At 74.0% G+C, this 54,487-nt stretch carries 58 protein-coding genes (2 of these 58 only partly in view); 26 read left to right on the forward strand and 32 right to left on the reverse strand.

All coding sequences use genetic code 11. The annotated features are described in order from the left end of the window. Both BX286_RS37675 and BX286_RS33005 read left to right on the forward strand, forming a co-directional pair. Positions 1–1,167, forward strand: partial view of an Ig domain-containing protein gene (locus BX286_RS37675; RefSeq protein ID WP_261993584.1) — the 3' portion only. 75 nt of this gene lie to the left of the window's left edge; the window shows 1,167 of its 1,242 coding nt (coding positions 76–1,242); its start codon lies beyond the left edge, outside the window; it ends in the stop codon at positions 1,165–1,167. Between the two features lie 120 nt (positions 1,168–1,287). Beyond that, positions 1,288–1,641 carry an NTP pyrophosphohydrolase gene (locus BX286_RS33005; protein WP_107438207.1) on the forward strand — a complete coding sequence of 118 codons (354 nt, stop codon included), beginning with the start codon at positions 1,288–1,290 and terminating at the stop codon, positions 1,639–1,641. Positions 1,642–1,690: 49 nt separating this feature from the next. Here the strand turns inward: BX286_RS33005 and BX286_RS33010 are convergent, their stop codons facing one another. Next, complete coding sequence (locus BX286_RS33010; RefSeq protein ID WP_079423583.1) at positions 1,691–2,329, reverse strand: TetR/AcrR family transcriptional regulator; 639 nt, start codon at positions 2,327–2,329, stop codon at positions 1,691–1,693. 168 nt (positions 2,330–2,497) lie between these two features. Here BX286_RS33010 and BX286_RS33015 point away from each other — a divergent pair, with 168 nt between their 5' ends. From BX286_RS33015 to BX286_RS33025, 3 genes are all read left to right on the forward strand, one after another. Then, positions 2,498–4,063, forward strand: coding sequence for an APC family permease (locus tag BX286_RS33015; protein WP_237292534.1), 1,566 nt, complete (start codon positions 2,498–2,500; stop codon positions 4,061–4,063). Between the two features lie 89 nt (positions 4,064–4,152). Beyond that, complete coding sequence (locus tag BX286_RS33020) at positions 4,153–5,295, forward strand: agmatine/peptidylarginine deiminase (protein WP_121017319.1); 1,143 nt, start codon at positions 4,153–4,155, stop codon at positions 5,293–5,295. Between the two features lie 156 nt (positions 5,296–5,451). Beyond that, the gene (locus BX286_RS33025) at positions 5,452–6,030 is read left to right on the forward strand and encodes a hypothetical protein (RefSeq protein ID WP_121017321.1); all 579 of its coding nucleotides are present in this window, start codon (positions 5,452–5,454) and stop codon (positions 6,028–6,030) included. Here BX286_RS33025 and BX286_RS33030 read toward each other — a convergent pair. Together BX286_RS33030 and BX286_RS33035 are read right to left on the reverse strand one after the other, a co-directional pair. Continuing rightward, positions 6,012–7,268 (reverse strand): GDSL-type esterase/lipase family protein, encoded by a 1,257-nt coding sequence (locus tag BX286_RS33030; RefSeq protein WP_121017322.1) that lies wholly within the window; start codon positions 7,266–7,268, stop codon positions 6,012–6,014. The genes BX286_RS33025 and BX286_RS33030 overlap by 19 nt on opposite strands. Next, positions 7,217–7,786 carry a TetR/AcrR family transcriptional regulator gene (locus BX286_RS33035; protein WP_121017324.1) on the reverse strand — a complete coding sequence of 190 codons (570 nt, stop codon included), beginning with the start codon at positions 7,784–7,786 and terminating at the stop codon, positions 7,217–7,219. Before BX286_RS33035 ends, BX286_RS33030 begins: the two co-directional genes overlap by 52 nt. Before the next feature lie 112 nt (positions 7,787–7,898). Here BX286_RS33035 and BX286_RS33040 point away from each other — a divergent pair, with 112 nt between their 5' ends. Further along, positions 7,899–8,390 carry an FBP domain-containing protein gene (locus BX286_RS33040; protein WP_121017806.1) on the forward strand — a complete coding sequence of 164 codons (492 nt, stop codon included), beginning with the start codon at positions 7,899–7,901 and terminating at the stop codon, positions 8,388–8,390. A 47-nt stretch (positions 8,391–8,437) separates the two neighbouring features. Here the strand turns inward: BX286_RS33040 and dacB are convergent, their stop codons facing one another. Continuing rightward, positions 8,438–10,072: a D-alanyl-D-alanine carboxypeptidase/D-alanyl-D-alanine-endopeptidase gene (dacB, locus tag BX286_RS33045; protein ID WP_237292531.1), complete on the reverse strand. Its 1,635-nt coding sequence runs from the start codon at positions 10,070–10,072 to the stop codon at positions 8,438–8,440. A 248-nt stretch (positions 10,073–10,320) separates the two neighbouring features. Between dacB and BX286_RS33050 the strand changes: the two genes are divergently transcribed. Beyond that, complete coding sequence (locus BX286_RS33050) at positions 10,321–10,527, forward strand: hypothetical protein (protein WP_079423574.1); 207 nt, start codon at positions 10,321–10,323, stop codon at positions 10,525–10,527. A 4-nt stretch (positions 10,528–10,531) separates the two neighbouring features. Here the strand turns inward: BX286_RS33050 and BX286_RS33055 are convergent, their stop codons facing one another. Further along, positions 10,532–11,410, reverse strand: coding sequence for a DMT family transporter (locus tag BX286_RS33055; protein WP_121017325.1), 879 nt, complete (start codon positions 11,408–11,410; stop codon positions 10,532–10,534). A gap of 266 nt (positions 11,411–11,676) precedes the next feature. Between BX286_RS33055 and BX286_RS33060 the strand changes: the two genes are divergently transcribed. From BX286_RS33060 to BX286_RS33090, 5 genes are all read left to right on the forward strand, one after another. Beyond that, positions 11,677–12,000 carry a type VII secretion target gene (locus tag BX286_RS33060; RefSeq protein WP_187344246.1) on the forward strand — a complete coding sequence of 108 codons (324 nt, stop codon included), beginning with the start codon at positions 11,677–11,679 and terminating at the stop codon, positions 11,998–12,000. Between the two features lie 3 nt (positions 12,001–12,003). Continuing rightward, the gene (locus BX286_RS33065; protein WP_121017328.1) at positions 12,004–13,299 is read left to right on the forward strand and encodes an amidase domain-containing protein; all 1,296 of its coding nucleotides are present in this window, start codon (positions 12,004–12,006) and stop codon (positions 13,297–13,299) included. Then, complete coding sequence (locus BX286_RS33070; protein WP_079423567.1) at positions 13,299–13,733, forward strand: hypothetical protein; 435 nt, start codon at positions 13,299–13,301, stop codon at positions 13,731–13,733. Before BX286_RS33065 ends, BX286_RS33070 begins: the two co-directional genes overlap by 1 nt. 504 nt (positions 13,734–14,237) lie before the next feature. Continuing rightward, positions 14,238–14,429, forward strand: a complete 192-nt coding sequence (locus BX286_RS33085; RefSeq protein WP_121017330.1) for a hypothetical protein — start codon at positions 14,238–14,240, stop codon at positions 14,427–14,429. Between the two features lie 114 nt (positions 14,430–14,543). Next, positions 14,544–16,526, forward strand: coding sequence for an ABC transporter ATP-binding protein (locus tag BX286_RS33090; protein WP_261993585.1), 1,983 nt, complete (start codon positions 14,544–14,546; stop codon positions 16,524–16,526). A gap of 51 nt (positions 16,527–16,577) precedes the next feature. Here BX286_RS33090 and BX286_RS33095 read toward each other — a convergent pair whose 3' ends face one another. The 5 genes from BX286_RS33095 to BX286_RS33115 all read right to left on the reverse strand — a co-directional run bounded on the left by BX286_RS33095 (position 16,578) and on the right by BX286_RS33115 (position 22,089). Then, positions 16,578–17,033 carry a hypothetical protein gene (locus BX286_RS33095; protein WP_121017331.1) on the reverse strand — a complete coding sequence of 152 codons (456 nt, stop codon included), beginning with the start codon at positions 17,031–17,033 and terminating at the stop codon, positions 16,578–16,580. A gap of 137 nt (positions 17,034–17,170) precedes the next feature. Next, positions 17,171–17,941: an MBL fold metallo-hydrolase gene (locus BX286_RS33100; RefSeq protein ID WP_121017333.1), complete on the reverse strand. Its 771-nt coding sequence runs from the start codon at positions 17,939–17,941 to the stop codon at positions 17,171–17,173. Between the two features lie 75 nt (positions 17,942–18,016). After that, positions 18,017–18,997, reverse strand: coding sequence for a GlxA family transcriptional regulator (locus BX286_RS33105; protein ID WP_121017334.1), 981 nt, complete (start codon positions 18,995–18,997; stop codon positions 18,017–18,019). Positions 18,998–19,106: 109 nt separating this feature from the next. Then, positions 19,107–20,834: a glycoside hydrolase family 15 protein gene (locus tag BX286_RS33110; protein ID WP_121017336.1), complete on the reverse strand. Its 1,728-nt coding sequence runs from the start codon at positions 20,832–20,834 to the stop codon at positions 19,107–19,109. A 124-nt stretch (positions 20,835–20,958) separates the two neighbouring features. Next, on the reverse strand, positions 20,959–22,089 hold the full coding sequence (locus BX286_RS33115) for an enolase C-terminal domain-like protein (protein WP_079423552.1): 1,131 nt from the start codon (positions 22,087–22,089) through the stop codon (positions 20,959–20,961). A 149-nt stretch (positions 22,090–22,238) separates the two neighbouring features. Between BX286_RS33115 and BX286_RS33120 the strand changes: the two genes are divergently transcribed. Further along, on the forward strand, positions 22,239–22,757 hold the full coding sequence (locus BX286_RS33120; RefSeq protein ID WP_079423550.1) for a DUF6328 family protein: 519 nt from the start codon (positions 22,239–22,241) through the stop codon (positions 22,755–22,757). A gap of 82 nt (positions 22,758–22,839) precedes the next feature. Next, a complete protein-coding gene (locus BX286_RS33125; protein ID WP_079423548.1) occupies positions 22,840–23,886 on the forward strand; it encodes an SDR family oxidoreductase in 1,047 nt (348 codons plus the stop codon). Positions 23,887–24,006: 120 nt separating this feature from the next. Here BX286_RS33125 and BX286_RS33130 read toward each other — a convergent pair whose 3' ends face one another. Both BX286_RS33130 and BX286_RS33135 read right to left on the reverse strand, forming a co-directional pair. Continuing rightward, complete coding sequence (locus BX286_RS33130) at positions 24,007–27,039, reverse strand: FAD-binding and (Fe-S)-binding domain-containing protein (protein WP_121017337.1); 3,033 nt, start codon at positions 27,037–27,039, stop codon at positions 24,007–24,009. Then, positions 27,039–28,823 (reverse strand): thiamine pyrophosphate-requiring protein, encoded by a 1,785-nt coding sequence (locus BX286_RS33135; protein ID WP_100864592.1) that lies wholly within the window; start codon positions 28,821–28,823, stop codon positions 27,039–27,041. The genes BX286_RS33130 and BX286_RS33135 overlap by 1 nt, the downstream gene beginning before the upstream one ends. A 420-nt stretch (positions 28,824–29,243) precedes the next feature. Here BX286_RS33135 and BX286_RS33140 point away from each other — a divergent pair, with 420 nt between their 5' ends. Continuing rightward, entirely contained in the window at positions 29,244–29,945 is a 702-nt protein-coding gene (locus tag BX286_RS33140; protein ID WP_121017339.1) for an HAD family hydrolase, read from the forward strand. Positions 29,946–29,993: 48 nt separating this feature from the next. Here BX286_RS33140 and BX286_RS33145 read toward each other — a convergent pair whose 3' ends face one another. The 3 genes from BX286_RS33145 to BX286_RS33155 all read right to left on the reverse strand — a co-directional run bounded on the left by BX286_RS33145 (position 29,994) and on the right by BX286_RS33155 (position 32,021). Beyond that, entirely contained in the window at positions 29,994–31,082 is a 1,089-nt protein-coding gene (locus BX286_RS33145; protein ID WP_079423539.1) for an NAD-dependent epimerase/dehydratase family protein, read from the reverse strand. 3 nt (positions 31,083–31,085) lie between these two features. Beyond that, positions 31,086–31,655, reverse strand: a complete 570-nt coding sequence (locus BX286_RS33150) for a hemerythrin domain-containing protein (RefSeq protein ID WP_079423537.1) — start codon at positions 31,653–31,655, stop codon at positions 31,086–31,088. A gap of 117 nt (positions 31,656–31,772) precedes the next feature. Then, on the reverse strand, positions 31,773–32,021 hold the full coding sequence (locus BX286_RS33155) for a hypothetical protein (protein ID WP_079423535.1): 249 nt from the start codon (positions 32,019–32,021) through the stop codon (positions 31,773–31,775). A gap of 140 nt (positions 32,022–32,161) precedes the next feature. On the opposite strand from BX286_RS33155, the gene BX286_RS33160 reads away from it, so the two are divergent. Further along, positions 32,162–32,947 carry a VOC family protein gene (locus BX286_RS33160; RefSeq protein ID WP_079423533.1) on the forward strand — a complete coding sequence of 262 codons (786 nt, stop codon included), beginning with the start codon at positions 32,162–32,164 and terminating at the stop codon, positions 32,945–32,947. 242 nt (positions 32,948–33,189) lie between these two features. Here the strand turns inward: BX286_RS33160 and BX286_RS33165 are convergent, their stop codons facing one another. Further along, on the reverse strand, positions 33,190–33,879 hold the full coding sequence (locus BX286_RS33165; protein WP_079431502.1) for a UdgX family uracil-DNA binding protein: 690 nt from the start codon (positions 33,877–33,879) through the stop codon (positions 33,190–33,192). A gap of 266 nt (positions 33,880–34,145) precedes the next feature. Here BX286_RS33165 and BX286_RS33170 point away from each other — a divergent pair, with 266 nt between their 5' ends. Next, positions 34,146–34,361, forward strand: a complete 216-nt coding sequence (locus tag BX286_RS33170) for a hypothetical protein (protein ID WP_123995921.1) — start codon at positions 34,146–34,148, stop codon at positions 34,359–34,361. Between the two features lie 19 nt (positions 34,362–34,380). Here BX286_RS33170 and BX286_RS33175 read toward each other — a convergent pair whose 3' ends face one another. The 9 genes from BX286_RS33175 to BX286_RS33215 form a co-directional block, all read right to left on the reverse strand. Next, positions 34,381–34,755 (reverse strand): hypothetical protein, encoded by a 375-nt coding sequence (locus BX286_RS33175; RefSeq protein ID WP_079423530.1) that lies wholly within the window; start codon positions 34,753–34,755, stop codon positions 34,381–34,383. 70 nt (positions 34,756–34,825) lie between these two features. Continuing rightward, a complete protein-coding gene (locus BX286_RS33180) occupies positions 34,826–35,227 on the reverse strand; it encodes a gas vesicle protein K (RefSeq protein ID WP_079423528.1) in 402 nt (133 codons plus the stop codon). Beyond that, positions 35,217–35,492: a gas vesicle protein gene (locus BX286_RS33185; RefSeq protein WP_398898857.1), complete on the reverse strand. Its 276-nt coding sequence runs from the start codon at positions 35,490–35,492 to the stop codon at positions 35,217–35,219. The genes BX286_RS33180 and BX286_RS33185 overlap by 11 nt, the downstream gene beginning before the upstream one ends. A gap of 23 nt (positions 35,493–35,515) precedes the next feature. After that, positions 35,516–36,328, reverse strand: a complete 813-nt coding sequence (locus BX286_RS33190) for a GvpL/GvpF family gas vesicle protein (RefSeq protein WP_079423527.1) — start codon at positions 36,326–36,328, stop codon at positions 35,516–35,518. Further along, a complete protein-coding gene (locus BX286_RS33195; protein ID WP_121017807.1) occupies positions 36,325–36,768 on the reverse strand; it encodes a gas vesicle protein in 444 nt (147 codons plus the stop codon). The genes BX286_RS33190 and BX286_RS33195 overlap by 4 nt, the downstream gene beginning before the upstream one ends. A 46-nt stretch (positions 36,769–36,814) precedes the next feature. Beyond that, the gene (locus BX286_RS33200; RefSeq protein WP_079423525.1) at positions 36,815–37,063 is read right to left on the reverse strand and encodes a gas vesicle protein GvpG; all 249 of its coding nucleotides are present in this window, start codon (positions 37,061–37,063) and stop codon (positions 36,815–36,817) included. Between the two features lie 12 nt (positions 37,064–37,075). Continuing rightward, a complete protein-coding gene (locus BX286_RS33205; RefSeq protein WP_079423523.1) occupies positions 37,076–37,792 on the reverse strand; it encodes a GvpL/GvpF family gas vesicle protein in 717 nt (238 codons plus the stop codon). 3 nt (positions 37,793–37,795) lie between these two features. After that, on the reverse strand, positions 37,796–38,311 hold the full coding sequence (locus tag BX286_RS33210; RefSeq protein WP_079423522.1) for a gas vesicle structural protein GvpA: 516 nt from the start codon (positions 38,309–38,311) through the stop codon (positions 37,796–37,798). 30 nt (positions 38,312–38,341) lie between these two features. After that, on the reverse strand, positions 38,342–38,638 hold the full coding sequence (locus tag BX286_RS33215) for a gas vesicle protein (protein ID WP_079423520.1): 297 nt from the start codon (positions 38,636–38,638) through the stop codon (positions 38,342–38,344). 197 nt (positions 38,639–38,835) lie between these two features. Here BX286_RS33215 and BX286_RS33220 point away from each other — a divergent pair, with 197 nt between their 5' ends. Together BX286_RS33220 and BX286_RS33225 are read left to right on the forward strand one after the other, a co-directional pair. Then, on the forward strand, positions 38,836–39,825 hold the full coding sequence (locus BX286_RS33220) for a hypothetical protein (protein ID WP_079423518.1): 990 nt from the start codon (positions 38,836–38,838) through the stop codon (positions 39,823–39,825). 4 nt (positions 39,826–39,829) lie between these two features. Beyond that, complete coding sequence (locus tag BX286_RS33225) at positions 39,830–40,879, forward strand: SRPBCC family protein (protein WP_100864585.1); 1,050 nt, start codon at positions 39,830–39,832, stop codon at positions 40,877–40,879. Between the two features lie 76 nt (positions 40,880–40,955). Here the strand turns inward: BX286_RS33225 and BX286_RS33230 are convergent, their stop codons facing one another. Next, entirely contained in the window at positions 40,956–41,129 is a 174-nt protein-coding gene (locus BX286_RS33230; protein ID WP_079423514.1) for a CsbD family protein, read from the reverse strand. A gap of 667 nt (positions 41,130–41,796) precedes the next feature. Between BX286_RS33230 and BX286_RS33235 the strand changes: the two genes are divergently transcribed. Continuing rightward, positions 41,797–43,035 (forward strand): IS110 family transposase, encoded by a 1,239-nt coding sequence (locus tag BX286_RS33235; RefSeq protein ID WP_121017341.1) that lies wholly within the window; start codon positions 41,797–41,799, stop codon positions 43,033–43,035. A 27-nt stretch (positions 43,036–43,062) separates the two neighbouring features. Here BX286_RS33235 and BX286_RS33240 read toward each other — a convergent pair whose 3' ends face one another. Together BX286_RS33240 and BX286_RS33245 are read right to left on the reverse strand one after the other, a co-directional pair. Next, positions 43,063–43,617, reverse strand: coding sequence for a hypothetical protein (locus BX286_RS33240; RefSeq protein WP_261993586.1), 555 nt, complete (start codon positions 43,615–43,617; stop codon positions 43,063–43,065). A gap of 448 nt (positions 43,618–44,065) precedes the next feature. Further along, on the reverse strand, positions 44,066–44,527 hold the full coding sequence (locus BX286_RS33245; RefSeq protein ID WP_261993587.1) for a hypothetical protein: 462 nt from the start codon (positions 44,525–44,527) through the stop codon (positions 44,066–44,068). A 130-nt stretch (positions 44,528–44,657) separates the two neighbouring features. On the opposite strand from BX286_RS33245, the gene sigJ reads away from it, so the two are divergent. Beyond that, positions 44,658–45,626, forward strand: coding sequence for an RNA polymerase sigma factor SigJ (gene sigJ / locus BX286_RS33250; protein ID WP_121017342.1), 969 nt, complete (start codon positions 44,658–44,660; stop codon positions 45,624–45,626). A 90-nt stretch (positions 45,627–45,716) separates the two neighbouring features. Here the strand turns inward: sigJ and BX286_RS33255 are convergent, their stop codons facing one another. Together BX286_RS33255 and BX286_RS33260 are read right to left on the reverse strand one after the other, a co-directional pair. Then, complete coding sequence (locus BX286_RS33255) at positions 45,717–46,208, reverse strand: NUDIX hydrolase (RefSeq protein ID WP_121017344.1); 492 nt, start codon at positions 46,206–46,208, stop codon at positions 45,717–45,719. Between the two features lie 174 nt (positions 46,209–46,382). Next, positions 46,383–47,084, reverse strand: a complete 702-nt coding sequence (locus BX286_RS33260; RefSeq protein WP_079423504.1) for a MerR family transcriptional regulator — start codon at positions 47,082–47,084, stop codon at positions 46,383–46,385. Between the two features lie 173 nt (positions 47,085–47,257). On the opposite strand from BX286_RS33260, the gene BX286_RS33265 reads away from it, so the two are divergent. The 3 genes from BX286_RS33265 (at position 47,258) to BX286_RS33275 (ending at position 50,427) form a co-directional block, all read left to right on the forward strand. After that, entirely contained in the window at positions 47,258–48,604 is a 1,347-nt protein-coding gene (locus BX286_RS33265) for a YhgE/Pip domain-containing protein (protein ID WP_121017345.1), read from the forward strand. 242 nt (positions 48,605–48,846) lie between these two features. Next, positions 48,847–49,722: a DUF4389 domain-containing protein gene (locus BX286_RS33270; RefSeq protein WP_121017347.1), complete on the forward strand. Its 876-nt coding sequence runs from the start codon at positions 48,847–48,849 to the stop codon at positions 49,720–49,722. Positions 49,723–50,001: 279 nt separating this feature from the next. Continuing rightward, complete coding sequence (locus tag BX286_RS33275) at positions 50,002–50,427, forward strand: subtilase-type protease inhibitor (RefSeq protein ID WP_261993589.1); 426 nt, start codon at positions 50,002–50,004, stop codon at positions 50,425–50,427. A gap of 73 nt (positions 50,428–50,500) precedes the next feature. Here the strand turns inward: BX286_RS33275 and BX286_RS33280 are convergent, their stop codons facing one another. Beyond that, positions 50,501–51,448, reverse strand: coding sequence for a M56 family metallopeptidase (locus BX286_RS33280; protein WP_121017349.1), 948 nt, complete (start codon positions 51,446–51,448; stop codon positions 50,501–50,503). 15 nt (positions 51,449–51,463) lie between these two features. Then, positions 51,464–51,853, reverse strand: coding sequence for a BlaI/MecI/CopY family transcriptional regulator (locus BX286_RS37685; protein ID WP_261993590.1), 390 nt, complete (start codon positions 51,851–51,853; stop codon positions 51,464–51,466). Between the two features lie 163 nt (positions 51,854–52,016). On the opposite strand from BX286_RS37685, the gene BX286_RS33290 reads away from it, so the two are divergent. Beyond that, entirely contained in the window at positions 52,017–52,853 is an 837-nt protein-coding gene (locus BX286_RS33290; protein WP_079423494.1) for an undecaprenyl-diphosphate phosphatase, read from the forward strand. A 223-nt stretch (positions 52,854–53,076) separates the two neighbouring features. Beyond that, on the forward strand, positions 53,077–54,487 hold the 5' portion of the coding sequence (locus tag BX286_RS33295) for an amino acid permease (protein ID WP_079423492.1). The gene runs 35 nt beyond the window's last position; 1,411 of the gene's 1,446 nt are visible here — the first part of the coding sequence; the start codon lies at positions 53,077–53,079; the stop codon falls past the right edge of the window.

Genomic DNA, 54,487 nt, shown 5'->3' on the forward strand with positions numbered 1-54,487 from the left:
GCCTGGGCGGCCGGCGCCGACGCCGCAGCGGCGCCCGCCCCGGCCCCTGCGCCGGCCGCCGGTCCGGCGGCCGAGAAGAAGTGCACCCTGCCGCCGGGCCTGACCGAATTCAGCGGGCTCGCGATGAGCCGCCGGCACCCGGGCGTCTTCTACGCCGTCAACGACAGCGGCAACACCAACCAGGTCTTCGCGATCGACTGCACCGGCCCCACCGGCATCCTGAAGGCCACCTTCACGCTCGCCGGCGTCACCAATACCGACTGGGAAGGCCTGTCCCTGGGCAAGGACGCCGCCACCGGCTCCCCGGCCGTCCTCGTGGGAGACATCGGCGACAACTTCGCCGGCCGCGCCGAGATCACGGTCCACGGCTTCCCCGAACCCGAACAGCTCACGAACGCCACCGTCACCCCCACCACCTACCGCTTCGCCTACGCCGACGGCCGGCACGACGCGGAGTCCCTGCTCGCCGACCCGCTCACCGGCCGGATGTTCATCGCCGCCAAGCAGATCGGCGCCCCGGGCCGCCTCTACCAAGCCCCGCTCCCACCGCTGACCGGCCAGGTCAACACCCTCACCCCGGTCGGCCCGGCCCCGGTGTTCGCCACCGACGGAGCCTTCTCCCCGAGCGGCGCCTCGTACGCCCTGCGCAGCGGCGGCCCCCTGGGCGCCAACACGGCCTCCGTCTACGACACGGCGGGCACCAAACTGGCGGACGTCGCCCTCCCGTCCCAGCCCCAGGGCGAGGCGATCACGTACGCGGACTGCACCCACCTCCTGGTCGGCTCGGAGAACGACCCCCAGATCTGGCAGGTCCCCCTCCCCCCGGAAGCCACCCCCGCCTGCACCTCGACCCCCACCCCCACGCCAACCCCCACCCCCACGCCAACCCCCACCCCGACCCCCGGCAACCTGGGCTTCCCCAGCCCCGGCCCCCGGAGCTGCACGTTCACCCAGCCCTGCACCATCCAGCTCACCACCACCGGCGGCACACCCCCCGTCCGCTACGCCACGACCACCCTCCCCTGGGGCCTGACCCTCGACCCCGCCTCGGGCCGCATCACCGGCAAACCCTGGAGCACCGGCACGACCCAGATCATCGCCACCGCAACGGACTCCACGGGAGCCACGGCAGGCACGTCCTTCCCCCTGACCATCACCTGGTTCTGACCCCCGGCCCCCAGCCCCCGGCGGGCGCCTCCGGGACGGCGGCGTGGCAGAATCGCCGACCGTGACCGAGCAAGAGATGTGGACCGCGCCACGCCGCGTCCGGTGCCGCCGGGAGGCGTCGTGAGCACCCGTCCGGTGCTGATCGTCGACGCCGCGAACGTCGTCGGCTCCGTGCCCGACGGGTGGTGGCGCGACCGCAAGGCGGCCGCCGAGCGGCTGCGTGACCGGCTCGCGGTGCGGGACGCCGGTGAGGAGGTCATCCTCGTCGTCGAGGGAGCCGCCCGGGGGGTCGAGTCCGTGCCGGGGGTGCGCGTCGAGTCCGCGTCCGGCAGCGGGGACGACCTCATCGTGGAGCTCGCCGCGGCCCACGCCGGCCGGCCCTGCACGGTCGTCACCGCGGACCGCGCGCTGCGCGAGCGGGTCGCCGCGTACGGCGTCGCCTGCGCGGGCCCCCGTACGGTCCGGCCCGTCTAGGGCCCACGTAGCGAAGCCCGAAGCCCGAAGCCCCGCGGGTGTCGCCCCGTCAGCCCTCGTCCGCCAGCTGGGCGGCCAGGCCGTCCAGGACGAGGCGCAGGCCCAGTTCGAAGCCGCGGTCGTCCAGGCCGGCCAGGCCGCCGGGGCGGGAGCGGGTCGCTTCGAGGGAGTCGGCGAGGGCCGGGTACCCGGGCCGGTAGTCGGCCGGGGAGCGGGTGAAGCCCGCCGTGAAGGTCTCCAGGGCGGAGCCGAGGACCAGGTAGTCCAGGGCCGCCGCCGCCTCGGCCGCTCCGTCCGGCGTGCAGCCCGCCCGGACCAGGGCGGTCAGCAGCGCGTCGTAGCTGAGGAGGGCCCGGTCGGCCTCGACCCGGCGGCGCGCCACCAGCGCGATCATGTGGGGGTTCCGGAGGTACACGCGGCGGTACCCGCGGGCGTACTCGGCGATGCCCCGGCGCCACTGCGGGTCCTGGAGCGGGCCGAGGTCGATCTCCTCGTTGAGCAGCTCCGACGCCGCGTCGAGCAGGTCCTCCTTCGACGCGACGTGGTGGTAGAGCGAAGCGCCCCGCACCCCCAGCCGGTCGGCCAGCGAGCGCATCTTCAGGGCGTCCGGGCCCTCCTCGTTGAGCAGTTCCAGTGCGGCGCGCGCGATGATCGCGCGGCTCAGCAGCGGCTGGCTCGGTCGGCCCACGGCGGCACTCCCCCTCTTCCGGCGCCAGGTTACCCGTCGGCAGGTCTTCCCAAGAGGCCGAGGGCGCGTTAACGTCCCCGCAACCCCGTTACCTAACAAGGTTAGATTTAGTTCGGGGAGCGCTCCCGGCCGTTGCCGGACGGCTCCCCCTGCCCTCCGAGGTGTCACGTGCCCGAACCCTCCACCGGCGGCAGACCCGCCACCGCCACCCCGCAGGACGCCACCGCCACCCCGCAGGACGGCGACGCCGCCCGGCTGAGCGCCCTCGGCTACGAGCAGGAGCTGCGCCGCAGCCTCGGCGTCCTGGGGAACATCGCCATGGGCTTCGCCGTGGTCTCGCCCGTGGTCGCCCTCTACGCCGTCTCCATGGTCGGCACGACCATCGCCGGACCGGCCTGGGTGTGGGCACTGCCCGTCGTCCTGCTCGGCCAGTGCCTGGTCGTCAACGTCTACTCCGAGCTGGCCTCCCAGTGGCCACTCGCCGGGGGCCCCTACCAGTGGGGGCGCCGGCTGCTGGGGCCCTCGTTCGGCTGGATGAGCGGCTGGGTGTGGCAGTTCGCCGTCATGTTCGGCAACACCACCGTCGCCTACCTGGCGGCGCCCTGGGTCTTCGCCCTGGCCGGGATCGCGCCGACGCCCGCGGCGATGGTCGCGGTGGCCGCCGCCATCCTGCTGGGCTGCATGCTGGTCAACGCCTTCGGCATCAGGATCCTCAGCCTCTTCGTCTCGCTGGGCATCGCCGCCGAGGCCGTGGCCTCGGTGCTGGTCGGCTTCAGCCTGCTGCTGTTCTTCCGCAAGCACGGCTTCTCCCTCTTCACCGAGACGCTCGGCGCCGAGCAGCTGTCGGGCGGCTCCACGGTCATGGCCTTCCTCGCCGTCCTCGCGGTCGCGGGCTGGGGCTTCATCGGCTTCGACGCCTGCGTCTCGACGGCCGAGGAGACCAAGGACGCCGGGCGGCAGGTGCCGCGCGCCATGTGGTGGGCCCTGCTGAGCGTCGGCACCGTGGTGATCCTCAACGCCATGGCGGTGGCCCTGGCCCACCCCGACCCGGCGGCCGTGGTGGCCGGGCAGGACCTCGACCCGGTGACCACCGCCGTGGTCACCTCCTTCGGCTCCTGGTCCGACAAGCCCTTCGTCTTCGTCGTGCTCGTCGGCTTCCTCGCCTGCGCCATGGCCTCCCAGGGCGGAGCGGCCCGCGGCGTCTACTCCCTCGCCCGCGACGGCGTCTTCCCCTTCTCCCGCCAGGTCCGCCGGGTCAACCGGCGCCAGGCGCCCATCGGCGGCCTGGTGGCCTCCACCGCCGTCAGCTGCTCCGCCCTGCTGCTGGGCCTGAACGCCACCGCCATCGGCAGTCTGATCGCCTTCGGCACGGCCGCCACCTTCCTGCCGTTCTTCCTGGTCTCGCTGGCCGCGCTCATCGCCCGGCTGCGCGGTACATGGGTGCCGTCCGGGCACATCCGGCTCGGCCGCAAGGGCACCTTCCTGAACGTGCTCGCGGTGCTCTGGACGGCCTTCGAGGTGGCCAACGTCTGCTGGCCCCGGGCCGTCCTGGCCCCGCCCGGCGCCCCGTGGTACCAGATCTGGGCCGGTCTGCTGGGCACCGGCGTGGTCATCACGGCCGGCCTGCTCTACCTGCTGGTCCGCCGCCCCCAGGAAAAGCTCCGGACCCTGGAGCCGCAGCCGGCGCGCCCGGACGCGGACCGCTCCGCCGAACCGGCGGCCGGGCTCTCCTGACCACCACCCCTCCGGGGGCCGCCCGGCTCACCGCGCCGGCCCCCGGACCGTTCGCCGCACCACCCCGCCCACCCCTCAGGAGGTATGTCATGAACTTGCCGTCGATGTCCCGGAGAGGCTTCGGAGCCGCCGCGCTCACCGCCACCGCCGCCACCCTGCTCGGCGGCCGCGCCCTGGCCGCCGGCACGGCCGCGACCGCCGACACGTCCACCGCCTCGGCGGAGAAGTACACGGCGCCCGCCGAATGGGAGGACCACTCCTGCTGCGTCATGTCCTGGCCCTGGGACCGCACCGACGGCTGGGGCTCCCTGCTGCCCGACGTCCAGGCCGAGATCGCCGGCATCGCCCGTGCCATCGCCCGCACCGAGCCGGTCCTGATGTTCGCCGGACCGGGGCACACCGACGAGGCCCGCGCCCAGTGCGGCCCCACCGTCACCGTCGTCGAATACCCCGTCAACGACTGCTGGACGCGCGACACCGGCCCCATCTTCGCCCTCAACGCCGCCAAGTCCCGCCGGATCGGACTCGACTTCGCCTTCAACGGCTGGGGCGGCAAGTACCCGTACGACAAGGACGACCTCCTGCCCGTCGGCGTCTGCGCACAGCTCGGTGTGGAGCGCCGCGACGTCCCGATGGTCCTGGAAGGCGGCTCCGTCATCACCGACGGCCAGGGCACGCTCATCACCACGGAGGAGTGCCTGCTCAACCCCAACCGCAACCCCACGATGACCCGGGCGCAGATCGAGGCCACCCTGCTCGCCGCCTACGGGGCCACCAAGCTCATCTGGCTCCCTTACGGGCTGGCCAACGACACCATCACCAACGGGCACGTCGACCTCGTCGCCGCCTACCTCGGCCCCGCCCGGATCCTCCTGCACACCCAGCCCGACACCGCCAGCCCCAACCACGCCCGGATGGCCGCCAACAAGACGGTCCTGCAAGCCGCCACCGACGCCTGCGGACGCCCCTTCGACCTGGTGGAGATGGAACAGCAGCCGCACTTCCGCCAGAACGGCCTGCTGGTCGAGACCTTCAGCTACACCAACTACTACCTGACCGCCACCCAGGTGATCGTCCCCCTCTCCGGGGAGGCGGCGGCCGACACCGCGGCCCTCGACCGGCTCCGCCCCCTCTTCCCCGGCCGGGAGGTCCTCGGCACCCCCGCCCGGATCCTCGCCTGGGGCGGCGGTGGGGTCCACTGCGTCACCCAGCACGTGCCGCGCACCCGCTGACCGGGGCGCACGGTTCGCGGCGCGCGCGCCCCGCGCGCCGCGAACCGGTCGGCGGACGCCGCTTGACCCCTCCCGGACATGGGCAGGGTGGGGCGAGAGCACGCGGCCGCCGCCCCCGGCGGCGCGGCCGCGCGGGACGGCTGACGGGGAGTGGGCATGGGGTGGACGGCGGAGGATTTCGGGGCCTCGCACGAAGGCTGGGCCGGTGCGCTCCTGGCGGACGGCACCGAGCCGGGCCCGGTCTCCCTGGACCCGGGCGGCGGCCGCGACCTCCGCCAGACGCGGGAGTGGTGGGCCTACACCGGCATCCTGGACCGGCCCCGGGCCGCCGCCGCCCGCGCCGCCTGCGCCTGCGGCTGGCGCGGCGCCGCGCACTATCCGGTCGACCCTCGGCCCCAGGACCCCTCCGGCCTCTACGAGCAGGTGATCGAAGGGCCCCGCGACGACTGGGAACGCCACCTCGACGAGGTCGAGGCCCGCACCGTGCCGCTGCCCGCCGAGCTGGCCGACCTCCTCGACCGCGTCGAGGACCAGCTCAACAACCTGGCCGGACAGGCCCCGGTGGCCGCCCTCAAGGCCGTGGCCGCACTGGAGCGCATCACCAGGAGCGTGGCCCGCGACGCCGCCTACATCGCCGAGGCCGACGACCTGTCGTGGGAGTCGATCGCCACCGCCCTCGGCATATCCGAGAAGGAGGCCCGCTCCCGGCTGACCCACTACACCTGCCGGCGCTGACCGCCCGGCACCGGGCCGAAGAAGCCGCCCTCGCCGAAGGCCAGTGCGGCGAAGCGCTCGCCTATCCGCCGGTGGGTGGCCGCGTCCGGGTGCAGGGCGTCGGGCAGCGGCAGTCCGGCGGCGTCGGCCTCGCCGTAGAGCTCGCGGCCGTCGAGGTGGTACAGGTGCGGGTCCTCGTCCGCCCGCTGCCGCACGATCCGCGCCAGTTCCTCGCGGATGACGGTGAGCGTCAGCTTCCCGGCGGCGCGCTCGGCGGGGGCACCCGTCGCCCGGAAGCGCAGCTTGCCCGTACCGAGCGCGGCGGTGTCGAAGGCCGTCGGCCCCGGGGTGTCCTCGTGGATGGGGCACAGCAGCGGCGAGACGACCAGCAGCGGAGTGTCCGGGTGGCCCTCGCGGACGGTGTCGAGGAAGCCGTGGACCGCGGGGGTGAAGGCGCGCAGCCGCATCAGGTCGGTGTTGACCAGGTTGATGCCCAGCTTGACGCTGATCAGGTCGGCCGGGGCGTCGCGCAGGGCGCGCGCCGTGAACGGGTCGAGCAGTGCGCTGCCGCCCAGGCCCAGGTTGACCAGCTCCACCCCGCCGAGGGCGGCCGCGAGCGCCGGCCAGGTGCCGGTGGGGGCCGCGGCGCCGGAACCCTGGCTGATCGAACTGCCGTGGTGCGCCCACACCCTGCGGCCGCGGTCCGGCGCGGGGGCGACGGGGGCGTCGGTGCGCAGGGCGACGAGCTCGGTCGTCTCGTCGTGCGGCAGCCAGATCTCCACGTCCTTCATCCGCCCGGGCAGGCCCGGGAAGCGCAGCGTGGCGGCCGGGCCGCTGCGGTGCTCGACGCCGCCCGTCGCGGGGTCGATGGTGAGGGTGTCGCCGCCCGCCGCGGTCGCCCGCCCGGCCGGACGGCCGTCGACGAGGAGCTCGTAGACCCCGTCGGGACGGGGCGGGGCGCCCGCGTAGACCCGTTTGACGGGCAGGACGTCCAGCTCGACGGCGGTCGCCGCGGTGCGCAGGGCCAGCCGTACGCCGGAGGGCTGGGACTCGGCCATGGCCAGCTGCCCGTCGGTGTTCTGGGCCCGGGCCCGGGCCGGCAGCCGGTGGGGCAGCAGGCCGCGTCCGGTGTGCTCGGTGTCGAGGGCCCCGCGCAGGAGCTCCGCGGTGACGGGCGTGGTGGTCAGGGGCCCGGCGGCGCGGGACGTCACCTCGCCGCCCGGGTGCGCAGCAGGGTGTCGAGGGCGTCGAGGGTCCATGACCAGCTCTCCTGGGAGTCGGGGGTGCTGTGGCTGAAGCTGCCGGCCAGCTCCAGGCTGACGTAGCCGTGGAAGACGCTGCCCAGCAGGCGGACGGCGTGCGTCTGGTCCGGGCCCGCCAGGTCGTAGCCCCGCAGGACCGCCCGCATCATCTCCGAGTGCCGTGGGCCGGCGCTCGCGGCGGCCTCCTCGGGGGTGAGCCGGAACCGGGACGCGTCATAGCGGCCGGGGTGCTCGCGGGCGTAGTCGCGGTAGACGTCCGCCAGGGCGGTCAGGGCGTCCTTGCCCGCGCGTCCGGCCAGGGCCGAGGCGCCGCGCTCGGCGAGTTCCGCCAGGGCGAGCAGGGCGATCTTCGCCTTCAGGTCGCGGGAGTTGCGTACGTGCGAGTACAGGCTGGCGGTCTTGACGCCGAACCGCCGGGCGAGCGCCGAGGCGGTCACCTGCTCGAAGCCGGCCTCGTCGGCCAGCTCCGCCCCGGCCCGCACCAGGCGGTCCGTGGTCAACCCGATGCGTCCCATGCCCGTCCCTCACAGCTCCCGCGGCCGGTGGCCGCCCGCCGACTGTCCTCACCATCTACCTATGGTGATTATGCGTTTGCCTAAAGCCTTTAGGCAAATTAGCGTGCTCCTCATGAAGCCACTGACCGAGCAAGAGATCCGCGCCGCCTTCGTCAACTGCACCAAGGGCGAGGCCAAGCGGCTGACCGTCCCCCGCGACCTGGCCGACCGCCCCTGGGAGGACCTGGACTACCTCGGCTGGCGCGACCCCCAGTCGCCCGGGCGCGCCTACCTGGTGACCGAGGCCGGAGGCCGGCTCGGCGCCCTCGCCCTGCGCCGCCCCGCGGCGGGCGCCGGGCAGGGGCGGCGCAGCCTGTGCAGGATCTGCCTGACCGCCCACGACGGCGGAGTCTCCCTGATGGTCGCCCCGAAGGCCGGCAAGGCCGGGCAGCAGGGCAACTCGGTCGGCGTCTACATGTGCGACGACCTCGCCTGTTCGCTGTACGTGCGCGGCATGAAGGAGGCCGGCCCGGGCGCACGGCTCCCCGAGACGCTCACGCTGGAGGAGAAGATCGAACGTACCGTGGCGAACCTCGCCGCGTTCGTCGCCAAGGTGACCGCCTGACCGGCACGACCGCGGCCGGGGCCCGCACGACCGGCGCGGAGCCCGGCTCAGGGCCCTTCGGGCGTCTCCTGGAGGGCGGCGGCGACGAGGGCGACGTCGTTGCCGATGGAGAGGATGCCCGCGGGGTCGGTGTTCGGCGTCGACGCCCCGTTCACACCCGCGTAGAACGGCTCGAAGCGGCCGCCGCCCCGGTCGAGGTACCCGGCGATCGTGATGGCGCCCACGGCCAGCCCGTTGCCCAGCGCGTCGCCGCCGACGGCCGCACCGGTCTTCGCGAACACCTTCCCGCGCGCCGGACAGCTGCGGCAGTTCGCGGCCAGCAGGCCGTCGACGCCCAGGATGGGCAGGGCCTCCCGGAAGCGCCGGGCGTCCGGGCCGCGCTGCCAGTACGCCAGCATCTGCACCAGGGCCCGCGGGGTGGCCCGGTCGGCGGGGTTGCCGCCGCGGCCGTCCATGAGTTCCACCTGTCCGCGGTCGACGCCCGCCCGGCCGAGGAACGCGGCCAGGACCGGGAAGCCGTCCGCGCACTGCGCACTGCCGGCGGTGACGGCCATCAGGCAGATGCCCAGGTTGGCGCCCAGGTTGTGGCTGACCTTGAGGATCAGCCTGGCGTACTGCTCGTAGGGGGGTGAGGTGTACGCGGCCACCCGCGGGTCCCCCTCGTAGTCGCGCGGCAGCCGGCCGGCCGGGTTGGCCCCCGTCGCGGCGGCGCTGACCTCCACCCCGGCCCGGCCGAGCGCCTCGATGAGCGCGGTCCGGCCGAAGGCGGCCGGGTCCGTGACGGGCGAGGTCCGCAGCAGCGGCGCGGAGCCGGCGGCGATGGTGCCGGACAGCCGGATCCGGGTACCGGTCGCGTCGGCCGTCACGGTGACCGCCGTGGGCTTGCCCGCCGCCACCGTCTTCACCGCCGACGTCACCTCGTACGGGGCCACCTTCGGCCGCCAGTCCAGCCGGGCGTCGGCACCCGGGCGGTCGCCGGGCGTGGTCAGCAGGTCCACGAGGTTGTCGTTGACGATCAGCGGGGTGGGCGTGGGGTCGAGGACGGGGTCGGCGGCGAACAGCCGGCTGTCCACGACCACCTCCCCGTCCACCCGCGTGATGCCGGACCGGCGGACCTGCCGGGCCAGTTCGTCGATCCCCGCGAGGGGGTTCTCCGGGGTGAGGGTGGCGCCGGGGAAGTCGTTGGCATAGGTGTGGTCGAGGTCGGTGTAGGCGACCGTCCCGTCGGGCCGCGTCCGGCCGCCCAGGGTGAGGTCGCCCTGCGCGACGAGGTCGAGGTCCCCGGTCAGCGTGCCCCCGCTGCGCTGCCCGACGGCGTAGACGGGCGTCACGAAACGGTGGTCCGTTCCCAGCGTCCGCCAGGTGCCGGAGACGGAGAACAGCTTCGCGGTGGACCCCGGGATGAAGAACTGCTCCGGGAACATGCCGCGGACCACGGGCCCGCCCTCCGGCCCGGTCTGCAGCAGCCCCCACTGGGCATGCCGGTACTCGGGCTTGCCCATGATCTCCCTGATCTGCGGGGGCAGCCGCCCCGCGTCTCCCGGGCCGGACGACGAGGGGGACGGCGGGGGACCGGGGGCCGCGCGGGCTGACGCCCCCGCCCCGAACACCGCCAGCAGCAGCGCGGCGCACCCGGCCCCCACACGCCGCCGCAGTACGGCACACCGGACCGGATGTCCCACAGCGCGCTCCGTTCGCCGCGGCTGCCGGGCTTCGCCGGAAGTCCGCCGGGAAGTCCGAGGCCTGCGCCCAGCCTGACACAGCCCTCCACCCCCCGCACGTCACCCGGACGGCCGTCAAGCCCCGAACTGCCGGGACGTGACGGGACGCCCCCGTCCGCGGCCCAATGGAAGCCAGGAGCCCGACCCCCCACCAGCCGAACCCCAGGCGATTTCCCCCCTGCACCCGGCACTCCTCCCAGGAGATCCCCATGAGCCAGATCTACCGCATCTCCCTCCTCGCCGCCGCCATGGAAGCCGGTGCCGTGCGCGTGGCTCCCGGCGTGTTCGCGGCCTCGCGGATGCCCGGCACCGGAAACACCGCCGTACCCCCGCGCCCCGCCCGGGCGGCGGACGGGAGGTGGAGCACCCTCGTGCGCGACGGGAAGGCGGCAGCGGTCATCGTCGTGGCCCTCTGACCGGTCACGCCGCCCCCGCCCCCGCCTCTGCCTCCGCTCCCGCCCCCGACCTGGCCAGGGCCAGGACCCCGGCGCAGATCAGGGCCAGGCCGAGCAGCTGGGGGAGCAGCCACCAGTGCGCGCGCAGGTGCTCCTCGTACAGCAGTACACCCAGGGCGACGCTGACCCCGGCGTCGCCCAGCGTCAGGGCGGGCTGGGAGGCGACCAGCGGCCCGCCCTGCATCGCGTGCTCGAGGAGCAGGACGGCGCAGATGCCGGCCGCACCGAAGGCGTACGTCTCCCAGGCCGTCAGGAACGCCCCGGCCCCGCCCGCGCCCAGGATGTGCACGGCCGACTTCATCAGGGCCGCGGTCAGCGCGTAACAGACGGCGGTGGCCGCGCCCAGGCACCCGGCCCGCATCCGGCCCGGCGGCCGCCGCAGCCCCGCCACGGCCAGCACCGCCACCGCCCCCGCGCACGCCGGCAGGGTCAGCACCCACCGGTCGAGCGGCACGTGCGTCCGGTTCCCCGCGGGCGAGGCGGCCACCAGCACGACACCCAGCCCGGCCACCACCGCGGCCACGGCGAGCCACACCGCCCCCGGCAGCCGGCTCCGTGCCATCAGCGAGGCGATCAGCAGCGCGAGGGGCAGCTCCAGCACGAACAGGGGCTGCACGAGCGACAGCGCGCCCGTCGCCAGCGCCACGGCCTGCCCCACCCCGGCCGCGATCACCGCCATGATCCCCCCGATCCACAGCGGCCGCCGCAACAGGTCCAGGACCAGCCCGAACCGGAACCCCTCGCTCTGCGGCACGGTGAGCGAGGCCCGCCGCTGGAGCACCGTCGCGAGCGCGTTGCTGAACGCGGCGAACAGCGCGAAGAGAACCGGCACGACGACGCCCATACCCCCGATCCTCACCGCCCCACCCCACACCGCCACCCCGCTGTCCCCCACCCGGCCCACCCCCGGCGCGCGCCCGCCCCGGCCCCCACCGCCCCGCCTCCGCAGCCAGGGCAGCCCCGCGCCGCCTGGCTAGCTGAGCCCTGTCGGGCGAAAACCCAGACCCGCCAAGCAGCGCATGCGGGCACGTCGTTGCACACGAGCGCGGCGGGGGCAAGTCCGTACAGATGATCGAGGTTAGGGTGTCTCCGACAGCTCATGAGGGATTCGTGGACACAGACATCAAGACGTACTACGTGCGACAGAGCGCGGGCGGCGCCCGCTCGGCGGCGGAAGAGGCGCTGGACAACCTCCGGCGGTCGCTGGACTCGAGCGACACGGCAGCCGACGGCCACCACGGCTGGGCCTCCGCCGCGGCCCTGAAGCGGTGCGCGTCCGCCTGGGAGGACCACATGGTCGACCTGGGCAGGCAGATGAACACGATGGCCGACCACCTTCACACTACGGCTCGTTCCTACGACACCACGGACGCACAGGCGAGGGACGCCTTCACCCGACTCCAGCACGGCCTCGCCGACTTCGGGGGCAACTGACCTGTGGTCACCTATCACGACCTGTACGGCTGCCGGGTGGACCAGTGGCAGAAGGCGGCGGACGACTGGGTCGACCTCGCGCGGCGCTCCTCTTCCGCCGCCGACGACATCCGGGCGCAGGGGAAGAAGCCCCTGGACGACCACTGGGCGGACGCCACCGGCAAGACGGCCGGCAAGAGGCTGGAAGACCTGGCCGACCGGCTGGAGGCCGGCGGCGACATCATGAAGGGCGTCGCCATGGTCCTCGACGCGCTGACCCACTCGATGGGGTACGCCCAGCGCACACTCTTTCACGCCGTCGAACTGGCCGGCGGTTACGGGCTGAGCATTCAGGACGGTCGAGCCGTGGGCGTGTACACGGGAGCCGTACCCACGGGACCGAACGTTCCGCAGAACGTGCGCGACGCCTATGCCCGGGAGCAGGGACGCATCACCGAGGTCGACGGGCTGATAGAGGAAGCCCTCCGCGAGGCCTCCCAGGCCGACTCGAAGGCCTCTGCCGAACTGGAGAAACTCGCGGGAACCATCAACGTCTCAGATACCTCACGAGCGCACAACGAGATCCTCGTCGAGGCGTCCCACATCGAGTTCGACATCCTCAGGGCGAACATCCCCGTCGGCAAGGACCCACACCTGGTACGCGCCTGGTGGGACGGCCTGACGCCCCGGCAGCGGCAGGACCTCATGCGGGCCGATCCGGTCACCCTCGCCGACCTCAACGGCCTTCCGCCGGAGGTCGGACACGAACTCCGGGGTCCCGACGGAAAGATCGACCGGGTCGAGATGGTGCGGTACGCGCTCGACCACTGGGACAAGAAGGACGATCTCGAGTTCAAGAACAACTGCGCCAATTTCACGTCGTCGGCCCTCGAGGCCGGAGGCATGCAGAAGAAGTTCGACTTCTGGATGGGACCGCGCGGGGACAACACCTGGGGACGCGAGAGCGGCATCGGGGTTCCCTGGCTCGACCAACGGGCCTATCACTCCCGGTCGTGGTCGCAGGCCAAAGGCCTGCACGGCTTCCTCCTGCGCAACGGTGGTGAGGAAATCACGCGATCAGAGGCGCGTCCGGGTGACGTGGTCTTCTACGAGCAGGTCGCTGCCGACCCGGACGAGCCCCAGGGAGAGATCTACCACGCGGCGGTGGTCACCTCGGTGACCCCTGACGGCGACATCAAACTGACCCAGCACACCAGCTCGTTCCAGAACGTGAGCCTGGACAGCCGCGAGCACGTGGCCACGAGGAACCACGGCCAGCAGCGTGTCCACATCGTCCGACCACACCCGAACTGGTACTGATGGAAACTCCTCCCGCGGCGCTGTCCGGCCCCGCACAGGACCGCACGGCCGTCACGCCCGGCATGGTGGTCACGGCACTGCTCGTCCCGGTGGTGGCCCTGCTCGGCGTGGTCACCTCCTGGAGCGTCCAGGGCATCGACAGCGACTGGGTGCACCGCCAGCAGGCGGCCTGCCGGCACCTGCCGTTTCCGAAGTCGGAATACCTCGTCGCGTGGTCGGGGCCGGTCCTCGGCCTGTCGGCCATGGCCGTGTGTCTCCTCCTGGCCCGGTGGATCCGCCGCCGCTCCGGCCTGCGGCTCCGGGACACCTGGCCGGGGCTGCTTGCCCTCGTGTGCGTCCTGTTCGACGGTCCGGCGGTTCTGCTGGAGTTGTTCATGCTGTGGGCGACCTACACACCCGACGGCTCGGGGCCGATCCTCGGCGACTGCGGTTAGGCTCACGGCGCAGCTCCGCCAGCACCTTGCTCGCGGTCGCCATGGCGACGCCCCACTGCCGGGTGATCTCACGGGTCGCCGGAACACGCTCGCCCGGCGCCCTCGCCCTGCGGCGGTACGACGCGGTCATGCGCCCCTACGTGACCCGGGCGCAGGAACTGCCGCCCGGCGGAGCCGCCGGGTGCGCGCCCGCGGGACGCCTGGGCAGCCGGCTGCGCGACCTCGCGATGCGGTCGGTGGCCCGTTGGCCGATGCGCACCCTGCCCGCCGCGCAGTTCGCCAAGGCCGGGGACATCGCCCTTGCGGAGTACGGCTGCCCGGACCCGGCGGTGACGTCGTGCCGAATCCGTCGTGACGCGACCATTGATCGATCGGCCCTCCGGCGGCCAAGGTGGTCACCGCACCCCGGAGCCGCCCGTCCGCTCCGGACGTGCTCCCCCTCGCAGCGGACCGCGGCCCCCGGCCCCGCCCGCCGCGTCCCCCGCCGGAAGAGGAGCAAGGCGCATGTCCACCACCCCCTCACTGCCCCGCCGCAAGCCCGGTGCCAGCGGACGGACCTTCGAGATGCAGGAGCCCGGCCCCGCGTCCCCGGGCCGCGCCCTGCGCGTCCGTGCCGCCGAAGGCTGGGAGCGGTTCGTGCGGCGTGCCGAGACCGACCTCGGGCAGGAGGCCGGGGGAGGGGACGCCGCGCCCTGAGCGCGGGCGCGCGCCCCCCGGGACACCTTCGGGTGACCCGTCGCGCCCAGGGCTTCCGGACACCCCGTTCCTGCCGAAGACTTGGCGCTTCCCGCACCCACGGAGGCGCAGCCGGTGACCAGCAAGGACAGCAACCGCGACGGCAACAGCGACGGCGACGGCGACGGCGACAGCGACGGACAGGAACGGGTCCAGGAAGAACTCGCCTTCGCGTTCGAGCGGGACAGCAGATGGGAGGCGACCAAGCTCATCACACTGCGGCACATGGCCCGGCGGCTCCCGCACCTCCTCACACGCTCCCTGAGCGTCGCCTGGCGCGTCGACCGCCGCTCGGTCGTGGTCCTGATGGCCTGCCAGGCGGTCTCCGGTGCCGCCGCCGCCACCGGCCTGCTCGCCACCACCTCGACCATCACCGCCCTGATCTCCTCCGGGGACATCACCGGCCGGCTGTGGGACGCCTGGCCCTCGGTCGCGGTCCTCGCCGCCGCGGCCGGACTCCGCGCCGGCCTGTACATCGTCGTGACCTGGCTCTCCTCCCGGCTCGCGCCCCTCATGCAGCAGGAGTGCGAGCTGATGCTGCTGGACGCGGCGACCACCTCCGAGCTCGCCGCCTACGACAGCCCCGGCTTCAAGGACCGCTGGGACAACGCCGAACGCGGCGCCGTCGTCGCCAAGGACATCATCGAAGAGGGCCAGGAACTGATCGCCGCCCTCGCCTCCCTCCTCGCCGGCGCCTTCGTCCTCGGCGCCCTCCACCCCGTCCTCATCCCCTTCCTCGTCCTCGCCGGCATCCCGCAGGGCATCGCCCAGATCCACAGCGCCCGCGTCACCTACACCGCCGGCGTGCGGATGACCGGGCACAGCCGCATGCTCGGCGTCCTGCGCTGGCACCTGTCCGACAGCCACGCCGCCGACCAGATCCGTGCCGGGACGATGGCCCCGTTCCTGCTGGGCACCTACCGCCGCATCACCGGGCGCGTCACCGAGGTCCACCGGCAGGCCGTTACCGACGGCGCCCGGATGGCCTTCCTCGGCGCGCTCGGCGGCGGCGCGGCGTCCGCGCTCGTCTGGGGCGTGCTCGTCGCCCTCCTGGCCACCGGCCACCTGTCCGTGGCGGCGGCCGGCACCGCCGTCCTCGCCCTGCGGACGGTCACCGGCTCCGTCCAGGGCGTCGTCCGGATGTCCGCCGTCATCTTCCGCACCGGCATGTACATGGACGACTGGTCACGGTTCCTGGAGGAGACCGGCGGCTACCGGCTGAAGGCGGGCGAGGTCGTCCCCGGCGCCCCCGGCGAGGTCCGCGCCGAGAAGCTCGTCTACCGGTACGAGGGCAGCGAGCGCAACGCCCTCGACGGCATCGACTTCTCCGTCCGCCGCGGCGAGATCGTCGCCCTGGTCGGAGAGAACGGCTCCGGCAAGACCACGCTGTCCAACCTCCTCACCCGGCTGCACCTGCCCACCGCCGGCACGGTCACCTGGGACGGCCACCCCACCACCGCCCTCGACCCCCACGCCGCGTGGAAGCAGGTCGCCATGGTCCCGCAGCGCTACGCCTGCTGGCCCCTGACCGCCCGCGACAACATCACCCTCGGCCAGCCGGCCGGCGGCGACGGCCGCGACGGCGACGAGGCCGGTGTGTGGGAGGCCTGCCGGGCCACCGGCGCCGACGAGGTCGTGGCCGAACTCCGCTCCGGCCTCGGCACCCTCCTGGCCCGCGAGTGGCTGGGTGGCACCGACCTGTCGGGCGGCCAGTGGCAGCGCATCGCCCTCGCCCGCGCCTTCTACCGCCCCGCCGGCCTCCTCGTGCTGGACGAACCCACCTCGGCCCTCGACCCGCGCGCCGAGCACCGCATCTTCACCCATCTGCGCCGGGCCGCCCGGGACCGCGCCGTCGTCCTCGTCACGCACCGCCTCACCAACGTGGCCGTGGCCGACCGCATCGTCGTCCTCGACCACGGCCGGGTCGTCCAGCAGGGCACGTACGGCGAACTGTCCACCGCCCCCGGCCTGTTCCGCGAACTGCTCGCCCTCCAGCACGACCGCGACGGCGCCATCCCCTCCCAGCGGGCCGCAGCGGCCGCCCCCGGGGAGCCGTGAGCGACCCGGCCGCCCGGGCAGGACGGCCCCGGGCGCCGGTGGCGCCGCCGGTCAGCGCCCGGCCGGAGTGCGGGTGAGGGCGCGCACGGCCGTCTCCTGCGAGTAGGCCAGCAGGCCGATCGTGACCGTGGCCATGACCACCGCGAAGAGGGCGTGACCGAGGGTCGAAGCGACGGCGAAGCCCAGCGCGTTGAGGGCGAAGTGGCTGCCGATCCGCAGGGCGACGAGGGCGATCGCGACCTTGCGGGTCTCCTTGCCCCGCCACAGGGCCTTGGCGAGCTTCAGGCGCCGGCGCATCATCGTCAGCGAGACGGCGATGTTGACGACCAGCAGCCCCAGCAGGACCGGCCAGGCCGAGGGGAAGGCCTTGATGATGTCGAAGGCGGCCGCGAGGACGCCCTCGAAGCCGAAGAACCAGACCGGGAGCCGGTAGTCGGCCGGAGTGAGGTTCTCGGTGCTGGTCTCTTCGGCCGGTCCGGCCGTCGTCTTCTTCTTCAGGATGTTCACTTCGGTCCCCCGTGGTCGTTGCGTCGACCGTCATCCTCGCCGGGGGGGAGGGGACGGGCGGCAGGGCCCGTGATCACCTGTGCGGGATGACAGATGTCATAGGACACCGACGTCACACGGATGTCGTGCGAACCGGGTCAGTCCGCCGCCCCCGGATCCTGAGCCGGCCGGGTCCGCAGCCGGCCGGCGGCCCGGCGGCGGGTGAGGCGCCGCTCCTCGCGGGCGGCCCAGCGGCGGACCCGGGCCGGTTCCAGCGGGCTGCCGTGGCCGACGTGGAGCCGGGCCGGGCCCAGGTCGAGCATCCGCTTCAGGCTGGCGAGGTTGCCCACGGGGTCGTCGTGGAAAGGGGGGTTGGCCGGTCTGCCCGGGATGAGCCCCATGAAGGAGCTGGCGATCAGATCGCCCGCGACGAGGTCGCCCCGCCCGGTGAGCACCGAGACCGATCCGGCGGTGTGTCCCGGAGTCGGCATGACGCGCGCCTCGATCCCGAAGTCGGACAGGTCCGTCTCACCCCGCAACAGCACCTCCGGCTCCACCGGTTCGGCCCGCGCGTGCAGTTTCGCGTTGCGGGCCATCAGGCGGCCCATCGGGCCGGTGGGCAGGTACGGTTCGCGGACCCGGCCGGTACGGAACGGTCCCAGGTCGGCCACGTGGCCCGCGACCGGGGCGCCGGTCAGCCGGCTCAGTTCGGCGGCCGAGCCGAAGTGGTCGATGTGCCCGTGGGTGAGGACGATCAGCGACAGGTCGGCCGGGTCCACCCCGTGCGCGGCGATCGCGTCGTGGATCTTCCGGCCGCTGCCGGGGGTGCCGGCGTCGACGACCACGGGCCTGCGGCCCAGCAGCAGGTAGGCGTTGATGTGGTGGCGGCCCAGGACGGGGATCGGGACGACTCGGGTGGCAGCGGACACGGTGAGTTCTCCATGGGAGGGGGGGGAGGCAGGGGTGGGCAAAGGGGGTGCCGGGGCAGGCGGGGTGAGGGGGCGTCAGCGGAAGCGGCGGCGGTATTCGGCGGGGGTGGTGCCCAGGCGGCGCCGGAAGCAGCGGTGGAGGCTCTCCACCGAGCCGAGTCCGCTCAGGGCGGCCACCTCCGGCAGGCCGTGCTCGCTGTCCTGGAGCAGCCTGCGCGCGGCTTCGAGCCGCGCGGACTCGACGTACGCGCCCGGTGTGGTGGCGGTCCGGCGGCGGAAGAGCCGCGAGAAGTGGCGCACGCTCAGGTGCAGCCGTGCGGCCAGCGCCTCCGCGGACAGGTCCTCGGTCAGGTGCTCGCCGATCCAGGCCCGCAGCTCGTCGATCCGGTCCCCGCCGGGCGCGTCCGCTACCGCGAGCGGCACGCTGAACTGGCTCTGACCGCCCGAGCGTTTGACGTACATGACCATCATCCGGGCGGTGGCCAGGGCGAGTTCGGGGCCGTGGTCCTCGGTGACCATCGCGAGCGCCATGTCCATCCCCGAGGTGATCCCCGCGCAGGTCCACAGCCGCCCGGCCCGGATGAACAGGGGGTCCGGGTCGACGGCGACGCGCGGGTGGTCGGCGGCCAGCCGGGCGGCCGTGAGCCAGTGGGTCGTGGCGGGCAGGCCGTCGAGCAGCCCGGCCGCCGCCAGCAGGTGCGCGCCCGCGCAGACCGATCCCACCCGCCCGGCCCGGGGCGCGGCCCCCCGCAGCCAGTCGACGACCGCCGCGTCGAGCACCGGCTCCACCCCGTTCTCGCCGACCTCCACCGCGCCCGACACGAGCAGGGTGTCCACGGCCCCGTCCACCTCCTCCAGTGCCAGGTCGGCCATCAGCCGCAGCCCGCTGGAGGTCACCACCGGCCCCCCGCCCGCCGTCGCGACCCGGACGGTGTACCCGGGCCGCCCGGGTCCGGCGACGCGCGTCGCGACGGAGAACACCTCGGCCGGGCCGGTGACATCGAGCAGTTCGGCGCCGGGGAAGGCGACGATGACGATCCTGTGCGGTGGGAGCATGCCCCGATCATTCCGCCCCCACCGGATGGCTGCAATGACCAGCTTCTGTCACATCCGGCCATGTCCGGGTGCCGCCCCCACCGGGCCCGCGGACGCACGGCCGGCCGGCTCAGCCCCCCGCGCGGTCCAGCCGTACCGCGCTCTCCAGCAGCAGGGCGTGCACGAACGCCTGCGGCAGGTTGCCCCGCAGCTGCCGGTTGCGCACGTCGTACTCCTCGGCGAACAGCCCGGCCTGGCCGACGGCCGTGCGGGTCCGCTCGAACCAGCGGCCCGCCTCCGCCGGCCGGCCGTGCGCCAGGCAGGCCGAGGCCATCTGGAACCCGCCCAGCAGGAAGGCGCCCTCCAGCTCGCCCAGCGGGCCGTCGCCCTGCCGGAACCGGTACACGAACCCGTCCACCGCCAGCTCCCGCGCCACCGCCTCCCGGGTGGCCACCGCCACGGACCGCGGGCCCGGCCAGTACGGCGAGGCCAGGGGCCGCAGCAGCGCCGCGTCGGGGCCGGTGTCCGTGGCGGAGCGCTGCCAGCGGCCCGAGGAGTGCAGGCAGCGGCGCCGGGTCTCCCGCAGCACCGTCCGCGCCAGCGCCGACCAGCGGTCCGCTTCCGCCCCGCCGATCTCCCGCGCGGCCGCGCGCAGTCCGGTGACCGCGGCCAGCCGCGAATGGGTCCACCAGGCCGGCTCCAGTTCCCACAGGCCCGCGTCGGGCCGGTCCCAGAACTCCTCCAGGGCCTTCCCGGCCACCACCGCCGCCCGGGCCCCGTCCCCGGGCAGGCGGTCCTCGCGGGCCGCCGCCAGGAGTTCCAGCACCTCGCCGAAGGTGTCGAGCTGGAACTGGTCCCCGGCGTGGTTGCCGACCCGGTCCGTCGCCCCCGGATAGCCGCACAGCGGAAGCCGCCGCTCGGCCGGTACCGGCGAGCCGTCGGCCCGGTACGCGGGCCGCAGCCCGGGCCCGTCCGCGAGCACCCGCTCGGTGACCACGCGCACCGCCGCGTCCGCCAGCGGGTGCCAGCCGTGCACCGCCACCGCCTGGCCCGCGTAGCACTGGTCGCGCAGCCAGGCGTAGCGGTAGTCGTAGTCCCGGTCCGCGTCCGCCCGTTCGGGCAGGGACGTGGTCGCCGCCGCCACCATCGCACCCGTCCGCGGGCTGGTCAGGCCGGTGAGGACGGCGTACGCCTGGCGCACGTCCCGGGCCGCCGTCAGCCCGGAGCACGAGGGCACGGCGCCGGCCCAGAACCCCTCGGTACGCCGCCACGCGGACTCCGCGTCGACCGGCTCGCCCAGCGGCCCGTCACCCACCTCCAGCACCAGATCGCACCCACCGCCCGGCGCCACGTCCACCAGCGCGCCCAGCTCCCCGTCCGGTCCCACCCGCGCCCCCTCCGGGCCCCGCAGCCGCACCCGCAGCGATCCGCGCGCCCCCTCCCACAGCCCCTCCCCGGCCCGCCGCAGCACCGGCGCGGGCGCGCTGCCGTACTCCCCGCGCACCGCCAGCCGCACCGCCATCCGCGAGGCCCCCGACACGGCCCGGATCCGGCGCAGCAGCACCACCCGGTGCGGCTCGGCCGGGGCCGCCAGGGCCTCCCGGCACTCCACCACCGCGTCCGGCATCGTCCAGCGCGCCGTCCAGATCAGCGAGCCCTCGTCGTACGCCCCGCCCGACACCTTCCACGAGCACTCCGGACGCACCGTGAACGCGCCCGCGCCGCCGATCAGTTCGCAGAACACCGCGGGATCGTCCCAGCCGGGCACGCACAGCCACACCACGTCGCCGTCCGGCCCGGTCAGCGCGCCCCGCTCCCCGTCGGCCAGCAGCGCGTAGTCCCGCAACGGCCGCGGCACGTGCCGCGGTCCGGGACGGGGTCCGCCGCGACGCCGTTCCGTGGGGCTCACCCCCTTTCCGCTGTACGGGCGGCTACCCGGACCAGGAGGCCCCAACCCGCGCCGCCGCGGGCGCGGGCGCGGTTCAGAGCACCCGGTAGCGCTCCGCTCCCGACCGGCGCAGCGCCAGCCCGAGCCCGGGCGCCCCCGAGGCCGCCGGGCGCACCGTGCCCCCGGACGGGTCCAGCAGGCCCTCGCCCTCGAACAGCACCGGCTCCAGCCGGGCGTGGTCGTGGAACCACTCGATGTGCCGGAAGCCCGGCACCGCCGCGGCCGGGTGGGCGTGGACGTGCGGGGCGCAGTGCGCCGACAGCTCCAGCCCCTGCGACCGGGCGAGCGCGGCCACGCGCAGCCATTCGGTGATCCCGCCGCAGCGGGTGGCGTCGGCCTGCAGGCAGTCCACCGCCCCGGCCGCCGTCATCCGCGCGAAATAGGGCAGGTCGTAGCCGTACTCCCCGGCCGCCACATCGCAGTCGAGGCGGTCGCGCAGCAGCCGCAGCCCCGGCAGGTCGTCCGAGGACACCGGCTCCTCGAACCAGAGCACCCCGTACGCGGACAGCTCGCGCCCCACCCGCAGCGCCTGCCCCCGCGCGTAGGCGCCGTTGGCGTCCACGTACAGCTCGGCCCCGGGCCCGATCACCTCCCGGGCCAGCGCCACCCGCGCGAGGTCGCGGCCGACGGCCCGGCCCCGGTCCTGCCCGATCTTGATCTTCACGCGCGGGATGTGCAGCCCGTGGACCCAGCTCTCCAGCTGCGCCCGCAGCCGCTCGTCCGGCGCGGTGGTGAAGCCGCCGCTGCCGTACACGGGCACCTCCGGGCACGCCGCCCCGAGCAGGTCGGCCAGCGGGAGCCCCAGCAGGCGGGCCTTGAGGTCCCACAGGGCGATGTCCACCGCCGAGATCGCGCACGAGGCGATCCCGGGCCGTCCCGCGTTGCGCACCGCCCGGCACATGGCCTCGTTCAGCCCCGGCACCCCGAAGGCGTCACGGCCCTCGACCACCTCCGCCAGCAGCTCCCGCACCACCTCCGCGGCCGCCGCCGGGGCGTACGTCCAGCCCAGGCCCCGGACACCCCCGGCGTCCGCCTCCACCACCACCGCGGTCGTCGAATCCCAGGCCAGGGTCCCGTCCCCTTCCGGGGCATCGGTCGGCACGGTGTACGCACCGACCCCGATCCGCTCCACCGGGACGTCCCCGCACTCCTTGCGCGCACGCATCCGGGCCCTCCTCACGCCTCACGTAGGGACGCATCCGCGCCTACCCCTGCGTGCCCCCCGCAGTCCTCCCGCCGGCGCGTGTACGGGCGGGGCGGGCGGGTAGGCGCGAAGGGGACCAGTGCCACGCCGTACGGGAGGAACCGGCAGGAATGAAGGAGCGGCGGACCGCCGCGCGGCCGGCCGGCGGTGAAAGAGCCGGCCGGGGCCGGCACGAGAGCAGGGACGAACGGGCCGACCGGCAGTGGCAGGAGCTGATGCAGGAGATCCGGGTCGCCCAGACGGGCGTGCAGATCCTCTTCGGCTTCCTGCTCACGGTCGCCTTCACCCCGCACTTCCAGGGGATCTCGGCGACCGACAAGGCGGTCTACGTCGCCACGGTGGTCACCGGCTCGCTGGCCGCGGGCGCGCTGATCGGCCCGGTCTCCTTCCACCGCATCGTCTCCGGACGCCGCATCAAACCCCAGGCGGTGGTCTGGGCCTCGCGCCTGACCTTCGCCGGCATCGTGCTGCTGCTCGCCACCTTCACCTCCGCGCTCTTCCTCGTCCTGCGGGTGGTGACCCACGGGACGCTCGTCCCCTGCCTCGTCGGCGGGGTGGTGGCCTGGTACCTGCTGTGCTGGTTCGCGCTGCCCCTGTGGGCACGGGAGCGGCACACCGACGACACCTGAGCCGACGCCGCCCGGCGCGCCGCCCACCGCACGCTGCCCCCCGCCCACCGTCCGACGGCCGCCCCCCAAGGAGCCCGCAGCCATGGAAACCACCCGCAGTGAGCACCCCCGCCGGCCCCGTCAGACCGTGGTCGTCACCGGAGCCAGCGCCGGAGTGGGCCGCGCCACGGCCCGCGAGTTCGCCGCGCGCGGCGCCCGGGTAGCGCTGATCGCCCGCGGCCGCGCCGGGCTCGAAGCGGCCGCGAACGAGGTGGCACAGGCGGGCGGCACCCCGCTGGTGCTGCCCGCCGACGTCTCCGACGCCGCGCAGGTCGCCGCCGCCGCGGACCGGGTGGAGGCCGTCTTCGGGCCCGTCGACGTGTGGGTCAACGTCGCCTTCACCACCGTCTTCGCCCCCTTCGAGGAGATCCGGCCCGAGGAGTTCCGGCGCGTCACCGAGGTCACCTACCTCGGCTACGTCCACGGCACGAGGGCCGCCCTGGACCGGATGCTGCCCCGCGACTCGGGCACCATCGTCCAGGTCGGATCCGTCCTCGCCGAACGCTCCATCCCCCTCCAGTCGGCGTACTGCGGCGCCAAACACGCCGTCCAGGGGTTCACCTCCTCCGTCCGCACCGAGCTGATGCACCGCGGCAGCCGGGTGAAGGTGACGGTGGTCCAGCTGCCCGCCGTCAACACCCCGCAGTTCAGCTGGGGCCTGTCGCGGCTGCCACACCGCCCCCAGCCCGTACCGCCGATCTACCAGCCGGAGGTGGCCGCCCGGGCCATCGTCCACGCGGCCGACCACCCCGGACGGCGCGTCTACTGCGTGGGCGGCCGGGCCCTGGCCACCGTGATCGCCAACCGGCTGGTGCCGGGCCTGCTGGACCGCTACCTCGCCCGCACCGGCTTCGCCTCCCAGCAGACCGCCGAGCCCGACCCCGGACCGCGCCCGCACAACCTGTGGAACCCCCTCGACGGCGACGACGGCCGGGACTTCGGGGCGCACGGCACCTTCGACGACCGCTCCCACCCGCATTCCCCCGAGGCCTGGGCGGCCCGCCGCCCGCGCCTGCTGTGGACCGGCGCGGCGACGGCGGCGACCCTCGCCCTGGCGGCCCTGCGCCACCACCGGACCGCACACCGCTGAGGCACCAAGCCGAGGCTCACGCGTGAGGCACCCCGCCGAGGCTCACGCGTGAGGTACCCCGCCGAGGCTCACGCGTGAGGTACCAAGCCGGGGCTCACGCCTGGGGCGTCACGCCGAAGCTCACGCGGGCCCACGGGGCGCCCGGCTGTGCGACCGCCCGGCCTCCGCCCGCCGATGCCCCCGCCCGACCCCGCGCCCGGCCCCCGGCGCGGCCCGCTCCGGACGGTCGCCGGGCGGCGGGCCGTCCAGGGCCAGGGCCAGGGCCTCCGCCAGGTGCAGGGCCCGGCGACCGGTGCCCGCCTGCTCGATCTGCGTCCGGCAGCTGAAGCCGTCCGCCAGCACGAAGGCGTCGGCGGCCGTGGCGCGGACGGCGGGCAGGACGCCCTGCTCGGCGATGGCCATCGACAGCTCGTAGTGGCCGCGCTCGAAGCCGAAGTTGCCCGCCAGACCACAGCAGCCCGCATCCAGTACGTCCGCGTCCAGCCCGGCCCGGCGCATCAGCTCGCGGTCCGCCCCGGTGCCCAGCTTGGCGTACTGGTGGCAGTGGGTCTGCACCGTCGCCGCCCGCCCGGCCCGCGGCGCCCGCCAGGCGTCCGGGGCGTGGTGGACCAGCTGCTCGGCGAACGTCCGCGTCTGCGCCGCCAGCCGCCGGGCGTCCTCGTCCCCGGCCAGGAGCTCCGTCGCGTCGGAGCGCAGCGCGGCCGCGCAGGACGGCTCCAGCGCGACGACCGGCGTACCCGCCTCCAGCCACGGGCGCAGCGTCCGCGTGGTGCGCTCCAGCACCCGGCGCGCGATACCCAGCTGACCGGTGGAGATCCAGGTCAGCCCGCAGCACACCGTCGCATCCGGCACCGTCACACGGAACCCGGCGTCCTCCAGGACCCGCACGGCGGCCCCGGCGACCTGCGGATGGAAGTGGTTGGTGAAGGTGTCCGGCCACAGCAGCACCGTGCGCGGGTCCTCGGGCCGGGGCTCGGGACGGCGCGAGCGCCGCCAGGCCTCCTGGAAGGACACCGCCGCGAACGGCGGAGCGGCCCGCCGCGGATCCACGCCCGCCGCCAGCTTCCCCAGCCGGCCCAGCACGGGCGCCCGCAGCGCGGCGTTCGCCACCCCCGGGGCGGGGCGCGCGAGCCGCGCCCACAGCGGGAGCCAGCCCAGCGAGTAGTGCGCGGGCGGCCTCGGCCGCCACCGGTAGTGCTGGGCGAGGAACTCGGCCTTGTACGTGGCCATGTCCACCCCCACCGGGCAGTCGGACGCACAGCCCTTGCACGACAGGCACAGGTCGAGCGCGTCGCGCACCTCGGTGGAGCGCCAGCCGTCGTCGACGGGGGAGTCCCCGTGCCCGTCCAGCATCTCGAACAGCAGCCGCGCCCGGCCCCGGGTGGAGTGCTCCTCCTCCAGGGTGGCCCGGTACGAGGGACACATCACCCCGCCCTCGTGCGCACGGCAGTTGCCGATGCCCACGCACCGCTGCACGGCCCGGGTGAAGTCGTGGCCGTCCCCGGAGTACGCGAAGAAGGTCCTCCGCTCCGGCCGCGGCCGCCAGCCGGGCCCCAGGCGCAGGTCCGCGTCCAGCGGACGGGGGTCGACCACCTTGCCGGGGTTCATCCGGTTCTCCGGGTCGAAGAGCGCCTTGACCTCGCCCATCGCCCCCACGAGGGCCGGACCGAACATGCGGGGGAGCAGCTCGCCCCGGGCCTGCCCGTCGCCGTGCTCGCCCGACAGCGACCCGCCGTAGGAGGACACCAGGTCCGCCGCCTCCTCCAGGAACGCCCGGAACGCCTCCACGCCCTTGGCGTCGCGCAGCCCGAACGGGATCCGCGTGTGCACGCAGCCCTGGCCGAAGTGCCCGTACAGGGAGGCCTGCTGGTAGCCGTACCGTTCGTACAGCCGCTCCAGGTCGCGCAGGTAGCCGCCCAGCCGCTCCGGGGCCACGGCCGAGTCCTCCCAGCCCTCCCAGGTCTCCGAGCCGTCCGGCGGCCGGGCGGTCACCCCGAGCCCCGCCTCGCGGGCCTTGAGGAACTCCTGCTCCCGCGGCGGGTCGTCGGAGAACGCCACCGAGGCGTCCTCCTCGCCGCGTCCGACGGCCCGCAGCAGCTCGTACGCCTGCCGGTCCGCCTCCTCCTTGCTCTCACCGGTGAACTGGACGAGGAGCCAGGCGTCGCCCTCCGGCAGCAGCTCCAGGGAGTGCAGGTGGACCCGCTCCTCCCGCATCAGCTGCGCCATCCGCCCGTCGACGGCTTCGAGCTGGGCCGGCCGGCTGTGCTCCAGCAGGGCGGGAACGGCGTCCGCCGCCGCGTACACGTCCTCGTAGCCCAGGACCAGCAGGGCCTCCGCCGCCGGGACCTCGACCAGGGCGAGCTCCGCCCGCAGCACGGTCACCAGCGTGCCCTCGCTGCCCACCAGGGCCCGGGCCACGTCGAAGCCGTTCTCCGGGAGCAGGGAGTCCAGGTTGTAGCCCGACACCCGCCGGGGGATCTTCGGGTAGCCGCGGCGGATCTCGGCGAGGTGCCGGTCGGCGATGTCCTTCAGCCCCCGGTGGATCCGGGCGCGCCCGCCGCCCGCGGCGACGATCCGCTCGTACTCCTCCGGGCCCGTGGGACCGGCCCAGAACCGGTCGCCGCCGTAGGTGAGGACCTCCAGCCGCCGGACGTTGTCGACGGTCTTGCCGTACGCCTGGGCAGAGGCCCCGCAGCTGTTGTTGCCGATCATCCCGCCCAGCGTGCAGTGGCTGTGCGTGGCCGGCTTCGGACCGAACTTCAGGCCGTACGGCTCCAGTTGCCGGTTGAGCTCGTCCAGGGCGATGCCCGGTTCGACCACGCAGCCGCGCGCCGCCGGATCCACCGAGACCAGGCGGTTGCAGTACTTGGTCCAGTCGATCACGACGGCCGTGTTCGTGCACTGGCCGCCCAGGCTCGTCCCGCCGCCCCGCGACAGGACGGGCGCGTGCAGGCGCGCGCAGACGGAGACCGCCCGCGCACCCGCCTCCACCGTCCGGGGGACGACCACGCCGAGGGGGACCTGCCGGTAGTTGGAGCCGTCGGTGGAGTACGCGCCCCGGCTGCCCGCGTCGAAACGGACCTCCCCGTCCACCTCGGCCCGCAGCGCGCGTTCCAGCCCGGCCACATCCACCGGGGCGGGGCCGGCCGCCATCAGCCCGCCCCGCCGGGCAGGAAGTCCTGCGCCTTCGCCTTCAGCCCCTGGCGCACCACGTTGCCGCGGTCGCTGTCCCCGTGCAGCACCGCCGAGGCGGAGGCCTTGATCTGCTCCCACGTGGCGTGCGGCGGGATCGGCGGCACCGCCGGGTCGGTCCGGAAGTCGATGACGAACGGCCGGTCCGCCTCCAGGGCCTGACGCCAGGCCGGCCCCACGTCCTCGGGCCGCTCCACCCGCACCCCGCCGAGACCGAACAGGGCGGCCACGTCGGCGTAGCGGACGTCGGGGATGGACTGCGAGTCCTCGAACTGCGGGGCGCCCTGCATGGCGCGCATCTCCCAGGTGACCTGGTTGAGGTCCTGGTTGTTCAGCACGGCCACCACCAGCCGCGGATCCGACCACTGCGGATAGTACTTCGCGGCCGTGATCAGCTCCGCCATCCCGTTCATCTGCATGGCGCCGTCACCGACGATCGCGATACCGGGCCGGTCGGGGTGCGCGAACTTCGCGCCGATCAGGTACGGCACCCCGGGCCCCATCGTCGCCAGGGTGCCGGAGAGCGAACCGCGCATGCCGTCGCGCATCCGCAGGTGCCGGGCATACCAGTTGGCCGCCGAACCGGAGTCCGCGGTGATGATCGCGTCCTGCGGCAGCAGCCCGTCCAGCTCGTGGACCACGTACTCGGGGTTGACGGGGTGCGCGGGCACTGCGGCCCGCCGCTCCATCACCTCCCACCAGCGCTCGGTCCCCGCCTCGATGCCGTCGCGCCAGGCCCCGTCCCGGTGCGGCTCCAGCAGCGGCAGCAGCCGGCGCAGCGTCTCGGCGGCGTCGCCCACGACGTTGAGCTCGAACGGGTAGCGCAGCCCGACCATCGTCGGCTCGATGTCGATCTGCACCGCGCGGGCCTGCCCGAACTCCGGCAGGAACTGGGTGTAGGGGAAGCTGGACCCCACCACGAGCAGGGTGTCGCAGTCCCGCATCATCTCGTACGAGGGCCGCGTCCCCAGCAGACCGATCGACCCGGTGACGTACGGCAGCGTGTCGGGCAGCACGTCCTTGCCCAGCAGGGCCTTGGCGACCCCGGCGCCCAGGACTTCGGCGACCTGCTCCACCTCCGCGCGGGCGTGCCGGGCACCCTGCCCGACCAGGATGGCGGGCCTTTCACCGGCGTTGAGGATCCGCGCGGCACGCTGCAGCTCCTCCTCGGCGGGAACGGGGGCGTACCGGGACACGCCCAGACTGGAGGGGACCTGCTTGAACGCGTGGGCCGGCGGCTCGTAGCCGAGCTCCTGCACGTCGGCGGGGATGATCACGGCCGTCACGGTGCGGCGGGTCGCGGCGATGCGCAGGGCCCGGTCCAGGACGTTCGGCAGCTGCTCGGGCACCGTGACCATCTGGCAGTACTCGCTCGCCACGTCCTTGTAGAGGGACAGCAGGTCCACCTCCTGCTGGTACGAGCCGCCCATGGCGCTGCGGTCCGTCTGACCGACGACCGCCACCACCGGGACGTGGTCGAGCTTCGCGTCATACAGACCGTTGAGCAGGTGGATCGCCCCGGGCCCGGACGTCGCCGCGCAGACCCCGGTCCGGCCGGAGAACTTCGCGTAGCCGACGGCCTCGAAGGCGGCCATCTCCTCGTGCCGGGCCTGGATGAACCGGGGCGCTTCCTTCGCCCGCCCCCAGGCGGCGAGCAGCCCGTTGATCCCGTCGCCGGGATAGGCGAAGACGTGCTCGACGTCCCACTCCCGCAGGCGCTGCAACACGTAGTCGGCTACCTTCATCGTCCTGTTCCCTCCTGCTCGCTGCTTGTTGCCGCTCTCCGGGCCCGAAGCCGACGGCACTCACACCCGGTTCCCCGGCCCGGTCCGGCCGGTCGGGCTCCTGGTCCGCCCCGAACCCCCGGGCCGCCCCGCGCGGCACCGCACCGTGCGGCACCGCACCGTGCGCGGCCACCAGCCCCACAGGACCGGCCCCGGACACCGCCGCCGTGCCGCCCGGCCGCACCCCCGCCGGGCCGGCCGGCCTCTGGCTGCGCCTGCCCGGGCCCGCACACCCGAAACGCCGCCGTCCGCGCCGCCCCGCCGCACCGTTTGGCCGGCGGGGCCCGGGGAAGGCGCGCAGACGACGTTCGCGCGCCGGCGGCCGCCCACCCCCGCGGCGGCACGGCCGCGCGCGCACGAGCGCAAAGGACCGGGCCCACCATGACCACCAGCACCGACCACCGGCCGCGAGCGGCCCTCTTCGACCTCGACGGCACCCTCGTCGACACCAACTACCTGCACGCGCTGACCTGGTGGCAGGCCCTGCACCAGAACGGCCACGACGTCCCCATGGCCCGCATCCACCGGGCCATCGGCATGGGCGGCGACCGGATCCTGGAACACCTCCTCGGCAGCGAACACGACCACCGCCAGGACCAGCGCCTCCGGGACGCCCACCACGCCCTCTACGCCGCCTGGTTCGACTCCCTCCCCGTCCTGGACCGGGCCGCCGACCTGCTGCGCGCCATCGCCGCACGCGGGCTGCGCATCGTCCTGGCGAGCTCCGCCTCCGCCGACGAGGTCGACGCCATCCGCGCCGCCCTCGACGTCGACGAGGTGATCTCCGGAGCCACCTCCGCCGACGACGTCGACCGGTCCAAACCCGCCCCCGACCTGGTCCACCAGGCCCTCGCCCTCAGCGACTCCGCACCCGAGGACGCCGTCTTCGTCGGCGACACCGTCTGGGACGTCCAGGCCGCCGCCCGCGCCGGCGTCCCCTGCATCGGCCTCCTCACCGGCGGCATCTCCGAGGCCGAACTCACCGCCGCGGGCCCGGTCACCGTCTACGGCGGCCCGCCGGACCTGCTGCGCTCCCTCGACTCCAGCCCTCTGGCCAGGAAGGCCCCGCGGACCGGGGGATGAGGCGAACACGCCCCGTTCCGCCGGGCCCCGCAGGCCCGGCGGCCCGGATCAGGCCCGGCGCCCCGCCCCCGACGCCCGTTCCGCCTCCGCCTCCGCATCGGCCGCGTCCGCCACGTCCGCCGCGTGCGGGGCACGGTCCCCGGCCAGCGGCGGGGTGGGCAGCCCGGCGCCCTCGCGCAGCCCCCGCAGGAAGGCCGTCATGGCCTCCGCCGACGAGTACCGCGGCTCCCACCCCAGGTCCCGGCGCGCCCGCGCCGAGCTCAGCAGGGGCAGCCGCAGCAGGGCGTCCAGCAGCCCGGGCGGGGCCGGCACCAGGTGCAGCCGCCAGGCCGCCGACAGCGCCGCCCGCGCCGGCCCCAGCGGCAGCCGCACCACCCGGGCCTCCAGCAGCCGGGCCAGCGCGGCCACGTCCAGCACGGGCTCCGCCGCCAGGTTGAACGCCCCGCGCACCGGCAGCCGTACGGCGGCGGCGTACGCCTGCGCCGCGTCATCGGTGTGCAGCGCCTGGAACCGCAGCCCCGGCAGGTCGGGCAGCACCGGCAGCAGACCGGGCCGCACCAGCCGCCCCGGCAGCAGCGGACCGGCGAAGATCCGCCTCTGCTCGGACGCCGCCACCTCCTTGAAGAGGAACGCGGGACGCATCCGCACCACCCGCATGTCCGGATGCCCGGCCTCGAACCCGTCCAGACACCGCTCCAGATAGGCCTTCTCCCGGGTGTAGGCGGCCGCCGGCCAGCCGTGGGTCGGCCAGGACTCGTCCACCGGACGGTCGTACGGCGGCCCCGGTGCGTACGCACCCACCGACGAGGCGTACACCAGGGCCGGCACCCCCGCCGCCGCGGCCTCCTCGAAGACCCGCAGCGAACCGAGCACGTTCGTCCGCCAGGTCTCCACCGGATCGTGCGTCGGCTGGAACTTCCACGCCAGGTGGACCACCGCCCCCGCACCCGCGAAGAGCGGGCCCAGGGGCGTGCCGCCCGGGTCGACGTCGGCCGCGGCCCACCGGACGCCCGGCTGCCGCCACCGGGGCACCCGCCGGGCCAGCCCCAGGACCTCCGTCACGTGCGGATCGGCGGCCAGGCGGCACACCACACTGGTGCCGGCGTTGCCGGTGGCCCCGGTGACGACGACCTTCATGGCTCAGGCCACCCTGTCGTCCTTGCCGCGCCCCGTGAGCAGGTCACGGGCCCGGTCGACCAGCCCCAGCCCCGGCCCCAGCAGCTTGTTCGCCGGCGGCGTGGACGGCGAGCCCGGGTGCGGACGGGTCGGAGCCGTCTTCTTGGCCCGGCGGACCTTGTCGCCCAGGCCGTCCAGGACCTCCTGGCCGCAGGCGTGCCGCAGCGCCGGGAAGAGGTTCTCCTCCTCGTCGTGGATGTGGGCCAGGACGTCCGCCTCCAGCTCGCGCAGCACGGAGGTGAACCGGGTCCCGGCCGCATCCTCCTCCTGGAGCTGCTTCATCAGCCGCTCCGCCCGCCCGTGGTCGGCGATCTCCTTGTCGGCGATCAGGTCGCCGTCCTGGAGGTGTTCGCGCACCGCCGGATACAGGTACTGCTCCTCGGCGACCGAGTGGCGTACCAGTTCGATCGTGAGGAGATCGGCGAGGTTGCGCCGCTCCTCCGCCGAGGCGGTCCGGCCCAGCCGCTGGAAGTACTCCTTGACCTCGTCGTGGTCCGTCGTCAGTTCCGCCACCACATCGCCGCCGTGTCCCATGGCCCGGCATCCTTCCGTTCGTCGGTCGTCTCCCGTTCGGGTCCCTGCGCGCCTGCCCCTCGCCGGCCCGTCCATGCCTGGCCCCCCGCGGGCGGGGCGGCCGGTGTCCGACGGGCTTCAGTCCGGGGGCTCGGCCGGCGGGGGAGTGGCCGGGACGGCGCCGCCGGCGTCGCCTGGCGCTTCCTCCCCGGCCGCGGCCCGCTCGGCCCGCTCGGCCTCCTCGGCCCGCTCACGCCCGGCCCGGTCCGCTTCCTCGCGCTCACCCGCCTCCCCGGGGCCCCGCGCCGGGAGGTCCGGGGTCTTCGCTCCGCGAGCCGGCCGGTCCTGCGGACCGTCCGCCCCGCCTGCCGCGCTCGTCCGTGTCATCGGGGGCCTCCTTCCGGGGCCGGGCACGTTCCCCGGGGCGGCTGCCCGGATCCGTCCGGCGCAAACGAGCCGTTTCCCCGCCGACGGTGGACGGTGGAGGTGCGGGGTAGACGACGACCGGGAGGAAGGGAGGCGGTGCGATGTCCAGGTCAAGTGCCGAGGTGTTCGGGGCGCCGGTCTGCGTGAGCCTGGCCACCCATGACCTCGACGCGGCCGAGGGGTTCTACGGGGACGTCCTGGGCTGGCGGTTCCGCCGCAGCCGGCTCGGGGAGGAGTTCCGGGTGGCGTGCGCCGACGACATCCCGGTGGCCGGGATCGCCGCCGTCGTGCCACGGCTGGGCGTGCCCATGGCCTGGACCCCGTACTTCGCCGTCGCGGACGCGGACGAGACGGCGTCCCGGATCCGCGAGCGCGGCGCCACCACGGCCGTCGGCCCCCTGGCCTTCGCCACCGGACGGGCCGCGCTCGCGGCCGACCGGGACGGCGCGGTCTTCGGGTTCTGGGAGGGCGAGATCGGGCCCGAGCGGTGGCCGGACCGCGACGGCCCCGTAGGGGTCGAGCTGAAGGCGCGCGACGCGTTCGCCGCCGCCGTCTTCTACGGCGAGGTACTCGACTGGGCCGCCGAGCGGCCCGGGTCCCTCGACGTCGCCTACGAGCAGGACCACGTGGTGGTCCGCCACCACAACCGCACCGTCGCCAGGATCGACGCCGGGGCCGTGGAGGCGGCCCCCGACCCCCGGACCCGGCCGCGCTGGGAGGTCCACTTCGCCGTCCCCGACCTGGACGAGGCCGCGGACCGGGCCGTCCGGGGCGGCGGCGCGATCGCCGGCCCCGTCAGCACCTCGCCCACGGAGCGCCGGGTGACCCTGAACGACTGGGCCGGAACCCCCTTCACCGTCACCGAGGCCACCACCACACGCCCCTGAGCCCGGCCCCGGCCGCCCCCCGTACGGGTGAGCAGGGGACGGACTCCGCTCCGCGGACACGCGGACGTGCCCCCCACGGCCGGGCCGCGCACCGCCGTACAGCCGCTCGGCGAAACCCCGCCCCCCGGGGCCAGGGTGTCCCGGCACGCGGCAGCCCTGGGGCCCGTACGGACCGCAAGCGGTCCCCGGCCCATGGGGGCACCGCCCTGCCCCGGCCGTAGGGAGCCGGCGGGCGGGGGGCCTCATTGCGCGAGGGCGCGGGCCGCCACCTCCAGGTCGGCCACCAGCCCCCGGTACGCCGCGTCCCGGTCCCGGGCGCGCAGCACCGCCGAAGGGTGCACCGTCACCAGCACCCGGGCCTCCGGCAGGGCCGGCCCGCCCGCCGAGGCCTCCTCCGCGGGCAGCGGCTCCAGCAGACCGCGGTGGTCACCGACCCGGAAAGGGCCGCCCAGCAGCACCCGCCCGGCCGTCGCCCCCAGGGCCACGACCAGCCGGGGCCGGACCGCCGCCAGCTCCGCCACCAGCCACGGCCGGCAGGCCGCCATCTCGCGCAGGTCAGGAGCCTTGTGGATCCGCCGCTTGCCCGTCTCGGGCACCGTGAACTTGAAGTGCTTCACCGCATTGGTGAAGTACGCCGAAGACGCGTCGAGGCCGGCCTCGGCCAGCGCCCGGCGCAGCAGCGTACCGGCGGGACCGACGAACGGCTCCCCCTCCCGGTCCTCGCGGTCCCCGGGCTGCTCGCCCACCAGGACCAGCGGCGCCCGGGCCGGCCCCGAACCGAACACGGTCTGCGTCGCGGCCGCGTGCAGCGGGCAGCCGCGGCAGGAGGCAGCCGCCCGGCCCAGCTCGGCGAGGTCGCCGGTGTCCGGGACATAGGGTCCGGCGTCGTACCGTGCGCCGCTGCCGGCCCGCTCCCGCGTGCGCTGTGCCACACCGCTCACCTCCCACACGTTCCCCGGGACGTACGGCCCGGGACCCACCCCGCGTCTTCACCCGGGACCACGGCGGCAAACCCGGCCGTTCGGCGGCGGATCCCGCGCGGGAGCCGCCCCCGTGAGGCCCGCCGCCGAGGCATGATCCGCTCGCGGCCGGGCAGGCGGTCCGGCGAACGAACGGCGCCGGGCCCGGCACGGCCGCCGCCCCGTGCGCCGCACCGGTGCACCCGGCCCGCGGACCGCGGGCCGCGGTGTGTGAGGCGGTGGCACCCGGACGGCCCCGGCTGGGCAGCGCCCCGCACACCACGGACATCGGCGCGGGCAACGCGTTCTGCTTCGACGAGACCTTCTACCACCGGCTGCACGCCGTACGCGAAGCCGGGCCGACCGTCACCGTCCACGTGTTCGCCATGCCCGACGGGCCGGCGTCCGAGCGCGACGGTCCCGCCTTCCCGGCGCTGCGGCTGGGCCTGCCCTGAGACCGCGTCCTACGCGGCCCTACGCGCCCTCGTCGTAGGTGCCCGCCTCGACCTCCAGGGCGAGTTCCTGCAGCACCTCGATGGAGGACACGTCCGTACGCCCGCTGTCGTGCGCGATTGCGAGGCTGGTGAACGCCAGGCTGAACCCGGACACCATCGTGTGCAGCGCCGGGCCCAGGGCCTCGGCGACCAGGGCCGCGACCTGCTGGGGTGTGGCGTCGGCGGGGACCCGGATCGAGGGCAGCATCTCGTTCAGCAGCAGCGTGGCCACGCCGGGGGCTTCCTGCGGACCCGCGTCATCGTCGTCGTCCCGGCCGTTCTCCACGGCCCGGCGGATGTCCTGGGCCTCGGTGAGGATCCCGATCACCCGCTTGAGTATCTCTGCGCGTTCCATTCTGCGGAGCGTAGCCCCGCGGCGCGGGGAGCGCTGCGGGAAACGCGGGGCCGGACCCAGGCTCCGCCCGTCAGTCCGGCGGCAGCAGTGGCCCGAGGGGGCCCAGGTCCAGGTTGAGGTCGGCGAGGCGGTAGCCGTGCCGGTCGCACAGTTCGTCCATCCGGTCGTGGAGGGCGAGCAGCGTGGCCCCGAGTTCCTCCTCCTGCGCCTCGCTGAGACCGCCGGCCTCGACGCGCCGCAGCGCCTGGCGCTCGATGAGCTGGCGCAGCAGTTCCACCAGGGTCAGGACGAGCTTGACCAGGTCCTCGGCCGCGCTGTCGGGGCCGGTACGCAACCGTCTGGCGGGGGTGCCGCGGCCGGCCGTCTCGGCGGGGGTGGCGGGCAGCAGGCGCAGGGCCTCGGCCATCGCGTCACCGACGCCGCCCAGGCCGGGCGGGGCGGGGCGGGGGGCGCAGGGGTCGTCAGCGGCCATCGTGCTCACCGCCCGGGGGGCCGGGGGAGTCGGCGGTGGCGACGGAGCAGACGAGGGCCCGCAGGGAGATCCGTACGAGGTCGATGTCGGCGATCGACAGCACGAGGTCCCCGGCGATGACGACCCCGCCCGCCAGGAGCCGGTCGAGCAGGTCGACGAGGGCCACCTGCCGTCCGGGCAGGACGGCCCCGCGGCGGTCGGCGGGGGGCCCGGCCTCCGCGCCGCTCACGGTGTCGGCGGCATCGGCGCCATTCACGGCGTTCACGGCATCCATGGCGTTCATGGCGTTCACGGCGCTGCGGGCGCGGGCGGAGGGGCGGCGAAGGAGTAGGGCGCCCACGGGCCGGTGACCTCCACGCGGACCCCCGCAAGGTCCTGGGCCGCACCGGCCACGGCCGACAGGAAGGCTTCCGCCTGGGCGTCGGGCACCAGGTAGGCGTCGTTGAGGACGTTCTCCTCCGGCGACGCGGCGGCCAGCGGCCCGCTCTGCACGGGGTGGCCGACCCGGTCCGCGGCGAAGCGCCGGGCGACGGCGGCGACGCGTTCGGTGGCCAGTCCGGCCTGCCGGTAGTGGTCCTCGTGGGCGTGCCGCTGGGCCCGCCGGGCCTGGAGGTAGGCCCGGCCGGGGCTCGCCGCGGCGGCCGGCGCGCCGGCCTCCGGGGGAGGGGCGGGCCGGACGTAGACCTTGACGCCGTACTCGGTGTGCCCGCTGAGGCGGGCCAGCCGCGTGGCGAAGGCCTGCCCCTGCGCGCGCAGGGCCTCCAGCGCGCCGGCGTGGTCCTCGTAGAGGGTGGCCAGGCGCAGGGGCAGGACGGTGGTGTGCGCGGCGAGGGCCTCGATCACGCGGTGGTGGGAGCGCGCGGCGTCCTCCAGCCACCGCAGGTCCTCGAAGCGGGCCTTGAGGGCGTCCTCGTCCCATTCGGGTCGCGGGACGTCGCTGATCACGAACGCGACGGGTCCCGGATCGTCACCGGGAGCGTGCAGCAGCCCGACGGGACGGCACCCTACACCGGTGAGCGAGGGCAGCAGCAGCCGCACCGCCGGCGCCGGGGGCGTGACGGCGTAGACGTACGTGAGCAGGGCCTCGCGCGGGGCGCTCATGACGGCGGCCTGCGCTTCGCGGTGTCACGGGCGGGGGCCGCCTCCTCGCGGCGCACGGCCCGGCCGGGCCCTTCCTGCGCCCCTTCCTGCGCCCCGGGCAGGGAGGCCTGCGCCCCGGGCAGGGAGGCGCGGCGCAGTTCGGCCAGCTCGGCCCGCAGCCGTTCGTTCTCGGCGGCCAGCGACCGGTCCTCCTGGCGGGAGGAGAGCGAGGCGTCGTGCTCCCACCAGTCGATGCCCATCTCCTTCGCCTTGTCGACGGAGGCGATCAGGATGCGCAGTTTGATGGTCAGCAGCTCGATGTCGAGGAGGTTGATGCGGATGTCGCCCGCGATCACGATGCCCTTGTCGAGCACCCGCTCCAGGATGTCGGCCAGGCTGGCCGAGGAGGACGCGGGCGGGTATCCGGTCATGGCGGGACCCGGACCGAACCTGCGGGCCATCGGCTCCGTCACCGTGCTCACCTCCACCGGGTCGGGTCGGCTCCGGTCACCGGCCGGGGCCGCGGAACTCCTCGATCTCCCTCAGGCGGTCGAGCAGCGCGTCCTCCTCGCGGTCGAACGTCTCCTCGTCGATCTCCCCCTCGACCAGCCGGCGTTCGAGTGCGGCGAGTTCGGCCCAGACGGGGGCGGGGTCGTAGTACAGGGCCTCCGCCTCCTCGGCCACCCGCTCCGCCACCCACAGCGCGGCGCGCACCGGGAGGAGGGGCGCGGTGATCAGCGAAGTGAGCAGTCCCATGGACGACACTCCTCACGGCACGAAGCTGTACGGGGGGAGCGGCCCGGCCAGCCGGGTCCGGACCCCGGGGCCGGCGTCCCGGCTGAGTCCGGCGTGCGCGTCGAGGAAGGGGCGTTCGCCGTCCCGGGGGACCAGCAGGGAGAGGTTGAGGAAGTCCTCACCGGTCGGTGGGTGCACGACGTACGCGCGGGCCAGCGGGGCCAGGGCCCGGATGAGCGCCGCGGACGCGTCCGAGCGCCGCAGGTCCACCTCGGCGGAGACCAGCTGTCCCAGCTCCAGCGGCAGCCGGGGATCCGTGTCCCCGGCGAGGATCTCCTCGTTGAGGCTGCTCGCGCGCGGTGAGCCGTCCAGGATGCTGCGCAGCAGCACGTCCTCCTCCTGGCCGGCCTTGACGTTGTACTCGGCGCACCCCCGCACAGCGGCCAGGGCGTCGAGGTAGCCTTCCGCGCGTTCGTCGAGGGCCCGTCGTACGGTCTCGTCGTCGGGCGCGATGTAACCGAACTGCAGCGGCAGCGGGGTCCCGTCGGCCATCAGCCGGTCCAGGACCGCCTGATGGGCGATGACGTCCCGCCGTTTGGGCCGGATCTCACCGGCCACGTCGCTGACCACGGCCCGCAGCTTCCCGCTCTCCAGCGTGCGCACGGCGGGCGCGTCCGAGCCGACGCCGGTGAGCCCGTCGAGGTGACAGGGGTGATCGTGCCCGGTCACGGCGTACACGTAGACGGCCATGGGTCACTCCCTCTCACGGCGTGCCGGGCGGCGTGCGGTCCTGCGGCGCCGGACGGGCTGCTCTTCCTCTTCCGGCTCCTCGCGCTCTTCCGGCTCCTCGCGCTCCTCGTCCTCCGGCTCCTCCCACTCCTGCGCGTCCTCGGTCTCGTCGTCCCCGCCGGTGAGGGACTGCTTCACGGCCTCGACGGCGCCCCCGAGAGCGCCCTTGGTCTTGCCCCGGCTGCCGCCCTCGAGCATGTCGCCGACGACCTCCGGCAGCTGCGCTGGGGCCTTGCGGCCGGCTTCCAGATCGAGGCGGTTGCACGCCTCGGCGAAGCGCAGATAGGTGTCCACGCTGGCGACCACGATGCGCGCGTCTATCTTCACCAGCTCGATTCCGACCAGCGAGACGCGTACGAAGACGTCGATCACCAAGCCGCGGTCGAGGATGAGTTCCAGGACGTCGTAGAGGCTGCTGGTGGCGCCGCCTGCGCCGTCACCCCTGACGGTCGTGCCCGCTCCCTGCGGCATCATGGTCATGGCGTCGCTTCCCTTCCCCGCCGGTCCGCCTCAGCGGCCCGGCCGGTCGACCGTGCCCCGGCTGTACCTCCGGGTCCTCTCGTAGGAGATCAGTTCGCCTTCCTCGTCCAGGGCGACGGTGTAACTGCCCATCACGCTGGTGGTGTCGGGGATGCGCTCCAGCTCGACCACCTCCACGACCGCCTCCCAGCCGTCCTCCGTGGGTTTCACGGAGGACACCGAATCGGGCGGGCGTCCCAGGAGCTCGGCCAGCTGCTCGGCGGCGGCCCGGATCACCGCGGCCGCACCGGGCGCACCGCGCCTGTGGGCAGGTCGTCGCGTGGCCATGTGCTCCCCTCGTGAACGAATCTCCATGGACTAGCGCCCCTCCCCCAGAGCGTGCCCGCCACACCTCATATGGGGAAGTTTTTTGGCATATGCCGCATATTCCCGGCCAGTGCGAGCAGGGGCCTGTAGGTATCGCGCGGCGCCGGAAGACCGTCGGCACGGCGCGCCGACCATTCACTTCCGAAGGGACCAGGCTGATGGACGACGCGAGCAAGATCGCCCTGGCTGCCGCCATCGCGGGGGGCTACGTACTGGGCCGGGCGAAGAAGGGCCGCATGGCCCTGTCCCTGGCCACCTACCTCGCGGGCCGCAGATTCGGCCTCGAGCCGGGCCAGCTCATGACCCAGGGCCTGAAGAAGCTCGGAGAGATGCCCCAGGTCGCAGAAATCGGTGACCAGCTGCGCGGCGAAGCGTTCGCGGCGGGCCGCAAGGCCCTCGCGGCGGCCGCCAACCGCCAGCTCTCCGGCCTGGCCGACACACTGCACGAGCGCACCCTCGAGCTCACCCGGGGCCCCGGGGACAAGCAGAAGGACGAGGACGAGGACCGGGACTACGAGGACGAGGAGCCCTACGAGGAGGAATACGAGGAGGAGGACGAAGAACGGGCCGAGCCGGATCAGAGCGACGAACCGGAGGAAGACGAGGAAGACGAGGAAGACGAAGGAGAAGAGCGGGACGAGGGCGAGGAGGAAGAGGAAGAGGAGGAGGAGAAGCCGCGCCGCGCACGGGCGGCACCGCGCCCGCGCCGCGCCTCGTCGGGCTCCGCGCGTCCCTCGGCCTCCGCACGTTCCTCGGCCTCCACACGTTCTTCGGGTACCGCGCGTTCCTCGGGTACCTCGCGTTCCTCCACGTCGGCCCGGGCGCCCTCGCGCCCCTCCCCGGCCCGCAAGAAGGCCGAACCGGCGAAGAAGACCGCCTCGCGCGCCAAGCCGGCCAAGAAGACGGCCGCCAAGCCCGTCAAGAAGACGGCCGCACCCGCGAAGAAGGCCCCTTCCCCGAGGCGCGCCCCGACGAAGAAGGCCGCGTCGGGCAGGCCGTCCGCCAAACCGCCCGCGAAGAAGACGGCGGCCAAGCGGGCTCCTGCGAAGAAGACCGCTTCCGGCCGTACGACCCGGAGCGGTACGGCCAGGAAGACCGCCGCACCGGCGAAGAAGACGTCCGCCCGCAAGCCGTCGACCCGGAGGTAGCGCCATGGCCACCACCGAACGCTCCCGCTCCGGGAACAAGGCGTCCCCCCTGGACCAACTGCTCGGAGAACTCGGCGACTACCTCACCGCGCAGGCCGAGAACCTGGCCGACAAGGCCGCCGACAAGATCGACGACCTCACCGACCAGCTCTACGACGTGGCGGACAACGGAGGGTCCCTCGCCGGCATCGGCGGCCGGCTGCTCCAGGGCGACTCGCCCCTCAAAGCCGCCGCGGGCGGCACGATCGGCAACCTCGTCGACAAGGTCAAGGAGACGGGCAGCGGACTGCTGGGCGGCGGCAAGGGCAAGAGCCGCAAGGGCGGCTCCAAACCCACCCACATCGCCGAGTCCGTCGACATCGGAGTGCCGTTGCGCACCGCCTACGACCACTGGACCCAGTTCGAGGACTTCAGCAGCTTCGCCAAGGGCGTGCGCAGCGTCTCCCAGGACGACGACACCACGTCCGCGTGGAAGGTCAAGGTGGGCCCCTCCACCCGCAGCTGGAAGGCCACGGTCCAGGAACAGATCCCCGACGACCGGATCGTGTGGACCTCGGACGGACCCAAGGGGACCACGCGCGGCTGCGTCAGCTTCCACGAACTGGCCCCCTCCCTCACCCGCGTGCTGCTGGTGGTCGAGTACTACCCCTCCGGCCTGTTCGAGCGGACCGGCAACCTCTGGCGGGCCCAGGGCCGCCGTATGCGCCTGGACCTGAAGAACTTCCTGCGCCACGTCACCCTCTCCGGCGACGAGGAGCCCGAAGGATGGCGCGGCGAGATCCGCGACGGCGAGGTCGTGACCACGCACGAGGAGGCCCTCGAGCAGGAGGGCGCCGACGAGGGCGCCGACGAGGGCGAGGGCGAGGACGAGGAGTACGACGACGAATACGCGGAGGAGGAAGAGGAGCCCGACGCCGAGGAGGACGGCGACACGGAAGAGGACGAGGAGGGCGAAGCGGACGAGGACGAGGAGGAAGGCGAGGAGGACGAAGAACCGGAATACGAAGAGGAAGAAGAGGAAGAGCGGCGCCCGCGCCGGGCGCGCCGTCGCTGACCACGCCCCCGGCTCGTGGTGAGGCCGCCATCCCCGAGGATGGCGGCCTCACCACGAGCCGGGTAGTGGGTGCCGGCTAGTGCTTCAGGGCGTCCTTGGCCTTCTGACCGGCCTGCTTCGCGTCGGCCGTCGCCTGCTCGGCCCGCCCCTTCGCTTCGAGGCTCTCGTTGCCGAGGGCCTTGCCGGTGGTCTCCTTGACCTTGCCCTTGGCGTCCTTGCCGATGTTCTTGGCCTTCTTGCCCGCTGCCATACGTGCTCACCTCCTGGACGAAGCTTTCTCTCTCGCCGCCTGCCCGCCCGGACCCCGGATATGCGCCGGCCCCCCGACCTTTTTCGCGCCTAATCCGTGGTTATGAGCGGTCCGGCCGGATGAGAACCGGGTGGACTGTTCGAGCACCAGGGCTGTCGCATCTGGCTCCCCCCGGGCTTGCGAGGCCTTCCCCTAGATCGGTGGACAGCACTGGCGCTCTTGGTGGCGGTCGCGTGGGCGCCGAACGGACGCCCTTCTCGCGCACGGCATTCGATGCCTCGTAGCAGAGCGGCGACGTTTGGCGTCTTCGGGACCGCCACCACAAAGAGGGTGTTGGCGCCCATCGGCGCTGGGCGGATGCCAAACGCTGGGCGCTGGACGCCTACACGAAGATCGGCACCGCCCAGCGCCATCGAGTCGAACGTCAACACTCACCACTTGATCACTCGTTGGCCTTGGTGGTGCGAGCCCGCCGCATGGTGACCTCTTGTAATGCCCGAGCCGTTCTGAGCTCTCGCATAGACCGGGCTCCTGGGGTGAGCTGGTGCCACGAACGGCTACTGAGGTGGCGGACCGGCCTCGCATCGAGTCCTGGGATTAGGTCGCTGCGTGGCCCGCATGCGCTCGTGACCAGCGCAAACACTCGAATACTGGGAGGGGAAAGGTCTTGATCTACTGCGGTATCGACTGGGCGGAGAAGACGCACGACGTCGCCTTAGTTGACGACGACGGCCAGTTACTGGCCAAGCGGCACATCACCGATGACGCGGCCGGCTACAAGATCCTGTTGGACCTGCTCGCCGAGTACGGCGACACCGAAGCGAATCCGATCCCGGTCGCGATTGAGACCTCGCGCGGCCTACTCGTCGCGGTGCTGAGGACGGGGCAGAGGAAGGTCTTCGCGATCAATCCGATGGCTGCCGCCCGCTACCGCGACCGGCACTCCGTCTCGCGCAAGAAGTCCGACCCGGGAGATGCTCTGGTCCTGGCCAACGTGTTGGGGACCGACATGCACGCCCACCGGCCGCTTCCCCAGGACAGCGACCTGGCCCGCGCCGTCGCTGTCCTCGCGCGGGCCCAGCAGGATGCCACCTGGAACCGGCAGCAGATCTCCAACCAGCTCCGCTCCCTGCTGCGCGAGTACTACCCGGCCGCTCTCGCGGCCTTCGAACCCTGGAGGAACGGGCTCTGCCGGCCTGAGGCCCACGAGCTCCTGAAGGTGGCCCCGACACCGGCCAAGGCCGCTCGTCTCACACGCACGCAGTTACAGGCCGCGCTCAAGCGGGCCGGCCGTCAGCGAGGCATCGCAGCCGACGCCGAACGGCTCCGCGAGGTCTTCCGGGCCGATTGGGCCCATCAGCCGCCGCTGGTCGAGGACGCACTCGGCAAGCAGATGCTTGCCCTCCTGGTCCAGCTGGAGGCGGCCTGCACCGCCGCCGACAACCTGGCCGAGGCGGTCGAAGAGGCTTTCCCCCAGCACCCGGACGCTGAGATCATCCTCAGCTTCCCCGGCCTCGGCACCCAGCTCGGCGCCCGGGTGCTTGCCGAGATCGGAGACGACCGGAAACGGTTCGCCGACGCCCGTGGCCTGAAGGCCTACGCCGGCGCCTCGCCCATCACACGGGCGTCCGGCAAGAAGTCCAGCATCACCCGCCGCTGGGTGAAGAACGACCGCCTCAACCACGCCGGCTACCTCTGGGCCTTCTCCTCGCTCCGTTCCTCTCCGGGAGCCGACGCACATTACCGACGGCGCCGCGAGCAGGGAGACTGGCATGCCGCCGCCCAGCGCAACCTTTTCAACCGAATGATCGGGCAGCTCTACCACTGCCTCCAACAGAGGCATCGATATGACGAGGCACTGGCCTTCCCGGCCCCGCCTGACGAGGTGGGCACAGCGGCCGCATAGCCATGGCCCGCGCCTCGCGGACAGCGATCACGAAGGGTTCAGACGGCCCAGCACTGCACGGAACCTCTCCCGCCCAGCAGTGACGCTCGCGTCCCACAGACCTGCTGCGTCCCCGTTCAGCGCGAGAGACTGGAGCCGTTGCTCCTCAGCGAGAAAGCTGGCACCCGCCACGTTCTGGTCCAGCATGCCCATCGCGGTGAGCGCCGCATGGCCGCAGGACACCGCGTCATCAGCGCTACCCGAGCCGTGGGCTAGCAGGGCATACCGCAGGCAGAGGACAGCGAAGAAGGCGTATGTGTCGGCGACATCGGTGATTCCCTCCTCGTTCGGCTGAAGCTCCGGGAACCGCTCCAGCTGGTGCACGCCCTCGGCTGCGTCGGCGAGCGGCCGGTCAGCATGCCAGAGATCGCGAACGGACTCCGCATAGAAGTCCAGGTCGGCTTCGCGTCCCGGATCGCTGGCCCTCAGGCCCACGAACAGTGGCGCCATGCGTTCGGCGCAGGCGGCGACATACAGGCGGATCGCCTCGCCGCCCCCATCGCGAAGTGCCTCCGTGACGGCCCCCTCCACCAGCTTCTGCACGTCCCACCCCGATCCCGTTCGAACAGATCGACAGGCTACACATCGAACTGAGGACCTCAGCTTGACGAGTTAGAACCCTGAGGTGTCTGCTGCCGGGCTCCGAACAGGGCGACACCGCGTCGCAGCACCGCCGTCCGGCGGACCAGGACCGTGCGTCCCGGCCCCGGTCACCAGGGGCCCTGGCGCCCGGCCCGTCGTCCGTATCCGCGCGAGACCGCCCGGCGGGCCCTCGTGGACGCCCCGGACCTGCACGTCCCGGCGTTGAGCGAGAGCTGGGGGAGGGGCGCGCGGTCCGGTGTGACCCCGCTGTCCGACGGCCGCTTCTATCGCTACGCCACCGCCGTCCTGCCCGCCGGAACCGGGGCGCCCGGCCCGCGGCGCCCTCCGCAGCCCCGTCGCGACGGCCGCCCGCGACCTCGCCGTGCGCGCGACCCCCGCCCGTCTGGCCCTACGGGGCCTGGACGACCTCTTCAACGGCTTCCGCCTCCCGCGGTGACCGCGCGGCCGCCCGCGTCGCCGGCCGTCCCCCGGCGCCGGGCGACCCGCGCCGCCCCAGGTCCAGCAGGCTCAGCCCGAACATCAGGACCCCCAGCGGCACGTGGACGGCCGGGACGTGCGCGATGCCCAGCACCACCTGCACGGAGGCGAGCACGAGGAACCCGGAGGCGTACAGGACGGGCCGGGGCGATCCGCCCCCCGGCCGCCAGGCCAGGACCGCCGCCAGCACGTACAGCATCGACGCGCCGTACATCACCCGCGCGCCGACGCCGTGCAGCAGCTCCCCGTAGGAGGTGGACAGCAACAGCCCGGCGGTGACGGCCTGGAAGAAGATGGCCAGGGTCTGCACGGCTGTCGCCGCCCGCACGAACGCGGCTCCCCGCCGGTCGGCCGCCGTCTCGATCGTCGTCATGGAAGGGCCCCTTGTCCGCCTCGCGGCGCTGGTCGGTACTGTCTCGCTGATCCGACGACGCGGCACCGCGAAATGTGAGGCGCGAACGCCGGTGGAACGAAACGACCAGCCCCGAGGAGCCGACGCGGCCATGCGCAACCCGCCCGAGCCGGAGCCGAGCGTCATCGCCGGCGAGCGGCGCCACCTGACCAACCTCGCCTACCGGCTGCTCGGTTCACTCACCGAGGCCGAGGACGCGGTCCAGGAGGGCTACGCCCGCTGGTACGCGATGCCCCGGCCGCAGCGGGCGGCCATCGGGTCCCCGGGCGCCTGGCTGACGACCGTCGTCAGCCGCATCTGCCTGGACGTGCTCGGCTCGGCGCGCGTCCGCCGCGAACGGTACGTGGGCGAATGGATCCCCGAACCCCTGCCCGACCGCACCGAATGGCCGGGAAGGCCGCAGTCGGCGACCGACCCGGCGGACCGGGTCACCCTCGACGATTCGGTGCACATGGCCTTCCTCGTCGTCCTCGAGTCGATGACCCCGGCCGAGCGCGTGGCGTTCGTCCTGCACGACGTCTTCCGCTACCCCTTCCCCGAGATAGCACGGATCGTCGACCGCACTCCGGCGGCCTGCCGCCAGCTCGCCGCATCGGCCCGCCGCCGCGTCACCAAGGCCGCCGCCCCGGTCACCCCCAGCCGCCAACAGGCCGCCCTCCTGCGCGACTTCAAGGAGGCCTGGCAGTCGTCCGACATCCGGGCCCTGGTCACCCTCCTGGACCCGGACGCCACGATGGTCGCCGACGGCGGCGGACTGGTCAGCACGGTCCGGCGCACCATCGAGGGCAGCCGGGACATCGCCGCCTACCTGATGCACATCGCAGCCCTGTCCCCCGGCCTCACCCTCCTCCAGCGCACGGTCAACGGCCGTCCCGGCCTGGTGGCCCAACGCGGCGGCGTCACGGTCACGGTGGCGGCCTTCCACCTCACGGAAGGCCGCATCACCCACATCTGGGCGGTCCGCAACCCGGAGAAACTCCACCCCTGGACCACGCTCACCCCCACCCCCACCCCGGCCCCACCCGCCGCCGACGAGGCGCACAGCGGGGCGGAGTCCTGAGGCCCCCGCGATACCGGCCACCCTGACGAAGGCCCCCGCCGCACCGCGGACCCCTTCCTCCCGCGCCCGCACCGTCGCGGTAGCCGGCGCTCAGCCGGTCAGCGCCCGGTACCGGGCGAACGCCTCCACCGAGTCCGGGACGAACGGCCACCGCGCCATCAGCCCGGGCAAGGACTCCTCCTCCACCCACCCCCACCAGGCGATCTCCCTGCGGTCCGGCGACGGCGTCCCCGTGATCAGCGCCTCGTGCACCCCCAGCCAGTACGGCGAGATGGCGCCCTCGCACAGGAACTTGAACCTGAAGGGCACCGGCGCGGCCGTCCCGAGCTCCTCCGCCAGCTCGCGCCCGGCGGCGGCGACGTACCCCTCACCGGCCTCCACACCCCCGCCGAGCAGCCAGTTGTAGGCGCCCGGGAACCGCGAGCTGTCCTCGGGCCTGCGGTGTACGAGCACCCGGCCCCCGGCGTCACGGCACACCACCGTCGCCACCCGGTGCAGCCATCGCCGCTCGATGGCCTCACCGCGTTCCACCACGCCCAGCACCCGGTCGTGCTCGTCGACCCTCTCCACCCACTCGGCCATCCCCGAACCCCCGTGCCGTACCGCCCGGCCGGACGCCGGGCACGGCCTCCAGCAGTACAGGAGCCCCGCACGGCCCGTGCGGGCGGGGCCGGTTCCGCAGCGCCGACGGCCGCCCGCCGCTCTCCCGCGGGACCCGCGTCGTCCCGCTCCCGGCGAACGGGTGGCGGGCCCGCCTCAGTGCGGTCCGCACCCCGACGGCTCGGCGGGCTCCTCGTCCGCCACCCGCCGCCGCACCTGGTCCTCCTGGGCCAGGCGCCGCAGCAGCTCGAACACCGGGGCGCAGATCGCGAAGACGATGACCGCCCGCTCCGCCAGCGCCACCGGGTCGTCCAGGCACTCCGCCCGTTCCAGGTCCAGCCGGGCCACCGACTCGGCCAGCCGCGCGTACGCGGCCAGCTCGCCCGGCGCGTACCGGGCGTCCAGCCGGTGCAGCTCGCCCAGGGCCGTCGTCAGCCCCTGGACGTGCGGCGAGGTGGCGGGCGCCCGCCAGTCGAGGGCCGCCAGCAGCTCCGCCACCTCGGCCCCGGCGGCCTCCTCGGCCTCCTTCGCCGCCGCATCCCCGTCCCCGTCCTCGTCCGTGCCGCCCGGGGAGGAGGAGGCCACCGGCACCGGGAGGGCGTAGCTGATCGCCCCGAGCGCGCCCTCCGTGGTGTGGGCCTGGTCGACCGCGCCGAGCACCTCGCGGGTGGCGGCGATGGACAGTCCGCCGAGCGTGGTCAGCGCCTTGATCAGCCGCAGCCGTTCCGCGTGCTCCTCCCCGTACTCGGCGAGGGTCGCGGCGGTCGCCCGGCCCGCGGGCAGCAGGCCCTGGCGCCGGAAGTACTTGATGCTGGCGACCGGCACGCCGGTCCGCCGGCTGAGCTCCGAGATCTTCATACGGCCTCCCTGCCGGTCATCCGGTCCGGTTTGCCTCACCGGCGATCGCGGCGATTGGACACCACAACAAGATACTGCCAGTATCCAGTAGCTGGATACCAGAAGTATCCAGTTGAGGAACGCGGCCGAAGCAGCAGCCCGCCGCAGCCGCACCGGAAGATCCCGGAGAGTCGATGCCCCACCCCCCGTCCCGTTCCGTGCTCCGCCGACCCCAGCTGTGGATCGGAACGGGGCTCATCGCCGCAGTGGTCTCGATGCTGTTCGCCCTGCTCTACGTGGGCGGCAACGTCAACCCCAGAGGCAACCTGCGTGACCTGCCCGTGGCCCTGGTCAACGCCGACGCCGGCGCCGACGCGGGCGGCCGCCACGTCAAGCTGGGCGAACAGGTCGTCGCCGGCATACGCAAGGCCGCCGAGAACGACAAGAGCATCGACTGGCAGCTGGTCAGCCGCGAGGAGGCCGACAAGCGCCTGGGCAGCGGCAAGGTCTTCGGCGCCCTGGTCATCCCGCAGGACTTCAGCGCGACGGTCACCGCCCTCGGCGCCCCGCAGCCCGCGCCCCAGGGCAAGCAGCCCGTCCCGCCGACGCTGAGCGTGCTGACCAACCAGTCCGCCGGCAGCATCGGCTCCTCGATGTCCTCCCAGGCCGCCCAGAAGGCCGCCCACGCCGCCTCCGCCCAGATCGGCCAGGAACTCCTCAAGCAGGCCGCCGCCCAGAAGGCCCAGCTGCCGACGGCCGCCCAGCTCCAGCTCGCCGACCCGGTCACCGTGACCGTCACCGACGGCCACCCGCTCGGCGCCCGCAGCGCCATGGGCCTGAGCGCCTTCTACTACGCCCTGGTCCTGGTCGTCTGCGGCATGCTCGGCGCCAACCTGGTCAACTCCCAGGTCGACACCGCGCTCGGCTACCTGCACACCGACTTCGGCCCCTTCCGCAAGCGCGAGCCCGTCCAGCACACCAGCCGCGTGCGCACCCTGGCCATCGGCATCGCGCTGATGCTCGGCCTGTCCCTCGTGATGGGCTCCCTCGTCGAGGCCGCCACCGTCGGGATCCTCGACATGGACGCCTCCCACCTGGGCCACCTGTGGCTCTACTCGGTCTGCACCATCGCCGTCGTCGGCATCGGCAGCCTCGCCCTCTTCGCCGCCTTCGGCACCCCCGGCATGCTGCTGGCCACCGTCGTCTTCGTCGCCATGGCCGTCCCCTCCTCCGGCGCCACCGTCCCCCTCCAGGCACTCCCCGGCTTCTTCCGCGGGCTCTCCGAGTTCGAGCCGCTGCGCCAGATCACCGAGGGCATGCGCTCCCTGCTCTACTACGGCGCCCAGGCCGACGCGGGCCTGACCCGGGCCTGGACCTCCCTGGGCATCGCCCTCGTCGCCGCACTGGCCTTCGGCTTCGCCGTCACCGCCTTCTACGACCGCCGGGGCCTGCACCGCATCCCGCGGCCCGAAGGGGAGAACGACACCCCGGCCGCTCCCGCCACGGCCGCTCCCGCCACGGCGGAGCCCGCCACGGCCTGAGCCGCCCGCCGCGCCACACGTTCCGGAGCGCCGGCCCGCCGTCGAAGAGACGGGGGCCGGCGCTCCGGCGTACCCGGGGAAGGGGCCCTTCAGGGCAACGGGCCGTCCCGCACCGCCCGGATCCTTGGAATGAACGGTTCCGCACGGTACCCCTGGCAGGGCGTACGCGCGCACCCCCAGGCCCCCGGCCCGGCCGGACCGTCAGCGGGGCCCGCGCGCCCCACCCACGGCAGGAGCGCCCCATGACCACAGGCTGGAACCCCCACCCGCCGCAGTCCGGCCGGCCGCCGGCCGAACACCTGCCGGAGCTCGACGTCCCGCCGCCCGGCCGCCAGCGGCGCTGGACGGTCCTGCTGCGCTTCCTCCTGCTCCTGCCCCAGTTCATCGTCACGGCCCTCCTCGGCATCGCCGCCTTCTTCGTGACGGTCGTCGGCTGGTTCGCCGCCCTGTTCACGGGCCGCCTCCCGGCCGGCATCGCGGACTTCCTCGGCGGCTACCTCGCGTACGAGACCCGGGTGACCACGAGCGCGATGCTGCTGGTCGACCACTACCCGCCCTTCTCCTTCGACGGGCAGGGCCACCCCGCCCGGATCGAACTGCGCCCCGGTGAGCTCAACCGGCTGGCCGTGCTGTTCCGGATCGTCCTGATGATTCCGGCGGCGATCGTGACCAGCCTCCTGCAGTACGGCCTGGCCGCCGTCTCCTGGGTGTTCTGGCTGATCACACTGGTGCTGGGGCGCATGCCCGTACCCGTCTTCGGTGCCGTCGCCGCGGTGGTGCGCTTCCGCATGCGCTACCAGGCGTACGTGATGATGCTGACCTCCGCCTACCCCAAGCGCCTCTTCGGCGACGGTCCGCCCGCGGGACAGCCCCTCACCCCGGGCCCGGCCCAGGCGCCGGCCGCTCCCTCGGCCCCGGCCGCGCCCTCGGCCACCCGGCCCCTGCTCCTCGGCACACCGGCCAAGGTGCTGGTCGTCCTCATGCTGGTCCTCGGCCTCCTCGGGACGGGCGTCTCCCAGACGGTCCAGCTCCGCCAGGAGCGCTGGGACTCCGGAGCCGCGGCCGCGGCCGCAGCAGCCGTACGCGGAGCCGCAACCGCGCCGATCCGGACAAGCTGAATGGCCTCCAGGTGTACGCGCGGTGCGCAGCACCAGGTCAGCGGCCCCGCCCGCGCGGCCGAAGCGGTGATCACACCCCGTTCCCGACCGGACACGGAGCGAGCGCACCCCGGCTGAGCTGCCCGAACACCCCAGCGCTATCCGATATTCGAACAGGCTGTCCGTAAATAGGTCATGGACATGCGCCCTACCTTCGCATCCGACAGACTCGGCCCCATCGAGGCGCGGCAACGCAACCAAATGCCGCGCAAAACCTTCGTATCGAAAGCGAGTCTTGTCGTGCGCTACCGCTTCGCTGCTGTCCCCGCCGCCGCCCTCCTGTGCCTGGCCGGCGCCACCGGCATGGCGGAGGCAAAGCCGACCAGCCTGTACGCCCCCTCCGCCATGGTCTTCTCCATCACCCAGGGCGACGACGCCGCCGGCGCCACGGTCCTGCGCGCCGCCACCCTCAGCTGCATGCCGTCGGCGCAGGGCACGCACCCCGACCCCAAGGCCGCCTGTACCGCCCTGAACTCCACCGGCGGCTCCTTCGACCGCCTCCTCGCCGCCCCGGACACCGGCCGCGCCTGCCCGATGCACTACGCCCCGGTGACCGTCACCGCCGACGGCGTCTGGCAGGGCAGCCGCGTCTCCTGGAAGCACACCTTCTCCAACACCTGCGCCATGTCCGCGACCTTCAACGGCAACGCCGTCTTCGCGTTCTGACCCGCGCCGCAGAACCCGTCCGGCCGTCGCCGTGCCCCGCGCGACGGCCGGGCACGGCGACGGCCGCCACCCGTCACGCCCGGTGGTACCGGTGGACGTGCGCGAGTTCCAGGAAGCAGTGGAGGTCGTACGCCGCCTCCAGCGCACACACGCTGGTCGCCGCCAGCAGGACCGCCGCCGAGGCCAGCAGCAGGGGCCGGCTCCGGGGCGCGGGGGCGAGGAGGGCGGCCACACGCCGCGGCACCATGCCGGGCCCCGGCCGGCGCCCCAGGATCCCCAGGGCCGCGGAGGGGATCCGGCGCGCGGCGCGGCCGCGCTTGGCGGCGACGGCCGCGCGGGCGACCGTCTCGGCGACCGCGCGGCGGTTGCCGCACCGCTGCGCGGCGTGCTCGTCGGCCCACCGCTCGACGGTGTAGGCGACGGCGCCCGCCAGGGGCCGCAGCAGCGGGTTGGCGGCCGCGGCCAGCTGCGTGAGGGAGACGAACGCGTAGTGGTGGTGGCGCAGATGGGCCTGCTCGTGGCTGAGGAGGATCTCGCGCCCGGCCGGGTCGAGGGCGTCGAGCATCCCGTGGGAGATGACGATCCGCCCCGGCAGCCCCGGCACGGCATACGCGTCCGCCCCCGGGTCGTCCGTGACGACGACCGGCCCCGGGCCCGGCATGCAGGCCGCTTCGAGCGCCGCGGCCCACAGCGCGCCCGCCCGCCGCGCGGCCAGCCGGACGGCAGCCAGGACGGCGAGGGCCAGCAGGACGGCGCCCGCGAGCGCTGCGGGCCACCCGGCGGGATCCTGCCGGGCGATCACCTCCGGCGAGTAGCCCTTCAGGGCGTCGACCAGCGGGATGCGCACCAGCCCGGCCAGTGCCAGCAGACCCAGGACCAGCGTGCTGGAGGCGGCCAGCACCAGACCGGCCGCGGTCAGCAGCCAGGTCGCCAGCCGGGGCTCCAGCCGGCGGGCCAGCGGCTGAGCGCACAGTCCCGCCAGGGCGGGGAAGAGCAGGGGGAGGTAGACGGCCAGATGCATCGCTGAGGACCGCTCCTATCCCTCGGGGCCCAGCAGGCGGCGCAGCAGTTCCTCGTCGTCGTCCGACAGCTCGTCGACGAAACGGGTCAGCACCGAGGCGCGGTCGCTGCCGCCCTCCATGACCCGGTGCATCTGCCGGGCGGTCAGCCCGGGCTCGTCCGTGACCGGCGCGTAGGCGTAGCTGCGCCCCCGCGGGGTGCGCTCCAGGACACCGCGCGCGTGCAGCCGCGCCAGGGTGGTGGCCACCGTGGTGTGCGCGCGGGCGGCCGTGAGCCGTCCGGCCACCTCGCCGGGGGTGAGGGCCCGGCCCGCGCCGTGCAGGACGGCGATGACCTCGCTCTCCAGGGCCCCGTTCGCCCGCCGTGCACCGCCGCCCCGGCCCGCGGGCTCCTCGCGCGTGCCCACCGTCGCTTCCTTCCGTCCGCCTGTCGTCCGTCGTCCGTCGTCGGTCGTCGGACGTCCGGGATCCAGAGTAACTTCTATTCGCGAATAGAAGTTACTCTGTCCGTCGCGTGCGTCCGGACAGGATGCCCGATGCCCCGTTGAACCCAACCGAAGGTGAAGGCACGTGAGCGCGATCAGTGTGGGCCAGGCCGTAGTCCTGGGCGTCGTGGAGGGGGTGACGGAGTTCCTGCCGGTCTCCTCCACCGGCCACCTCAAGATCACCGAAGGGCTGATGGACATCCCCGTCGACGACAAGTCCGTCGTCGCCTTCACCGCCGTGATCCAGGTCGGCGCCATCGCGGCCGTCCTGACCTACTTCTCCAAGGACATCGCGCGGATCGTCACCGCCTGGGGGCGCGGGCTCGTCAACCGCGAGGAGCGCTACCACCACGACTACAAGTTCGCCTGGTGGGTCATCTACGCCACCATCCCGATCGTCGTCGTCGGCCTCGCCGCCAAACCCCTCATCGAGGGGCCGCTGGCCTCCCTGTGGGTGGTCGCCGGCTCGCTCATCGCCGGCAGCGGCCTGATGTGGGCGGCCGACCAGATGGGCCGCCACAAGCGCGGCGAGGACGACACCTCCCTCAAGGACGCCATGCTCGTCGGCTCCTCACAGATCCTCGCCCTCCTCTTCCCCGGCTTCTCCCGCTCCGGCGCCACCATGTCCACCGGCCTGATCCTGGACCTGGAACGCGTCGCGGCCACCCGCCTGTCCTTCTTCCTGGGCATCCCGGCCCTCACCGGGGCGGGCCTGTACGAACTCAAGGACGCCCTCGGCGCCGGCGTGGACACCCTCCCGCTGGTCGTCGGCACCGTCGTGTCCTTCGTCGTCGCCTACGCCTCGATCGCCTGGCTGCTGAAGTTCGTCGCCAAGCACTCCTTCAACGCCTTCGTCGCCTACCGGATCGTCATCGGCCTGCTCCTCTTCGGCCTCCTGGGCACAGGAGTCCTGACCGCCTGAACCCCGCCCCCGTCGCCCGCCCCACCGCCCCCGGCCGCCCGCGCGACCGGGGGCGGCGGACGTCCCGGGCGGGGAGGCCACGGCGCGGCGGACCGCCGCCATCCGGCCCATGGGCGCGACCGGGAGCCCGGCACCCACAGGTGCCCGTCGGAGCGCCTAGTTCCGCAAGTACGCCGCTTCCGAGATGATGTGCGCTCGTCATCCCCGGCGGAAAGGAAGGCACATGGCCACCGTGTGGTCAGGGCAGGGCGCATTCCGTCGCAAGCCGATCGAGCACATCGAAGAGCCCGAAGGCGCACCCAGCGAGCGCCTCACCCGCACCCTCGGCCTGTGGCAGCTCACGGCCATCGGCGTCGGCGGCATCATCGGCGCCGGCATCTTCACCCTCGCCGGAACGGTCGCCAACGGCGTCGCCGGACCGGCCGTGCTCGTCTCCTTCCTCATCGCCGGCATCGCCAGTGCCGCCGCCGCGTTCTCCTACGCGGAGTTCGCCGGCCTGATCCCCAAGGCCGGCTCCGCCTACACCTACGGATACGCCGTCCTCGGCGAACTGGCCGGCTGGTTCATCGGCTGGGACCTGCTCCTGGAGTACACGGCCATCGTCGCCGTGGTCGCCATCGGCATCTCCGGCTACTTCAACTTCCTCCTGGAGGAGACCGGCGCCTCCCTGCCCACCTGGATGCTCGGAGCCCCGGGCACCGGCGAAGGACACCGCTTCGACCTCATCGCGGCCGTCCTGTGCCTGTTCACGGCCTACCTGCTCACCCTGGGCATCAAGAACGCGGCCCGCTTCGAGACGGTCGTGGTCGGCCTCAAGGTGCTGGTGGTGCTCCTCGTCATCATCGTCGGCTTCTTCCACATCAAGGCCGGCAACTACACCCCCTTCTTCCCCTTCGGCGTGGGCGGCGCCTTCACCGGAGCCGCCACCGTCTTCTTCGCCGTCTTCGGCTACGACGCGATGAGCACGGCCGCCGAGGAGTCCAAGGACGCGCAACGGCACATGCCCCGGGCGATCATCTACTCCCTCGCCATCGCCATGGTGCTGTACGTCCTCGCCTGCCTGGTCCTGACGGGCATGCAGAAGTACACCGACATCGACCCGGAGAGCGGCTTCTCCAGCGCCTTCAAAGCGGCCGGACTGCCCGTCGTCGCCGACATCATCGCCGTCGGCGCCATCATCGGCATCCTCACCGTGATGTTCACCTTCATGCTCGGCGTGACCCGCGTGTGGTTCTCGATGAGCCGTGACGGACTGCTGCCGCGCTGGTTCGCCAAGACCCACCCGACCCGCCACGTCCCCACCCGCGTCACCTGGATCGTCGGCGTGGCCTCCGCCGTCATCGCGGGCTTCGTCCCGATCGGCGAAGCCGCCGAACTCACCAACATCGGCATCCTGCTCGCCTTCGCCGTCGTGTGCACCTCGGTCATCGTCCTGCGCTACCGGCGCCCCGATCTGCCCCGCTCCTTCCGCACCCCGCTGATGCCCGTCCTGCCCGCCGTCGGCGTCATCGCCTCGATCTGGCTCATCACCTACCTGCGCGTGGAGACCTGGATCCGCTTCGTGGTCTGGTTCCTCGTCGGTCTCGTCATCTACTTCGGCTACTCCTACCGCAACTCGCGCCTGGCCCGGCCCA

Origin of the sequence: Streptomyces sp. 3211.6, from assembly GCF_003634815.1 — a bacterium.
Classification (GTDB): Bacteria; Actinomycetota; Actinomycetes; order Streptomycetales; family Streptomycetaceae; genus Streptomyces; species Streptomyces katrae_A.

Excerpts from the sequence above, each read along its gene's own strand:
- BX286_RS33030 (WP_121017322.1), bottom strand. The coding sequence starts at position 7,268 with ATGGACCCTCGACGCCCTCGACACCCTGCTGCGCACCCGGGCGGCGAG.
- BX286_RS33135 (WP_100864592.1), bottom strand. The coding sequence starts at position 28,823 with ATGAAGGTAGCCGACTACGTGTTGCAGCGCCTGCGGGAGTGGGACGTC.
- BX286_RS33050 (WP_079423574.1), top strand. The coding sequence starts at position 10,321 with ATGAGCCAGATCTACCGCATCTCCCTCCTCGCCGCCGCCATGGAAGCC.
- BX286_RS33020 (WP_121017319.1), top strand. The coding sequence starts at position 4,153 with ATGAACTTGCCGTCGATGTCCCGGAGAGGCTTCGGAGCCGCCGCGCTC.
- BX286_RS33035 (WP_121017324.1), bottom strand. The coding sequence starts at position 7,786 with ATGGGACGCATCGGGTTGACCACGGACCGCCTGGTGCGGGCCGGGGCG.
- BX286_RS33070 (WP_079423567.1), top strand. The coding sequence starts at position 13,299 with ATGGAAACTCCTCCCGCGGCGCTGTCCGGCCCCGCACAGGACCGCACG.
- BX286_RS33260 (WP_079423504.1), bottom strand. The coding sequence starts at position 47,084 with ATGAAGATCTCGGAGCTCAGCCGGCGGACCGGCGTGCCGGTCGCCAGC.
- BX286_RS33280 (WP_121017349.1), bottom strand. The coding sequence starts at position 51,448 with ATGCATCTGGCCGTCTACCTCCCCCTGCTCTTCCCCGCCCTGGCGGGA.
- BX286_RS33160 (WP_079423533.1), top strand. The coding sequence starts at position 32,162 with ATGTCCAGGTCAAGTGCCGAGGTGTTCGGGGCGCCGGTCTGCGTGAGC.
- BX286_RS33255 (WP_121017344.1), bottom strand. The coding sequence starts at position 46,208 with ATGGCCGAGTGGGTGGAGAGGGTCGACGAGCACGACCGGGTGCTGGGC.
- BX286_RS33225 (WP_100864585.1), top strand. The coding sequence starts at position 39,830 with ATGGCCACCACCGAACGCTCCCGCTCCGGGAACAAGGCGTCCCCCCTG.
- sigJ (WP_121017342.1), top strand. The coding sequence starts at position 44,658 with ATGCGCAACCCGCCCGAGCCGGAGCCGAGCGTCATCGCCGGCGAGCGG.
- BX286_RS33085 (WP_121017330.1), top strand. The coding sequence starts at position 14,238 with ATGTCCACCACCCCCTCACTGCCCCGCCGCAAGCCCGGTGCCAGCGGA.
- BX286_RS33140 (WP_121017339.1), top strand. The coding sequence starts at position 29,244 with ATGACCACCAGCACCGACCACCGGCCGCGAGCGGCCCTCTTCGACCTC.
- BX286_RS33220 (WP_079423518.1), top strand. The coding sequence starts at position 38,836 with ATGGACGACGCGAGCAAGATCGCCCTGGCTGCCGCCATCGCGGGGGGC.
- BX286_RS33055 (WP_121017325.1), bottom strand. The coding sequence starts at position 11,410 with ATGGGCGTCGTCGTGCCGGTTCTCTTCGCGCTGTTCGCCGCGTTCAGC.
- BX286_RS33265 (WP_121017345.1), top strand. The coding sequence starts at position 47,258 with ATGCCCCACCCCCCGTCCCGTTCCGTGCTCCGCCGACCCCAGCTGTGG.
- BX286_RS33190 (WP_079423527.1), bottom strand. The coding sequence starts at position 36,328 with ATGAGCGCCCCGCGCGAGGCCCTGCTCACGTACGTCTACGCCGTCACG.
- BX286_RS33150 (WP_079423537.1), bottom strand. The coding sequence starts at position 31,655 with ATGGGACACGGCGGCGATGTGGTGGCGGAACTGACGACGGACCACGAC.
- BX286_RS33175 (WP_079423530.1), bottom strand. The coding sequence starts at position 34,755 with ATGGAACGCGCAGAGATACTCAAGCGGGTGATCGGGATCCTCACCGAG.
- BX286_RS33145 (WP_079423539.1), bottom strand. The coding sequence starts at position 31,082 with ATGAAGGTCGTCGTCACCGGGGCCACCGGCAACGCCGGCACCAGTGTG.
- BX286_RS33245 (WP_261993587.1), bottom strand. The coding sequence starts at position 44,527 with ATGACGACGATCGAGACGGCGGCCGACCGGCGGGGAGCCGCGTTCGTG.
- BX286_RS33230 (WP_079423514.1), bottom strand. The coding sequence starts at position 41,129 with ATGGCAGCGGGCAAGAAGGCCAAGAACATCGGCAAGGACGCCAAGGGC.
- BX286_RS33125 (WP_079423548.1), top strand. The coding sequence starts at position 22,840 with ATGGAAACCACCCGCAGTGAGCACCCCCGCCGGCCCCGTCAGACCGTG.
- BX286_RS33120 (WP_079423550.1), top strand. The coding sequence starts at position 22,239 with ATGAAGGAGCGGCGGACCGCCGCGCGGCCGGCCGGCGGTGAAAGAGCC.
- BX286_RS33205 (WP_079423523.1), bottom strand. The coding sequence starts at position 37,792 with ATGGCCGTCTACGTGTACGCCGTGACCGGGCACGATCACCCCTGTCAC.
- BX286_RS33200 (WP_079423525.1), bottom strand. The coding sequence starts at position 37,063 with ATGGGACTGCTCACTTCGCTGATCACCGCGCCCCTCCTCCCGGTGCGC.
- BX286_RS33155 (WP_079423535.1), bottom strand. The coding sequence starts at position 32,021 with ATGACACGGACGAGCGCGGCAGGCGGGGCGGACGGTCCGCAGGACCGG.
- BX286_RS33105 (WP_121017334.1), bottom strand. The coding sequence starts at position 18,997 with ATGCTCCCACCGCACAGGATCGTCATCGTCGCCTTCCCCGGCGCCGAA.
- BX286_RS33210 (WP_079423522.1), bottom strand. The coding sequence starts at position 38,311 with ATGACCATGATGCCGCAGGGAGCGGGCACGACCGTCAGGGGTGACGGC.
- BX286_RS33115 (WP_079423552.1), bottom strand. The coding sequence starts at position 22,089 with ATGCGTGCGCGCAAGGAGTGCGGGGACGTCCCGGTGGAGCGGATCGGG.
- BX286_RS33180 (WP_079423528.1), bottom strand. The coding sequence starts at position 35,227 with ATGGCCGCTGACGACCCCTGCGCCCCCCGCCCCGCCCCGCCCGGCCTG.
- BX286_RS33195 (WP_121017807.1), bottom strand. The coding sequence starts at position 36,768 with ATGGCCCGCAGGTTCGGTCCGGGTCCCGCCATGACCGGATACCCGCCC.
- BX286_RS33130 (WP_121017337.1), bottom strand. The coding sequence starts at position 27,039 with ATGGCGGCCGGCCCCGCCCCGGTGGATGTGGCCGGGCTGGAACGCGCG.
- BX286_RS33270 (WP_121017347.1), top strand. The coding sequence starts at position 48,847 with ATGACCACAGGCTGGAACCCCCACCCGCCGCAGTCCGGCCGGCCGCCG.
- BX286_RS33215 (WP_079423520.1), bottom strand. The coding sequence starts at position 38,638 with ATGGCCACGCGACGACCTGCCCACAGGCGCGGTGCGCCCGGTGCGGCC.
- BX286_RS33040 (WP_121017806.1), top strand. The coding sequence starts at position 7,899 with ATGAAGCCACTGACCGAGCAAGAGATCCGCGCCGCCTTCGTCAACTGC.
- BX286_RS33025 (WP_121017321.1), top strand. The coding sequence starts at position 5,452 with ATGGGGTGGACGGCGGAGGATTTCGGGGCCTCGCACGAAGGCTGGGCC.